General features: G+C 36.4%; 56 protein-coding genes and 2 riboswitches (2 of these 58 only partly in view). Of the genes, 36 read left to right on the plus strand and 20 right to left on the minus strand.

Annotated features, from left to right (window positions below; translation table 11 throughout):
* From ACTJIP_RS09615 to ACTJIP_RS09665, 11 genes are all read left to right on the plus strand, one after another.
* A protein-coding gene (locus tag ACTJIP_RS09615) for a T9SS type A sorting domain-containing protein (protein ID WP_180565652.1) crosses the window boundary here: on the plus strand, positions 1 to 343 show its final stretch. 1,199 nt of this gene lie to the left of the window's left edge; 343 of the gene's 1,542 nt are visible here — the last part of the coding sequence; its start codon lies beyond the left edge, outside the window; the stop codon is at positions 341 to 343.
* Positions 344 to 350: 7 nt separating this feature from the next.
* Complete coding sequence (locus tag ACTJIP_RS09620; RefSeq protein WP_440704493.1) at positions 351 to 3,776, plus strand: hypothetical protein; 3,426 nt, start codon at positions 351 to 353, stop codon at positions 3,774 to 3,776.
* A gap of 7 nt (positions 3,777 to 3,783) precedes the next feature.
* Positions 3,784 to 7,194, plus strand: coding sequence for a DUF6443 domain-containing protein (locus tag ACTJIP_RS09625; protein ID WP_440704494.1), 3,411 nt, complete (start codon positions 3,784 to 3,786; stop codon positions 7,192 to 7,194).
* A gap of 10 nt (positions 7,195 to 7,204) precedes the next feature.
* Positions 7,205 to 7,507, plus strand: a complete 303-nt coding sequence (locus tag ACTJIP_RS09630) for an NTF2 fold immunity protein (RefSeq protein WP_180565661.1) — start codon at positions 7,205 to 7,207, stop codon at positions 7,505 to 7,507.
* Between the two features lie 41 nt (positions 7,508 to 7,548).
* Positions 7,549 to 7,899 carry a DUF2750 domain-containing protein gene (locus ACTJIP_RS09635; RefSeq protein ID WP_232539092.1) on the plus strand — a complete coding sequence of 117 codons (351 nt, stop codon included), beginning with the start codon at positions 7,549 to 7,551 and terminating at the stop codon, positions 7,897 to 7,899.
* A 157-nt stretch (positions 7,900 to 8,056) separates the two neighbouring features.
* Positions 8,057 to 8,692, plus strand: coding sequence for an immunity protein Imm33 domain-containing protein (locus ACTJIP_RS09640; RefSeq protein WP_180565662.1), 636 nt, complete (start codon positions 8,057 to 8,059; stop codon positions 8,690 to 8,692).
* 120 nt (positions 8,693 to 8,812) lie between these two features.
* Entirely contained in the window at positions 8,813 to 9,298 is a 486-nt protein-coding gene (locus tag ACTJIP_RS09645) for an ankyrin repeat domain-containing protein (RefSeq protein WP_440704495.1), read from the plus strand.
* 19 nt (positions 9,299 to 9,317) lie between these two features.
* Positions 9,318 to 9,737, plus strand: a complete 420-nt coding sequence (locus ACTJIP_RS09650) for a hypothetical protein (protein WP_180565664.1) — start codon at positions 9,318 to 9,320, stop codon at positions 9,735 to 9,737.
* A gap of 126 nt (positions 9,738 to 9,863) precedes the next feature.
* Positions 9,864 to 10,211: a DUF2750 domain-containing protein gene (locus ACTJIP_RS09655; RefSeq protein ID WP_440704496.1), complete on the plus strand. Its 348-nt coding sequence runs from the start codon at positions 9,864 to 9,866 to the stop codon at positions 10,209 to 10,211.
* Positions 10,211 to 10,594 (plus strand): DUF2750 domain-containing protein, encoded by a 384-nt coding sequence (locus ACTJIP_RS09660; protein ID WP_180565666.1) that lies wholly within the window; start codon positions 10,211 to 10,213, stop codon positions 10,592 to 10,594. Before ACTJIP_RS09655 ends, ACTJIP_RS09660 begins: the two co-directional genes overlap by 1 nt.
* Before the next feature lie 106 nt (positions 10,595 to 10,700).
* Positions 10,701 to 11,336 carry an immunity protein Imm33 domain-containing protein gene (locus ACTJIP_RS09665; RefSeq protein ID WP_180565667.1) on the plus strand — a complete coding sequence of 212 codons (636 nt, stop codon included), beginning with the start codon at positions 10,701 to 10,703 and terminating at the stop codon, positions 11,334 to 11,336.
* Between the two features lie 148 nt (positions 11,337 to 11,484).
* Here the strand turns inward: ACTJIP_RS09665 and ACTJIP_RS09670 are convergent, their stop codons facing one another.
* Positions 11,485 to 12,078: a suppressor of fused domain protein gene (locus ACTJIP_RS09670; protein WP_180565668.1), complete on the minus strand. Its 594-nt coding sequence runs from the start codon at positions 12,076 to 12,078 to the stop codon at positions 11,485 to 11,487.
* 394 nt (positions 12,079 to 12,472) lie between these two features.
* On the opposite strand from ACTJIP_RS09670, the gene ACTJIP_RS09675 reads away from it, so the two are divergent.
* The 5 genes from ACTJIP_RS09675 (at position 12,473) to ACTJIP_RS09695 (ending at position 18,067) form a co-directional block, all read left to right on the plus strand.
* Complete coding sequence (locus ACTJIP_RS09675) at positions 12,473 to 13,228, plus strand: DUF6882 domain-containing protein (RefSeq protein ID WP_428168147.1); 756 nt, start codon at positions 12,473 to 12,475, stop codon at positions 13,226 to 13,228.
* Between the two features lie 151 nt (positions 13,229 to 13,379).
* On the plus strand, positions 13,380 to 14,117 hold the full coding sequence (locus ACTJIP_RS09680) for an energy transducer TonB (protein WP_440704497.1): 738 nt from the start codon (positions 13,380 to 13,382) through the stop codon (positions 14,115 to 14,117).
* Between the two features lie 1,275 nt (positions 14,118 to 15,392).
* A complete protein-coding gene (locus ACTJIP_RS09685) occupies positions 15,393 to 16,289 on the plus strand; it encodes a hypothetical protein (protein WP_077414607.1) in 897 nt (298 codons plus the stop codon).
* Positions 16,290 to 16,299: 10 nt separating this feature from the next.
* Positions 16,300 to 17,148: a hypothetical protein gene (locus ACTJIP_RS09690; RefSeq protein ID WP_077414605.1), complete on the plus strand. Its 849-nt coding sequence runs from the start codon at positions 16,300 to 16,302 to the stop codon at positions 17,146 to 17,148.
* 10 nt (positions 17,149 to 17,158) lie between these two features.
* Positions 17,159 to 18,067 (plus strand): hypothetical protein, encoded by a 909-nt coding sequence (locus ACTJIP_RS09695; protein ID WP_228408688.1) that lies wholly within the window; start codon positions 17,159 to 17,161, stop codon positions 18,065 to 18,067.
* Between the two features lie 153 nt (positions 18,068 to 18,220).
* On the opposite strand, the gene ACTJIP_RS09700 is transcribed toward ACTJIP_RS09695, so the two are convergent.
* Together ACTJIP_RS09700 and ACTJIP_RS09705 are read right to left on the minus strand one after the other, a co-directional pair.
* Entirely contained in the window at positions 18,221 to 18,367 is a 147-nt protein-coding gene (locus tag ACTJIP_RS09700; RefSeq protein ID WP_167375285.1) for a bacteriocin-like protein, read from the minus strand.
* 27 nt (positions 18,368 to 18,394) lie between these two features.
* Positions 18,395 to 18,538, minus strand: a complete 144-nt coding sequence (locus ACTJIP_RS09705; protein WP_175627206.1) for a bacteriocin-like protein — start codon at positions 18,536 to 18,538, stop codon at positions 18,395 to 18,397.
* 285 nt (positions 18,539 to 18,823) lie between these two features.
* Between ACTJIP_RS09705 and ACTJIP_RS09710 the strand changes: the two genes are divergently transcribed.
* The 15 genes from ACTJIP_RS09710 to ACTJIP_RS09780 all read left to right on the plus strand — a co-directional run bounded on the left by ACTJIP_RS09710 (position 18,824) and on the right by ACTJIP_RS09780 (position 34,942).
* The gene (locus tag ACTJIP_RS09710) at positions 18,824 to 19,696 is read left to right on the plus strand and encodes an alpha/beta fold hydrolase (protein ID WP_440704498.1); all 873 of its coding nucleotides are present in this window, start codon (positions 18,824 to 18,826) and stop codon (positions 19,694 to 19,696) included.
* A 32-nt stretch (positions 19,697 to 19,728) separates the two neighbouring features.
* Positions 19,729 to 20,322 carry a dihydrofolate reductase family protein gene (locus ACTJIP_RS09715; RefSeq protein ID WP_440704499.1) on the plus strand — a complete coding sequence of 198 codons (594 nt, stop codon included), beginning with the start codon at positions 19,729 to 19,731 and terminating at the stop codon, positions 20,320 to 20,322.
* A 51-nt stretch (positions 20,323 to 20,373) separates the two neighbouring features.
* A complete protein-coding gene (locus ACTJIP_RS09720) occupies positions 20,374 to 20,742 on the plus strand; it encodes a hypothetical protein (protein WP_077414601.1) in 369 nt (122 codons plus the stop codon).
* Positions 20,743 to 20,840: 98 nt separating this feature from the next.
* On the plus strand, positions 20,841 to 21,383 hold the full coding sequence (locus ACTJIP_RS09725) for a hypothetical protein (protein ID WP_139348477.1): 543 nt from the start codon (positions 20,841 to 20,843) through the stop codon (positions 21,381 to 21,383).
* A 221-nt stretch (positions 21,384 to 21,604) separates the two neighbouring features.
* Positions 21,605 to 22,348, plus strand: coding sequence for a hypothetical protein (locus ACTJIP_RS09730; protein ID WP_219072547.1), 744 nt, complete (start codon positions 21,605 to 21,607; stop codon positions 22,346 to 22,348).
* 37 nt (positions 22,349 to 22,385) lie between these two features.
* On the plus strand, positions 22,386 to 23,435 hold the full coding sequence (locus tag ACTJIP_RS09735) for a sensor histidine kinase (protein WP_175627204.1): 1,050 nt from the start codon (positions 22,386 to 22,388) through the stop codon (positions 23,433 to 23,435).
* Between the two features lie 4 nt (positions 23,436 to 23,439).
* Positions 23,440 to 24,207, plus strand: coding sequence for a LytR/AlgR family response regulator transcription factor (locus ACTJIP_RS09740; RefSeq protein ID WP_180565676.1), 768 nt, complete (start codon positions 23,440 to 23,442; stop codon positions 24,205 to 24,207).
* Positions 24,208 to 24,557: 350 nt separating this feature from the next.
* Positions 24,558 to 24,748, plus strand: a riboswitch (cobalamin riboswitch).
* Positions 24,749 to 25,205: 457 nt separating this feature from the next.
* Positions 25,206 to 26,102 (plus strand): methylisocitrate lyase, encoded by an 897-nt coding sequence (prpB, locus tag ACTJIP_RS09745; RefSeq protein WP_180565677.1) that lies wholly within the window; start codon positions 25,206 to 25,208, stop codon positions 26,100 to 26,102.
* Positions 26,103 to 26,104: 2 nt separating this feature from the next.
* A complete protein-coding gene (gene prpC / locus ACTJIP_RS09750; RefSeq protein WP_077414587.1) occupies positions 26,105 to 27,259 on the plus strand; it encodes a bifunctional 2-methylcitrate synthase/citrate synthase in 1,155 nt (384 codons plus the stop codon).
* Between the two features lie 94 nt (positions 27,260 to 27,353).
* Complete coding sequence (locus ACTJIP_RS09755; protein ID WP_219072549.1) at positions 27,354 to 28,805, plus strand: bifunctional 2-methylcitrate dehydratase/aconitate hydratase; 1,452 nt, start codon at positions 27,354 to 27,356, stop codon at positions 28,803 to 28,805.
* Positions 28,806 to 28,938: 133 nt separating this feature from the next.
* Positions 28,939 to 30,435 carry a CoA-acylating methylmalonate-semialdehyde dehydrogenase gene (locus ACTJIP_RS09760; protein WP_219072550.1) on the plus strand — a complete coding sequence of 499 codons (1,497 nt, stop codon included), beginning with the start codon at positions 28,939 to 28,941 and terminating at the stop codon, positions 30,433 to 30,435.
* Positions 30,436 to 30,533: 98 nt separating this feature from the next.
* Positions 30,534 to 31,694: an acyl-CoA dehydrogenase family protein gene (locus tag ACTJIP_RS09765; protein WP_077414581.1), complete on the plus strand. Its 1,161-nt coding sequence runs from the start codon at positions 30,534 to 30,536 to the stop codon at positions 31,692 to 31,694.
* A 317-nt stretch (positions 31,695 to 32,011) separates the two neighbouring features.
* The gene (locus ACTJIP_RS09770) at positions 32,012 to 33,109 is read left to right on the plus strand and encodes an enoyl-CoA hydratase/isomerase family protein (RefSeq protein WP_440704500.1); all 1,098 of its coding nucleotides are present in this window, start codon (positions 32,012 to 32,014) and stop codon (positions 33,107 to 33,109) included.
* A gap of 98 nt (positions 33,110 to 33,207) precedes the next feature.
* On the plus strand, positions 33,208 to 34,092 hold the full coding sequence (gene mmsB, locus ACTJIP_RS09775; RefSeq protein ID WP_428168152.1) for a 3-hydroxyisobutyrate dehydrogenase: 885 nt from the start codon (positions 33,208 to 33,210) through the stop codon (positions 34,090 to 34,092).
* A gap of 67 nt (positions 34,093 to 34,159) precedes the next feature.
* Positions 34,160 to 34,942, plus strand: coding sequence for an enoyl-CoA hydratase/isomerase family protein (locus ACTJIP_RS09780; protein ID WP_077414575.1), 783 nt, complete (start codon positions 34,160 to 34,162; stop codon positions 34,940 to 34,942).
* 84 nt (positions 34,943 to 35,026) lie between these two features.
* Here ACTJIP_RS09780 and ACTJIP_RS09785 read toward each other — a convergent pair whose 3' ends face one another.
* A complete protein-coding gene (locus ACTJIP_RS09785; RefSeq protein WP_047375447.1) occupies positions 35,027 to 35,488 on the minus strand; it encodes an Lrp/AsnC family transcriptional regulator in 462 nt (153 codons plus the stop codon).
* A 195-nt stretch (positions 35,489 to 35,683) separates the two neighbouring features.
* Positions 35,684 to 35,869: riboswitch (cobalamin riboswitch) on the plus strand.
* 174 nt (positions 35,870 to 36,043) lie between these two features.
* On the opposite strand from ACTJIP_RS09785, the gene metE reads away from it, so the two are divergent.
* Together metE and ACTJIP_RS09795 are read left to right on the plus strand one after the other, a co-directional pair.
* Positions 36,044 to 38,347: a 5-methyltetrahydropteroyltriglutamate--homocysteine S-methyltransferase gene (gene metE / locus ACTJIP_RS09790; RefSeq protein WP_440704501.1), complete on the plus strand. Its 2,304-nt coding sequence runs from the start codon at positions 36,044 to 36,046 to the stop codon at positions 38,345 to 38,347.
* Positions 38,348 to 38,551: 204 nt separating this feature from the next.
* Positions 38,552 to 39,262 carry a hypothetical protein gene (locus ACTJIP_RS09795; protein ID WP_077414571.1) on the plus strand — a complete coding sequence of 237 codons (711 nt, stop codon included), beginning with the start codon at positions 38,552 to 38,554 and terminating at the stop codon, positions 39,260 to 39,262.
* Position 39,263: 1 nt separating this feature from the next.
* Here the strand turns inward: ACTJIP_RS09795 and ACTJIP_RS09800 are convergent, their stop codons facing one another.
* Together ACTJIP_RS09800 and ACTJIP_RS09805 are read right to left on the minus strand one after the other, a co-directional pair.
* A complete protein-coding gene (locus ACTJIP_RS09800) occupies positions 39,264 to 40,061 on the minus strand; it encodes a helix-turn-helix domain-containing protein (protein ID WP_440704502.1) in 798 nt (265 codons plus the stop codon).
* Between the two features lie 128 nt (positions 40,062 to 40,189).
* Complete coding sequence (locus ACTJIP_RS09805) at positions 40,190 to 41,605, minus strand: aldehyde dehydrogenase family protein (RefSeq protein ID WP_440704503.1); 1,416 nt, start codon at positions 41,603 to 41,605, stop codon at positions 40,190 to 40,192.
* A 516-nt stretch (positions 41,606 to 42,121) separates the two neighbouring features.
* Between ACTJIP_RS09805 and ACTJIP_RS09810 the strand changes: the two genes are divergently transcribed.
* On the plus strand, positions 42,122 to 42,766 hold the full coding sequence (locus ACTJIP_RS09810) for a DUF1062 domain-containing protein (RefSeq protein WP_077414566.1): 645 nt from the start codon (positions 42,122 to 42,124) through the stop codon (positions 42,764 to 42,766).
* Positions 42,767 to 42,816: 50 nt separating this feature from the next.
* Here the strand turns inward: ACTJIP_RS09810 and ACTJIP_RS09815 are convergent, their stop codons facing one another.
* From ACTJIP_RS09815 to ACTJIP_RS09865, 11 genes are all read right to left on the minus strand, one after another.
* A complete protein-coding gene (locus ACTJIP_RS09815; RefSeq protein ID WP_440704504.1) occupies positions 42,817 to 44,049 on the minus strand; it encodes an RNA polymerase sigma factor in 1,233 nt (410 codons plus the stop codon).
* Positions 44,050 to 44,081: 32 nt separating this feature from the next.
* A complete protein-coding gene (locus ACTJIP_RS09820; RefSeq protein WP_077414562.1) occupies positions 44,082 to 44,423 on the minus strand; it encodes a YciI family protein in 342 nt (113 codons plus the stop codon).
* A gap of 79 nt (positions 44,424 to 44,502) precedes the next feature.
* Positions 44,503 to 45,414: a PhzF family isomerase gene (locus ACTJIP_RS09825; RefSeq protein ID WP_440704505.1), complete on the minus strand. Its 912-nt coding sequence runs from the start codon at positions 45,412 to 45,414 to the stop codon at positions 44,503 to 44,505.
* Between the two features lie 139 nt (positions 45,415 to 45,553).
* On the minus strand, positions 45,554 to 45,955 hold the full coding sequence (locus tag ACTJIP_RS09830; protein WP_077414560.1) for a DoxX family protein: 402 nt from the start codon (positions 45,953 to 45,955) through the stop codon (positions 45,554 to 45,556).
* Positions 45,956 to 45,968: 13 nt separating this feature from the next.
* Entirely contained in the window at positions 45,969 to 46,589 is a 621-nt protein-coding gene (locus ACTJIP_RS09835) for a hypothetical protein (RefSeq protein WP_077414558.1), read from the minus strand.
* A gap of 64 nt (positions 46,590 to 46,653) precedes the next feature.
* Positions 46,654 to 47,256: a Crp/Fnr family transcriptional regulator gene (locus ACTJIP_RS09840; protein ID WP_077414556.1), complete on the minus strand. Its 603-nt coding sequence runs from the start codon at positions 47,254 to 47,256 to the stop codon at positions 46,654 to 46,656.
* 157 nt (positions 47,257 to 47,413) lie between these two features.
* The gene (locus ACTJIP_RS09845) at positions 47,414 to 47,731 is read right to left on the minus strand and encodes a hypothetical protein (protein ID WP_232539095.1); all 318 of its coding nucleotides are present in this window, start codon (positions 47,729 to 47,731) and stop codon (positions 47,414 to 47,416) included.
* 125 nt (positions 47,732 to 47,856) lie between these two features.
* Positions 47,857 to 48,204 (minus strand): DoxX family protein, encoded by a 348-nt coding sequence (locus tag ACTJIP_RS09850; protein WP_180565689.1) that lies wholly within the window; start codon positions 48,202 to 48,204, stop codon positions 47,857 to 47,859.
* Between the two features lie 178 nt (positions 48,205 to 48,382).
* Positions 48,383 to 48,796: a hypothetical protein gene (locus tag ACTJIP_RS09855; protein WP_180565690.1), complete on the minus strand. Its 414-nt coding sequence runs from the start codon at positions 48,794 to 48,796 to the stop codon at positions 48,383 to 48,385.
* 197 nt (positions 48,797 to 48,993) lie between these two features.
* The gene (locus ACTJIP_RS09860; protein ID WP_180565691.1) at positions 48,994 to 50,196 is read right to left on the minus strand and encodes an MFS transporter; all 1,203 of its coding nucleotides are present in this window, start codon (positions 50,194 to 50,196) and stop codon (positions 48,994 to 48,996) included.
* Between the two features lie 115 nt (positions 50,197 to 50,311).
* On the minus strand, positions 50,312 to 51,295 hold the full coding sequence (locus tag ACTJIP_RS09865) for a helix-turn-helix domain-containing protein (protein ID WP_428168157.1): 984 nt from the start codon (positions 51,293 to 51,295) through the stop codon (positions 50,312 to 50,314).
* Between the two features lie 232 nt (positions 51,296 to 51,527).
* Here ACTJIP_RS09865 and ACTJIP_RS09870 point away from each other — a divergent pair, with 232 nt between their 5' ends.
* Positions 51,528 to 52,373: a hypothetical protein gene (locus ACTJIP_RS09870; RefSeq protein WP_077414544.1), complete on the plus strand. Its 846-nt coding sequence runs from the start codon at positions 51,528 to 51,530 to the stop codon at positions 52,371 to 52,373.
* A 130-nt stretch (positions 52,374 to 52,503) separates the two neighbouring features.
* Here ACTJIP_RS09870 and ACTJIP_RS09875 read toward each other — a convergent pair whose 3' ends face one another.
* From ACTJIP_RS09875 to ACTJIP_RS09885, 3 genes are all read right to left on the minus strand, one after another.
* Positions 52,504 to 53,115: a response regulator gene (locus ACTJIP_RS09875; protein WP_077414542.1), complete on the minus strand. Its 612-nt coding sequence runs from the start codon at positions 53,113 to 53,115 to the stop codon at positions 52,504 to 52,506.
* Positions 53,116 to 53,120: 5 nt separating this feature from the next.
* Positions 53,121 to 56,111 (minus strand): sensor histidine kinase, encoded by a 2,991-nt coding sequence (locus ACTJIP_RS09880; RefSeq protein WP_180565693.1) that lies wholly within the window; start codon positions 56,109 to 56,111, stop codon positions 53,121 to 53,123.
* Positions 56,112 to 56,858: 747 nt separating this feature from the next.
* Positions 56,859 to 57,506, minus strand: a complete 648-nt coding sequence (locus tag ACTJIP_RS09885) for a DUF1349 domain-containing protein (RefSeq protein WP_077414538.1) — start codon at positions 57,504 to 57,506, stop codon at positions 56,859 to 56,861.
* An 88-nt stretch (positions 57,507 to 57,594) separates the two neighbouring features.
* On the opposite strand from ACTJIP_RS09885, the gene ACTJIP_RS09890 reads away from it, so the two are divergent.
* On the plus strand, positions 57,595 to 57,671 hold the start of the coding sequence (locus ACTJIP_RS09890; RefSeq protein ID WP_180565694.1) for a LuxR C-terminal-related transcriptional regulator. It continues 661 nt past the right edge of the window; 77 of the gene's 738 nt are visible here — the first part of the coding sequence; it begins with the start codon at positions 57,595 to 57,597; the stop codon falls past the right edge of the window.

Here is a 57,671-nt window from a genome sequence, read left to right on the forward strand (position 1 = left end):
AGACGGATCTATTGTTTTGGCTGGAACCAGTGCAGAAGAACTGGGTAAAGAGAACTGGAAGATCGTAAAATTGGGAGACAAACAGGTAGAGCAATTGATTGAAAAATACGACATCAAAATCTATCCCAACCCTGTATCTGATTATGCCTACGTAGAAATTGGAAGCTTATTCAAGGAGGCTGATATTATGCTGTATGATATGAGCGGAAGGCAGCTTCAAAGTATAAAGACAAAGAACAAAGTCACTAAGATTAATACCCAAGCCCTTGTTCAAGGTGCATACGTGGTAACGATCAAAACTGATAGCAATAAAACGGCGAACGCGAAATTAATTAAGAAATAAAAACACAATGAAAAGAAATATTACAAGCTTATTTTTTTGCTTGTCTATGGGCGCTGCACTTGCGCAAACTACAGGAAGCAAACAGTCCACGCTTCCCAATATCATTCCTCCATCTGCGGAGTCTTATAAATTGGGAGCCTTTGGAAATCTTCCGGTAAGCCTATTTACAGGGAATGCCAATGTAGATATACCTGTAACATCTTTTGATACCGAAAATATTAATATGCCGATCAGGCTCAATTATTTTTCCAATGGAATTAAAGTAGATGATATGAACGGCTCTACGGGATTGGGGTGGAATCTTATTTCAGGAGGTGTGGTAACAAGGGTAATAAGGGATCTTCCTGATGAAGACAATCAGTCCAATATAAATATTCCGACCAACATCGGTGATCTGGGCGCTAATACTACAGTAGCCATGCAGTTTTTCCAGGATGCCTCCTTCGATGATATAGATACAGAACAGGATTTATATATGGCTAGTTTTGGAGGGATGCAGATCAAATTCGTATTTGATAAAAAAGGAATCCCAATTGTTTATTCCCAAAAAGATGTGGTCATTGAGGGAAGCAGTGGAGGAAATTCTTTTACCATAACGGTAGATAATGGAACCAAATACTATTTTACAGATAAGGAAAGTACTTCCAATCGTACTGCCGGAGCTGGACATTCCCTTATATCCATTTCTACTACAGCGTGGTATCTGACAAAAATTGAGGATGTAACCAGTGGAGAAATGGTATTTATTGAAAATGTGGATGGTGGGTATACCGCAACGATGAGCCAATCCCAAACTTTATCTTATACATCACCTAACGCAGGTCCTATGACGTCTAGTTGTGGAAACCCTGCATTTATCCGCTATCCGCAGGTCAGTGAACTGATCAGTCATAATCAGACCGTTACTGGAAAACAGATCAAACGAATTTATAGTAATAATCCTTCCTATGGCGAAATTATTTTTGATTATCTGCAATCGGGAGGAAGTGGAGATTATAAAAGACTGCAAAAAGTTACTAAAAAGGTTAATGGCAATATCATCAATGATGTTACCCTTAATTACAATCTAACGGCCAACAACAGGTTATTTCTTACTTCCGTTGTGGATAGTGTTTTAAACACGACCTATGGATTTCAGTATAATTTACCTGATGTATTTCCTCAAAGACTTTCTTTTAGCAGAGATAGCTGGGGTTACTATAACGGGATGACCGACAATACCAACCTGGTTCCTTCCATTCCTGAAGTAGCCCTATGGAGTTCTTACGACAGATCAGCACAGCAGGTTAGTCCACAGCATACGGCTATTGGAATACTTCAAAAGATTATTTATCCTACTAAGGGGTCTACTGAGTTTTTCTATGAAAATCACACTGCAATTGAGAAAAATGTAATGCTCAGTCCATCTGAGAGAACCGGAACTCAGATCAAAGCCACGGCAGATGATGGTAATGGTCATGTTGAAAATACAGTAGCTTTTACTCCGCTCCGAACAGAAGACATTACTTTGGGAGGAAGTGCCCAGTTTAACAATGCTTGTGACCCTGCCGAGCAGGTTACCGGGAAACACAGGGCAATTGTTTCATTGTTAAAGTCTAATGGTCAGGCTGTCCCATTATATTTTAAAAGTTCTACCGGGGTTGTTACCAGTGCAGGTAATTCGGTTACTTTTCCTACCAATAATGGAGCAGGTCTTTTTGCCCATGTTCAGAAAGATGAGCCTTTAACCCTTAAGCTTTGGACGCTATTTGTCTGTACCCGTTCTACCGCATCAGCAAGTTATACCACTAAAGAGGCTGTTTACGGAGATAAAGAAGGACCAATTGGTGGTCTGCGAATTGCCAAAATTGTAGATGCTACAGAAAATGGGGTGGCAACCACAAGAAAGTTTGTTTACCGTGATTTAAACGAACAAAATACTGAAGCCGTTGTATTGAGAACCCCTGCATTTGAGGAACAGCTTCTCTTTACAAGAACTTGCAGTACAAATAACCCTAACCTTCCAAGTGGGTCAGTCCCTACAGGGGTAGAAAGATTTCCTTATACGATGGTAACTTCTACTAATATCAATCAGCTGTTTGCTACTCATCCCAATGTATTTTATAAAACGGTTCAGGAAATTGTAGAAGGTAAATCAAACATTATCCATAAATATTCTACCAGTTCAGATGATTTTGGTAAAGTAATTCATGGAGACAATATCCGTAATTCTGTATGGACCAACTTTGGCTGGAATAACGGGCGAGAAATTTTGACTCAATACCTTGATGCGGGTAATAATATGGTGCGTACTGTGGAAATGAACTATGAAGAAGACAACAGCCGAAAATATCAGGTAGATGGTTTTTCGATCAGAAAAAATTATGATAATCCTGTTACTAAGAATGAGACAAAACTTTGTACAGCTGAGGATGTAGTAAAAACCATTTCATACAACTATTGTACTGCGAGTCATTCTCACAAATATGATGCAGTAGATGGTTATAAAAACTGTCAGGCAGCAGGTGCTCAAAATACGACTCAAACGTATAATGATATTTGTTTTGGTAAGCCTGTAGGTCTAATTACCTATGAGGATAAACTGGATAATCTTGATATTATGCAGTACAAGAATATTTCTCATTTTGAGTATCTGAAATCCCAAAAAACAACAGATTATTTAAATGGAAATGCGATGAAAACGGAAACCCAGTATTTCTATAATAATCCTAAACATACTCAGATAACAGGACAGAAAACCATATTTCCGGATCTCTCCACAACAGAAAAAACGTATCAATATGCCCATGAGAAAAACAATCAGTTGATGATTGATAAAAATATGGTGGGTATTGCGTTGGAAACAAAGGAACAACAAACGGTAGATAATATTACCAAAGTGACCTCTCGTGAAGAAACGATTTATCCAACCGCTCTCCCTCACGCGATTACCGGAAATTTAGTGCTTCCATTGTCTGAATATTCTTATGATACTCTGAATCCTGCCATTTCCTCAAAGGAGGTTACCTATGAAAAGTATGATGAGAACGGAAATATTTTACAATACAGAGAAAAAGACGGGACACCAGTAAGTATTGTCTGGGGGTATAACAAAACCAGACCAATTGCAAAAATTGTAGGAGCCACTTACAACCTGGTCGAAGGTCTGATTACTAATATCGTAGCCAAGTCCAATGAAGATGCCGCTGATCCCACCAAGGAAGCCGAGCTTTTATCAGCCCTTGATGTCTTCCAACCCGTGGGAATGACAACCAAATATACCTATGATCCTCTGGTTGGGGTAACTACCATTACGCCTCCTTCAGGAAAAAGGGAACTCTATGTATATGACACTGCTAACCGATTGAAACAGGTTCAGGTAAGAGAAAGAGATAATGCGGGAACATACAGTTTTAAGGTGGTTAAAGAATTCAAGTATAACTATAAGCAGTAAAACACCAATGAAAAAAATTAAAATTTTAGGTCTGCTGTTTACAGCGATGACGACCTATGCACAAAGTACAACAGAAAATTATATACAATCCAAAACCTGTCTAAGCGGTGACTGTACTAAGAAGACAGAGACCGTTACCTATTTCGATGGACTGGGAAGACCCAAGCAAATTGTCAGTGTAAAAGCGACCACAACAGGAAAAGATCTTGTTACTCCTATCACTTATGATGCCTTTGGAAGACAGGCTAAGGAAATTCTTCCTGTTCCCGCCAATACCCTCAATTCAGCTATCCATACCGGAATTGTAAATGAAAGTACAGCTAACTCTTATTATGGAGCAGCTAATGCCTACACAGAAAAGGAAATTGAAAATTCACCCTTAGACAGGATAAAGCAAGTGGCTCAGCCGGGTGATCCCTGGAAGATGAGCAGCGGACACACCCAAAAATTTAAATATGAGGTAAACCTTGGGACAGAGGTTAAGAAATTTATTACCAATACAACTACCAATACGGTAGGAACGGATAATAAAACCATTTCTTCGGTTTCCATAGCATCAGGAAGTGGCTTTTATGATGCAGGGATACTATACAAAAATACGGTTACCGATGAAGACGGAACTCCGGTTATTCAATTTCAAAATGGGCGCGGTGAGACGGTACTGGTACGCAGAACAGACGGAGCACAGAATATTGATACCTATTATGTCTACAACGAATACGGCCAAAAGGCATTTGTAATTCCGGCTCTGGCAGTAAAGAAGATTGAGCAGAATAATAACGTTGTTACTACAGATATTTTGAACACCTATTGCTACCAGTACCGATATGATGGACTAGACAGGCAGGTGGAAAAAAGACTTTCTGGAAGGGATGATTGGGAATCTGTGGTGTATGATGCTGCAGACCGTCCGGTGCTTACCCAGGATGTGAACCTGAAAAATAAGGGACAGTGGTTGTTGACCAAATACGATGCTTTTGGTCGTGTTGCTTACACAGGGCTTATCACCGGAGGAAGCCGGGCAGATCTACAAGGACAGATTAATAATCTTGTTATCAGCGAAACACCTACTGCTGTAGGTTTTAGCAAAAATGGGATTGTAGTTTATTATACCAACACGCTTTTTACTAATTTTCAAACTCTTCTTTCCGTTAATTATTATGACTCTTATCCAAGGGATACTAAAGAGTTCCCTCCGGCGAAAATCCTCGATCAATATGTAGTTAATGAAGATAAGGCTCTCAACGGAGGTGCCAATACCCAAGGTCTGCCCACAGCTTCTTATATAAAGAACATAGAGGATGACAACTGGACGAAAACCTATTTCTATTACAACACCAAAGGTGGAAAGGTAGCTGAAAAAACCTGGAATCATCTAGGCGGATATACCAAAAAAGAATTCAAGCTTGATTTCGCTGGTGCTGTGGATGAAAGTTATACCTATCACAAAAAAGGAAATGCAGATGCGGAAGTGGTTATCAAAGAAAGATTTGTATACGACGACCAGAAAAGGCTGCTTAAGCTCTATCATAAGGTGAACAGTCTAACAGAAGAACTTCTGGTAGAAAACACCTACAATGACCTTGGACAGCTTACTAATAAAAAGATAGGTAATACCACGGGTAGCCCTTTGCAGTCAATAGATCAGACTTACAATATCAGAGGCTGGATTACGAAAGTGAATGATCCCGCCAACTTGAACGGAAAGCTCTTTGCCTACGAGCTTAAATACCACAATCCTGTTTATTCTACAGTTTCTACAGGTAAATACAATGGGAATATTGCAGAAATAGATTGGCAGGCTGCTGATGGAGGAACATTTAGAAGATATAATTACCAGTACGATGGATTAGACCGATTAAAAAATGGGATTTATTCTGAGCCCAATGCAACGGTTCCGCAGAATAATTATTACAACGAAGTGCTGACGTATGACGTAAACGGGAATATCCAGACCCTAAAAAGAAATAGATTACTATCAAATGTGGGAGCGGTGGTGATGGGTGATTTGGGGTATTCTTACACCGGAAATAGACTTACTAAGGTTAATGATACTTCTGGAAACTATGGCGGTTACCCTGACAATTCAGGAAATACAATCTCTTATGATAATAACGGGAATATGATCAGCCATATTGACAGAGGTATGTTGCAGATAGACTACAATTATCTTAATCTTCCCAACTATGTGAAATTTGATCAGAATTACGTGCCTCATGATTTAGAGGTTAATACCTACGTCAATACAAAATATCTGTATAATGCTGCAGGAGAAAAACTAAGGAAAATCTATACATATGGGACAGGTAGAATGAATTTAAAAACTGTTGAAACGACAGATTATCTGGATGGATTTCAATATTTAAATGATGTATTAAGTTTTGTTCCAACTTCAGAAGGGTATTATGATTTCGTTCAAAATAAGTATATTTACCACTATGCAGATCAGGTAGGAAACATCAGATTAGCGTATTATAAAGATGCTTCCGGTAACCTGAAAATAGACAGAACCACTCATTATTATCCTTTTGGACTAGAGTTTGGAGGAGAGTTGAGTACTGCTGTTTCAATAACACCAAACTATAAATATTCTAGCCAGGGACAGGAAAAACAAACTGAAACAGGATGGAGTTCTTTTAAATGGAGGAACTATGATGCTGCGATGGGGAGGTTCTTTAATGTTGACCCACTAAGTGAAAAATACAATACTTGGTCAACCTATGCTTTCAGTGGAAATAGAGTAGTTGATGCAAGAGAGTTGGAGGGATTGGAACCTCACGTGTTATTTAATACCAGAGAAAATGCTGCAGCAAATTTTGGACAACAATATAATGGAAAGTCAATATTAAATAAACGTGAAATAGGAGCAGTGATTTACTTTAAATATGTGGATGGTAAAAAGTATTATGCTTATAATAATCCTACAACAGGTGAAGCTCATGGTATTCCACAAGGTCTAAATATGAAACTACCAAAAGGTGCAGCTGCTTCCGCTTATATTCATGCCCATGGTAATGAAGACAAAGAGTATGATGATGAAAATTTTTCAGGAGATGCAAGTGGTGGTGGAGATAAAGGGGTTGCAAACAATCTTGGATTAGATGCTTTTCTTGTAACTCCTGGAGGCCAATTAAAATATTATGATTTAAGTTCTGATACAGAAAAAACATTAAGAACAAATATGCCAAGTGATGCTACTTCACCAGAAAGAAAGAATAGAATTAATCCTATAGAAAACCCTAGACCTTCTTTAGGAGACTATAGGGCTAAACCTAAACCTTTTCCTAAATTGGATCCTATTTCTGATTATCTTCCCAAACCTGTTTTAGATGATGGTTTAAAATCAATAGAAGCTATGAGGCAAAATCGAGAACAGACACCATCGATAGATCGAAAACAATTACCACGTCACCAATAAATAATTTAAAATGAAATATTATAGTTTTATATTGCTATTTTCCCTTGCTTGTTGTGAGCAACGAATATCTAATAAAAGTGAAAATAACATTACTGATAAAGAGATTGCAATTTCTGTAGCTGAAAAAAAATGGAATGAAGTTTATGGAAAATCAGCCATAAATGAACAAAAACCGTTCGTTGCAGAAAGGAAGAATGATAGTATTTGGACTGTGCATGGGAGTTTTCCTAAACCACCAGTAATAGGAGGTGTTGCTTATGCAGAAGTAAATGTAAAAACTAAAGAAGTGATTAAATATACCCATGGAGAGTAAAAATAGTCCCAAACAAAAAGAGGTTTGAAAGCGTAATTGCATTGGAGCCTGTAGAAAGATATAAATACTTTATAAAAAAAGTAGCTGATTCTGAATTTTTTTATACTCTCACAGATGATAACGGGGATTACGTAGTATCAAAAATTAACGACGAAGAATTATTTCCTTTATGGAGTGCGAAGGAATATGCAGAACTTTGTAAAGTTAGTGGATGGGAAAATTGTCAAGTTAAAAAGCTGGACTTGGATGATCTTGAAGATGAAATTATTGATTTTATTGCTGATCATGGTTATTTAATTAATGTCTTTCCAGTTTTTGATAAAACGGGATTCGTGGTTGATCTAACAGAGTTCTCTAAGGATTTGAGCGAGGAGTTGAAGAATTATGGATAAGTAAGTCATTAATAGTAACTATCTGAAATTTAAACATAATTAAATATCCAGAATTATAGAAATTCTTGAACCCTTACGGTAATAATTAAAGAAAGTGTCTTAAAATGGACACTTTCTTTTTAAGATTATCTCAAAAAAGTACAGTTAACTAAAAAATATGATAAGATACAAAGGAATTGAAATAATCGTAAATGATAGTACTTATGTTGAAACTAAAGAGCTAAATACTTATCTGGATAAAGAAATAAGAGTTGTAATTGGTGAAAATCAACCCGAAAACTACATAGAGGTTATTAAATATATTATAGATTATATTGTAGATAGTAAACCTGCTATTTCTGAAAACCAAAATATCGGCTACTATTCATGGCTTTTACAATTTAGACTGGATGAAGATAATTGCTATGATCTATATGAAGCAAACGCTGACGGCAGCGATTTTAATAAAGGTTGTGATACGGCAATTTCGGTTGTTAGACAGCAAGGAGAAATATGTTGGCAACAAAATCTTATTCCTCTTTTTCCAAACTTCAACCAGTCAGTTGTTATATCAGATGGTGTTTATGAAGGAAAAGATATCGAAGGAATCAGATATGACTCACCTCAAGATGAGAGTGGATGGTACCTTATCACGGATGACTATAATGACGATATTAAGTCATTAAAAATGGTGCATTTTTATCATGTTGCTTTTGCTCGTCCTGATATTTTAAAGTATTTAGCCATACCATTTGGATACAGATTTATCATGAAAGAAGGAAATATTGGAATATATAAGGATGAGGAGGAGTAACTCCCAATTAGAATGATATCATTAAAAGAAAGTTTGTAAATGTTTTGCTTACTTAGGGTATTATTTTTAATACCCTAAATTTTAAATGCCAATACTACTTATAAAATTACAGGAGAAAATATGAACAGCAATTATATTGATAGTGTCTTTCAAATGGTTAGATTCAATGAATTAGAAAACCTAAAGAAAATTGTAAATGAAACGAATGTAAATAGATTCGTGAATGAATATACACAAAACCTTCTTCATGAAGCGGTTGCTTATGATGCATTAGAAATTTTGAATTATCTTTTATCTTGTAATATCAATATTAACAAACAAGATGATGAGGGTAAAACGCCTTTGCACTATAGTGTAGATCATAATAATTATAAGTTTACTAAATTGTTATTAAATGCTAAAGGAATAGAGAAAGATATTAAAGATCAATATGGGAATAATGCAATGTGGGTTGCTGTTTTTAACGCAGATGGTGACTATAATATTGTTAAACTTCTAAAAGAATATGAAATTGATTCAACGTCTAAAAATAACAGTGATAGATCCCCATTAGATCTTGCGAAACAGTTTGATGATGAAGAAATGATTAAAATTCTTACTTCTTAATTATAGATATAAAGAAATTATGAAGCTTTTAATAATGTTTCCCTTTGTTCTGTCATTACTAGCTAATCCAAAAGAAATTGTTTCTGGAAAACTATCTTGCAGAGATTTTAAAAATGGAAAGTTTGTGCTAATAAATAAGAAGACAAATAAAAAGTATCTAATAGAAAAATCCAAAGATTTTCAGAAAGAAGAGGTTTTTGATCTATCTACAAATATAAAGTTACAGAAGGATAGATACTATAAAATATTGTGGAAGAATGATTGTCAATTTACATTACTATTAGATCTTACCAAAAGCCAGCATGACGAAGTTGACAAATATATTAATACTCATGGTGGGTACCTTTGTACAATCAAAAAGATAGAAGGAAAATGTGCTATTATTGAAACTCAATTTGAAGGAGATATTTTTGCTTCTGAAATTTGCAAAATCCGATAAAAGATAAATTTACAAGCGTGTGGCTTATTTAGGGTATTGTTTTTTAATACCCTAAATTTCAAAATCACACTTAAGTTGACTTAAAGTATGGAGGGTACAAAAAAGAAAATAGAGAACATTTTAAGAATGTCAGAAGATGAAAGGTATAACTACTTCATCAGAAAAGTAGCAGATTTTGAAGAACTTTGGGGATTAAATGATGATGGTTGGGCTCTACTTGGAGATAATGATGATAATCGAATATTTCCCGTATGGCCAGAGAAAGAATTTGCTGTACTTTGCGCGGTTGATCAATGGAAAAATTATAAACCTGAGGTTATAACATTAGATAACTTTATTGAAAAATGGATTCCCGGAATGACCAATGACAAGACATTGGTAAATGTTTTTCTTACACCAAATGCGAAAGGAACGGTAACTTCACCAAAAGATCTTCTCGATTATTTACAAGAAGAATTAGAACAGTATGAGTAATGAATCAAAGAGAAATTGAAAACATTTTAAGATTAGAGCCTATTAAAAGATATGAATACTTTATTAAGAAGGCTGCAGACTTTGAACAACTTTGGACAATTATTGATCAGGATGGGGATTATGTTATTTCAGAAATTGATGAATTTAATCTTATATCATTTTGGCCTGCTGAGGAGTTTGTTACATTATATTTGGAAAGAGGTTGGGACGATTGCAAACCTATCAAATTAACTTTAGATGATTTAAAAGAAAATATATTCGATATTATTAATTCTGAAAATTATTTAATTAATGTATTTCCTGTAAATGGGAAATCAGGATTTGTAGTAAATCTCGAAGAATTTAATCGAGATTTACAAGAAGAGCTAGATAAGATAGAATAATCCTGCTGTTGAGCGTCCCGCTCGTATCAAAAATAGAGTAATAACAGCCCTTGCAGAAATACAAGGGTTTGTTTTAATCTATTTGGGTTTTATAATTAAAAAATATATGATAACATACAAAGGAATTCAAATATATATAATAGATAATCTTTATTTGGAAACAAAGGAATTAGATGCTTATATAACTAAAGAAATTAGAGTTGCCATTGTTAATAATGAACCTGAAAAGTATATAGAGGTTATTAAATATATTATAGATTATATCGTAGATAGTAAACCAATTATTTCTGAAAATCAAAATATTGGCTATTATTCGTGGCTTTTGCAATTTAGACTGGATCAAGATAACTGTTATGATCTGTATGAGCCAAATGTAGACGGTAGCGATTTTAATAAAGGCTGTGATACAGCAATTTCGGTTGTTAGGCAGCAAAGCGAAACATGTTGGCAGCAGAATCTTATTCCTCTCTTTCCAAACTTCAATCAATCAGTTGTTATATCAGATGGTGTTTACGAAGGAAAGGATATTGAAGGAATTAGATATGATTCACCTCAAGATGAGAGTGGATGGTACCTTATCACGGATGATTATAATGACGATATTAAGTCATTAAAAATGGTGCATTTTTATCATGTTGCATTTGCTCGGCCTGATATTTTAAAGTACTTAGCAATACCTTCTGGATATAGATTCCTTATGAAAGAGGGAAAGATTGAAATTCGTCAGGATGATGAGGAATAACTGTCAATTTAAAATTGATCACGTTTTACATTTGTTCATTTTACTTAAATAAAACCTGATATTGGAGTATTTTATAAACACAGGCAATTTAATTGATTGTCTGTGTTATTTCTTGGTGCACTGTAATTTTGTTATTGGAATATAATTTTTAAATGGCTGATGTTCTATTAATATCAAAAATGTCAATATCATTTTCCTGAAATATGTCTTCTAGTGCAGAACCCCCATTCTCCATTCTGTAATCAAGTTCTCTATCAGATATTGGGATGCACATAAGCCAATGAACCGTCTTAGTTTCAAGTTCCAATGATTTCAATTTATCTGCCCATAGAAATGGAGATACAAACATAATATGTTTCATCTCCGAAGTTTCATAATACATTTCGATAATCCGCATAAATACTGACCCCGGTTGGCACTCCCAACCATTCTTGGTAATATAAAACCCTGCTGTGGAAAGAATGTTAGATAACAGCTCAAATTCTTTATATCCACCAATAAGAAGTTCAATCGGAATATTTTTAAAGCTGCTGTCCTTCATTTCAATTTTGTTAGGGTAGTCAGAAACACCGATGGTGCCACAAAATTTTATTTTTGAGTAAAGCTGGTCATCACATGTAAGAATATCAATGAAATTTTTATTGAGTTCGTCCCAATGGCGATCAACTATTCTATTAATACCAACAACACTTGTTATATAGTTAACCAATTCTATGTTTTCAGTAGAAGTATGTTTGGACATTAAATTAATTTTTATTAAATATAAGATACTTTGGTTAATGTGCAATATGGGTAACAGATCGAGAAGGAACTTATAATACTTTTGATAGGGAATTCCGTAAAAAAGAGGAGTTTGTTATGGGGTTTTTACGGTGTGTTATTTACTGCATAAGGTATATTTTTGCTCAACTAAAAATCCTTGGAAAATTTTATACTTCAAAAATAGATTTACTGGAATTGATAGTTAGTTTTTCATAACAGAAAAATGGATGTGACTTACCAAATGACTAAAATAAAAGTCATTTGGTTTTTTATTATTACCTTTTGCATTTGGGAAACTTTTTTATTATTGCCAGTTCCAAAGGAGTGATCGTTTCTTGGTTTATGAGTTTCACCAATTATTATAACATTAGAAAATGAATTACGAAGAATATAGTAAGACAAGATTAGACAGGTTAGTTGAATCCCAGAAGAAGTTTAAAGAAATTTATAAAATTGATTCTTATGAAAATTGGTTTTATGACAGTGAATTAGAACTTTTAAGGTTATATAACGATGATAATGATGAGGTGTATTTTAAATATGTTCCTGTCGGAAGCTATTCTTTAAAATCAAAAACCTGGATGTGGAGTTGGTTTAATAGCCATTCCATTGAAAAGAATAAAAATGAACTTCTGATAGTAAAAGAATTTGGCATTGAACATAATTATGAAAAACTTTACAATGGAACTTTCCCAGGTGATGAGTATGATGGGTGGGAATTATCTTCAATTTGTTTTGATTTTCTAAAAGGTGTTGGTGTGTATAAAGTTAATACTGATGATTTAGAAAAATACCTGTTAGTCATCAACGTTCCCGATGAACAATCATCAGAAGTAAAGATGATGAAGCAAAAAAAGGTTGATTGTGATAGTCATGGATATTCAAGACCTGCATTTGTATGTCAGCATTTAAATCTTGAAGTACCAAAAGGTTTTGAAGAAGCCTTTGATACTTATAAGGGGATGGAATTGGAAGAAGATGAAGATTTACAGGCTTGGTGTAGTGAATGTGAAAAAATCAGAGTTGAATCCGATGGTTGGAATGAGGAGTCTGAAAAATTCGCGGGGATAACACTGATATGTGAGAACTGTTATTTTGAATTGAAAGAATTCAATAAAAATATGCAATAGTTGAATAGATTTATCCGCACCAGAAATCAATAATATGACTTGAAGGATTCTACAGCAATGAAAATCAAAAGAAGCTAATTGTCAATGGAACTAATCAGCGTGATTGAATTGAATATAAAGATGAATTCTACTAAAAAACATATGAAAAATCATGATAAAAATTAATCTACTTTTTGTTTTTATAAGTTCAATACTGTTTGGGCAGAATAAATGGAAAGACTCTATCGTATATAGCAGATATCCTGATGGGCAGCAGGCGTATATTGGTGGTAATATCAAACTCTATAAAGATATACATGAACTTATAGGAAAAAAGAAACTTAATCCATGTGATAATAAGAAGGAATTATATATTGCAGAAGTTGTTGTTTACCCTGATAAGACTATAAAGTTATTAAAAAAGTCAAATATAGAAAGTGCCCGGAAAAATAAATGTGCATTTGAATTGAGCCAAGCCGTTTTGGAAGATTTGCAAGGTTGGATTCCTGCAGAACTGGATGAAAAAAAAGTTCCGGTAATTCAAAAGATAATCATGTTTCCTGATAGTTTATTTGAAAACTATAAAGAAGGTTATGATCCAATGAATTACTACGATAGGATAGCAGAATTTCCTGGTGGGAATGCGGTTTTTAAAGAACAGTTCAGCAGAAAGGTAAGTACTAATGGTTTTAAATTTGATCGGTTTGGACGGATATATTTGAAATTTAAAGTGGATAAAAATGGTAAAGCTTTTGATTTTATAGTGAATCCAACATCAGGGAATATCGGTTTTGATAGAATGGTTATTAATGCTGCCAAAAGTATTAAAGGGACTTGGAGGCCGGGCAATATCCATGGAGTTAATGTAGAAACTAAGCTGGAAATTTCACTAACAATTAATGACCATTAAAAACGGCTGTATAAAACTGGTGCCTGGATATTCAATATGAAACAATTACAGTTGTAGCTGCCTTTCAAATAAAAATTAACAAATTAAAGCAAGACTAATGTGTTAATTTATCTTTTTTCTTAATCTAGTGAGTTTGCTTTCGAGTGTAAGCATTTCATGATTTTAATATGCTAAAATAATCATTACACTGTTTTACAAGGCGGCTGTTGTGTCGGGATCTTTTAGATAAATTTTAGGGAGAGATAAGTGACAGGGAGCAATACGAATTGCTGGTAAAAAATCTTGAGAATGAAGACATAGCAAGGCTGAATAAATGGACCGTTATTGGAAAATATAGTATGAAGAATATTTTATCTAAAACAAGTTGGAATATATCATAGACTGGGTTGATGGATGAACGGTTCTGAGCCCGTCAATGTAAATGGTAATTTTGAACTGCGTTATCAGAAAATGAAATCTGTGTTCAGTGTATCATATAGCTTGTGATTTTTTTGATCAGATGAATAAACCAAGACCAAGCCAAGTTTCTAGGTTATTAAAAATTCAAGGAAGTCAACCTGTGCATTTTTGGAAGTCGTTCAGAGTTACCTTTAAAACTTACATTATTAATAAAGTGGAGTGAAATAGTATCTTATTGCTAATTACTAAACTTCTTTTTATATTTGTAATATTAAAACTAAAATCGTTCTTTAAATCTTTTTGTTAGATTTTGTAGATTAAGATATTTATGGAATTGTGGCAAATTCGTGGCTATTGTTGAATCTGAAATTTAAATAGTATTCATTTTCAATAATTTATATAAAATGGTTCGAATCCCTCACTCTCCGCAAACTATTGAATTAAAATAGTAAAAAAGCTGTAAAATATTTTACAGCTTTTTTGTTTTGTGTAAGTACAAAATGTGCTAAATAATCATAATCTTAAAACGATCTGTTTACTATCCGGTAAAAAAATTAACTTGATCATTTTACTTCATTTGAAAGTATCCGAATGATACTAATATCAAAATCCTTAAAGAATCTTAAACTTATAAAAATCTATCAGAACATCGAAATCTATCGATAGGTTATGTTTTGCCTGATGGTAGAAAATCAACAATTTTGCAAAAATTATTATTGACCTGATGTTTACATCAATGAAAGTAAGATTCTAAAAACACATTTGCCTAATTAAAATCTGGTTTATAAATTATTAAGATGATTTATGAAAGGTTGATTAATCTCACGTAAGAGTGAGGATTCACAACCTTTATTACCTCAAATTTTAAATGAGAATATGAGAAAAAAAACACATAAAGCACTGATCTTACCTTGTTGCTTCTTTATCGGTATATTGAATGCGCAAGTAGGAATGGGTACAAGTAACCCACAAGGGATTTTACATGTAGATGGAGCTAAGGATAATTCTGCTTCAGGAGTACCAACGGCAACACAAGTTTCTAATGATGTTATTGTAAATAAAACAACAGGATTCATTGGTGCAGGCGTTCTTAATCCTAAGGTTCAGTTGGATATCAGATCAGCAGGAAGTGAAAATGCTCTTGGTTTAGGGACAACAATGATGTCGGCAGCAACGGCAGGTGCGGGTGCTACACGATATGATATAAACAGTGTACCAGTGGGTGCTAAAATCGAAGTGTCTGATGGCGCAGTATGGCACAAAGCGTATATTGCCCCTCAAAAGGCTGTGATTGTTGTTCGTAAAATTGTAAGTCAGTCTATACCATCTGCTTCTGCAACAACCATTATTAACTGGAATGAGGTACGTGACATGAGCAATAGTTTTGATCCCAGCTCTGGTGAATTTACAGCTCCCAGAGATGGAACTTATACTTTTTTGTTAACATTCAATTTTAACGGAGCTGTTATTAGTGATGGTTCCAGAGTTGAGTCACAATTCTATAATCCCGCTACAGGCACTGTTCTTGCCAGTGTGTATAAAACTTTCGGACAGTCTATGACAGGTACAGCTGATGACGCAAATGCTACACGTTCCACACAGGCTGGAGGATCGAGTACTGTTACCCTTACTCTTACGGCAGGGACTAAAGTAAGTGTAAGACTATATCAAAATCTTACTTCAGGTGCTATTCCGCTTAGAGTTACTACAGATTCTTCGAATCCTGCAAATCCAGATGATGGATTTAACAATTTAACCATAATAGAACATTAAGATATAGACTATGAAAAAGAAGATCAATATAACTTATAAACTATTTGCTTGTATTTTATTTTTTTCTGCAGCTAAAACAATGGCACAAACAGGTTTTTTTACTCCTACGCCGGCACAACCTCTACATATAGATGCAGGAAAAGATAATGGCTCAGCACCTGACGCAGCAAAAATATCTAATGATGTTATTGTTACATCAACTGGTCAGGTTGGCTTTGGACTTTTAAATCCCGTTACTAAAGTTGATCTGAGGTCTTCGTCTGATCAGGGAATTATTGGTTTAGGCAATAATACACAAAGCCCCTCTGCCGCAGGGGGAGGAGCATTACGTTACAATAACGGTGGATTTTTAGAATATTCCGACGGTGAACAATGGATAGCATTGCCACTTACTGCTCCAACAAAAGCATTGGTAAATGCCAGTAAAGGCTCTGCACAAAGTATTCCAAGTGCAGCTTCAACAGTTATTACAGGATGGACAGAAACAGTTGATTTAGGGGCCGGTGCCAGTGGAGATTTTGATCCTTCCACAGGGGTTTTTAAAGCTCCCCGTGATGGTTTTTATCTGGTTTCTTTCAATATTACCCTGGCTAATGGAAATATCCCTAAAAATACATTTGTCGAAACTGCAATAGAAAGCAGTCAAAGTACAGATAATATTCCTGTATTTAAAACTATAAATTCTTATCCTGCTTTTCAGGCTGGTGCAGTAAGTAATTATATAAGTGGTAACTGTAATGCTATCTTCAATCTTAAAAAAGATGATACTATAAAATTCAGCATAAGGCATAATATAGGCAGTGCCCGAAATACTTTGAATGACAGTAAATTAAATAATTTAAGTATAAGTGAATTGTAAACACGTAATAATGGGACAAAAAAATAAAATAAAAAAATTGATCAGTGCTGTTATTGCTTTGTCACTGAGTGTAACCTATATAAATGCTCAAATAGGAATAGGAGTACCCAATCCGTCAAATCCGCTTGAGGTTAAAACGGATGCCGGTAATATTATAGTTAATAGTTCCGGAAAATTGGGGACTATGGTTGCCAATCCCAAAGTAGCTTTGGATCTACGCGGCGGAACAAATAGTTCTGTGGCTATTGGAAATACTACGAAAACAGCTGCCCAGGCTGGGGCCGGAGCATTACGGTATATTGCAAGCCCGGCCATTGGGGTAAAGGGATATTTAGAATTTTCTGATGGTTCAAATTGGGTCAGTTTTTTTCCTAAAGGGAAACCGCGTATTATAGTAATGGCAAGTAAAACTACTCAGGATACCTATGTATTTGAAAGCGCAGTTCCTTCAGAAATAGGAACCAAATCCGGCATAGTGCAGAGAAGATCTTCTTATTTAACGAACTGGACTGAAAAATTAGACTCTGATTCTGGGGTTCCAACCTCAAATTTTGATCCGGCTACAGGTGAATTTACAGCACCACGCGATGGAGTTTATTTTGCAACATTTACTTTTGCATTACAATCCAGCCAGGTAAATACCGGGGCTAACAATCAAACAGAAGCTATTTGGGAAGTTAGAGATTCTGCCGGAACAATTACCCAAAGAATAAAAACAAATAATGGGTATGCTTCTGATACTGGAGCCAGTCCCAATGCCGTACCGGTAGGTTCAGCCTGTACAGTAAGTGTATACCTGAATAAAGGTAGCAAACTAAGACCTTTTACCTGGATTACAGTAGCATTTGATGGTACAACCAGCCAGTTTGATGTATCAGGAAGTGGAGCTTACAATGCGCTTACGATAGTTGAACAATAAAGATATTTTAATAAGTTTGAACAATCTGATTTTAATTTTTAAGTCTCCCAGCTTGATTGCGGGAGACTTTTTTTTGAATGAAAACGTAAACTTAAAATAAAAACCTGCAACTCATACGAATTACAGGTTTCTATTTTTGGAGAATACAGTGTTTTAACTTAAAATCTCACATGGTGCTATACAAATCACCCAGGGACATCTCTTTATTCCCGGAGGAGGGCAGCATGCTTCGGAACAACTTAATGCTCCGCCATTAATATTCTTCAACTGATCTCTTGAAATTTTTTTAGAATTTTTCATAGTCAAGTAATTGAATTAAACTAAAACTTAAGGTTGGTTTCCACCACCACATCCATCGTATGGCATACATTGCCACTTTCCGCCGATTAAGCAAAGCTGTCCGCCTCTGCAGTCAATTCCACCCTTGATTGTTTTCAAATCCTGTCTTTCGATTTTCTTTAAATTTTTCATAATAATATAGGTTTAGTTCTATTCGAAATTAATCAATTTTTATCAACTGTTGTAGAATTATCATGAAAATATTTATTTTCAATCAGTTTATTGTTTAATATTTTCCTTTAGAATTTCTATAATTAAACAAAATATAATGTATGTGAAGTAGGTTAAATAAGCCTTGTTAAAGGAATGCACAAAGAATTGATTTCTTTTGAGTAAAATCTTGTCTTGTGACAAGTTGGATTTCGTAATGACTTGCTAATTTTGGTTAAAAGTTTAATGACCAAATCTGATAATATTATGAAAAGTCTATTCAAATTCTCAACCCTATTGAAATCATTACTGATTTTAATGATTACCATTATCACATCACAGGTATGTGGACAAAAAGTGAAACCTTCTGAAAGTGGCTATGCACCTGCTAACGGCAGCAAAGTTTATTATGAAGTCTATGGTAAAGGGAAGCCCATCGTATTATTGCATGGTGCTTTCATGACTATTGATACCAATTGGGGACAGCTGATTCCTGAACTGTCAAAAAACAGGAAAGTAATCGCTGTTGAATTACAGGGACACGGGCATACTCCGTTTTCAGAACGAAAATTATCACATACTGCTTTGGCAAGTGATGTGACAGAGGTAATGAATTATCTGAAAATTGATAAGGCAGATGTGGCAGGATATAGCTTTGGGGGAGCAATCGCTTATCAGCTGGCAATACAAAGCCCGGAAAGGCTGAACAAACTAGTTATTATTTCTTCAACGTATAAAAATAGCGGCTGGCTTCCTGAAGTAAATAATGCATTTAAAGGAATGAAACCTGAACTCTTTATGAACAGCCCTATGCATACTGCTTATGATGCCGTAGCGCCTGATAAAACAAAATGGACAAAGTTTCTGGAGCAGATGATAGCCACAGCTGGACAGCCATTTGATCTGGGTGATGATAATATTTCTAAAATTTCAGCACCAGTTTTAATTATAGCAGGTGACAATGATGGATTGGATAAAACCGAACTATCAAAAACCTATAAATTATTGGGAGGTGGAGTGTCTGCAGATATGGGACCTATGCCAAAATCCCAATTGGCTATTGTTCCGGGGCAAAGCCATGTCAGCCTGATGATGCAGATAGCAACAATTCTGAACTATCTGAACAGCTTTTTACAATAATCAGATACAATATCATTTATAAATTGAATATCATGAGAAAAATAACTGTCATATCAATGATTACAATGGATGGTGTCATGCAGGCACCCGGCGGTCCTGAAGAAGATACATCCGAAAACTTTAAATATGGTGGATGGACTGTATCGTATAGTGATGAGCTTTTCGGTGAAATCATGCAGGAAGAAATGAAACAGACTGACTATCTTCTGGGAAGAAAAACATTCGATATTTTTTCATCTTACTGGCCTCAGCACGCTGAATTCTGGCCGGGAATCAACGAAGGGAATAAGTATATTCTGTCTCAGTCTATAGAGAATTCAGATTGGAAGAATACATTTTTTCTCAAAAATCTGGATGATATCCGGAAGCTTAAGCAATCAGAAGGTGCTGATATTCAGATTTGGGGCAGCAGCGAACTTATTCATCTGCTGTTGAAGAATGACCTTGTAGATGAACTTCGTCTAAAAATCTATCCGTTGATTCTTGGTGAAGGGAAAAAACTGTTTGACGATAATTCTGTTCCGGCTGCTTTTGCCCTCACGGAAAGCCATGTAACATCAAAAGGAGTTATTATAGCTAACTACAAACGTTCTGGTGAGATTGTGACAGGCAATGTTGAAATGTAAATAGAGGCCTTTCATTAATTTTTATTTTTTTACAACTGTTAAACCTACAATATGGATACGAAATTTGAAGCAGGAATAAATATTGCCATAAAAATTCCAAAAAGTAAATATGAAAAAACGGTAGTCTTTTACAGAGACATCCTAAAACTGAACGTCGAAGAAAAACCGATTAATAATCCAACGGTTTCCAGAACCCATGAGGTAAAATTCGGGAATAATATCATCTGGCTGGACTGTGTAGATAATTATACCCATTCCGAAACCTGGTTACAGCTTACAGTTCCTGATGTAGAGCAAGCTACAGAATACCTTCGGTCAAACGGAGTAGAAACCTGTGACGAAATTGAAGAGCTTCCCGAAAATATGCATTGGATTACCGATCCTGCCGGCACAGTCTTCAATCTACAGGAAAGAAAGTAGCAAAAGAAAGAAAGACGATGTAGAAAATTGCTTAGAATATGGTTTTAATCAAAAAATTAATATCTTTAACCATCAAATCATTAAATTTTAAACAATTCATGAAGACGAAAACATTAACTTTCATCTTAACCCTCTTTTTTCAACTGGTAAGTATCACTGCATTTTCTCAGAAAACAGCTGCTCTGAACTCTTTATTAGATAAAAATACAGAATTTATTTTTCCGCAGACTCCCGATAAAATATCAAAAGCACTGAACATAAAAACTGTTTTTTATGAAGATGCCAATGAAGAGAAATACGCGAAATGGCCTATGAAGACAGGATTGGAACTCTATTGCAGCCTGGGTAAAAACAATATTGTTGATGAGATGTTTTTTACCATTTCAGACAATAAATCCGTAGTGGTAGAAGGACTTCCATTTGGCCTTATCATGAATAAAAGTACATTGCAGGACAGCAAAACTAAGTTCAGTAAATACAATGCTAAAACGCAGAAACTTGGTGCAGACAGTGAATTTCCGGGAGGCTCAAAACTGATTTTTAAGAAAGGAAAACGGTTTGCAACCTTGTTTTTTGATAATAAAAATCTGCTAAAATCTTTAGGACTTACTACAGAACTTATTGATCCGGCTGTCAATTAATTTCAACAGCTTTCAAATACTATAAAATCCGTCACTTTTTTGGCGGATTTTTTCAATGTATTGAATGAAGTGCCACCGTGTAAAAATGATCTCTTTCATTCATCCGTAAAAATCCTCCATTCATTTCTTTATTTCCTGAGTTCATTGTTTTCTGATTGAACCACAGAAGCAGATAGAATAACTTTGACATATCAAAACAGAAATAATTAACATCATAAACTATGAACAGAGAATTAATTTTTTTAAGAACATTTGCTTTTACAGCAGTTATTGGAATTGTATTTTTAACAGCTTCAGCTTTCAAAACAGACGGACATGAGAAATTCACAGAGATTGATGTTGAAAGAATCAATATTGTTGAAAAAGACGGTACTGTAAAGATGATCATTACCAATGTAGAAAAATTTCCCAACGGAGAAGATAAAATAAACGGTAATCCTACCAATAAAACAAGAAAAAAACGCTCAGGAATGCTTTTCTTCAATGAAGACGGAATAGAATGTGGAGGTTTTATTTATGATGGGCAGAAAAATAAAAACGGGCACAGCTCGGGATTATCCCTTACTTATGATCAGTATAACGGTGATCAGGTAATGCAGCTTTTGACTCAGGATTATAAGAAAGGAGATAAAAGAGTAGTGGCAAGCGGGCTTTATTTCAATGACCGCCCATCAAAAGAATCACAAATAAAAACCGGGGAAATAATGGCAGAGCTGAACCAGATAAAAGATCCGGAAGCTGCTCAGAAAAAATATAAAGAATATGAACAGCAGGGACTGATTGGAGGAGCACCAAGAATGATGCTTGGGAAAACCAAAGATGAACATAACGGATTGTTTTTATTCGACAGTAAAGGCCAGCCGCGAGCCAGATTCTGTGTAGATAAAAATAACGAAGCAAAACTGGATTTCTTAGATGATGAAGGAAACGTTACCGCATCATTTCCTGAAAAGAAAAAAAAATAATACAAAGAAACAGCCCTGTAAAAATATAGGGCTATTTTTGCAAAAAAGACCATTCAGAAAGCCGATGAAAACCATTGTAAAACGGATTAATCAAAACAGGTATTTTCTTCTGTTTATCCTTTTGTTTGCCTATGTACAATCTATTCATACCCGTATTGGGATAAGAAGAACATTAGACTGGTATATTTTTACTCCGGAAGCTGCAGTTGTCACTCTTATTAGTGCCTGTATCTTGTTTTTTGTGATCGATTTTTTCATTAAAAACTGGCAGAAGTCATCAACATTCAGCATCACAGAAATCCTTAAAATATTCAGTTCATCACTGTTGACCTATCTTGTGGTGATGAAGATAATAGGCTTTTTGATTGCCTTTGCTTTTGGAAAGATTGAGAAGAATTTTAATCAGGAAGTTGTTATTCTTTCCACTTTTTCAGATTTGATCGGGGGCTTTATTTATGGAAGTTTTTTTCTGGCATACCGTTACTACAAAAAGAATACAGACTATCAGAAACAGCTTGCTCTTTATGATCATGCATTGTCTGAAAGTAAAATTAATCAGCTGAAAGCGCAGCTTAATCCTCATTTTTTGTTCAATAATCTCAATATTCTGGACCAGCTCATAGAAGAAGATAAACGAAAAGCTTCCGACTTTCTTAACGAATTTGCAGAGATATACCGCTATGTTTTAGATGTTTCCGATAAAAAATTAGTAGCAGTGGAAGAAGAGCTTGCTTTTGCAGAGAAATATTTTAATCTGATCCAGTACAAATACGGAAATGCCTATTCATTAGAAATAAATCATATAAGATCCCCAGGAAATATTATCCCGTTATCATTACAGCTGCTTTTGGAAAATGCAGTTCAGCATAATCTTGGAACGCTTACAAATCCAGTTGTAGTCACCATAAATCTGGATCAGACAATAACCGTTTCAAATAATGTTATACCGAAGCGTAACAGTAAAAAAACGTCTGGAAGAGCGTTGAACAATCTTAAAGAACAATATACGTTATTAACCGACCGACAGGTAGAAATATTAAAAACAGAAACCGGATTTTCAGTAACACTTCCTATAATTCCAGTATAAAAATATGATAAAAGTTATAATTATCGAAGACGAAATTCCTGCCAGAAACAAATTAAAACGTTTTATCAGCGAATTGGAAGAACCGGTTGAGATCGTTGCAGAGATTGATACCGTAGAAGAAGCCGTTACTTTTTTTAAAAATTCAACAGTAGACCTGATCTTTTCTGATATAGAATTATTGGATGGAAATGCCTTTGAAATCTACAGTCAGGTGAACATTTCAAGCCCGATAATTTTCACAACCGCTTACGATCAGTATTGGATGAATGCCTTTGAAAGTAATGGTATAGAATATCTTTTAAAACCATTTTCACAGGAACGTTTCCAAAAAGCATGGGGTAAATTTCTTTTATTAAGAACTTCTGCATCAGAACAGAATGATGTCCTGATAAAACTTCAGCAAATGCTCAATAACAGTCATCCAGAGAAAAAATATAAAAAAAGATTTACGGTCTCCTCACATCAGGGAACTTATTTTGTAAATACTGAAGAGATCACTTTCTTTGAAGCAGAAGAGGGAATTGTCTTTGCTTTTGATACTGCAGGAAAAAAACATCTGTTGAATGAATCTACACTAAAAGAAATTGAAAATCAGCTTAGTCCTTCGGATTTTTTCAGAATTAACCGAAGTGAAATCGTTCAGAAAATACATATTGAAAGGATAGAGCGTTACAACAGAAATACACAGTCTATCCAGATAAAAGGACATAAAATCCACCTTATCACAAGCCAGAGTAATACCTCTGCTTTCAGAAAATGGATTGAAGAATAAAGATTAAATTTTTGACTGAAAATGATATAAAAAAGATCATTTGAAGCCAGAAAATGAGCATCCATTATCGCTAAAAAAAAAGTTTTAAAAAACGCTTCAATTCCAGAATGAAAAACAATAACAAGTAGACAGTTTCTTTGAACTTGTCTGATTTTTTCACGACATATCTTGTGGATTTTGTAACAAAAAATGGGCAGGATAATCTAAATTATAATGTCTGTTGGGTGAAGAATGTATTTTTAATAATAACATAATCAATGGATTATGATTAAATAATTATTGTTTGCATAAAATATCTTTCATGTTTTTATAAAATACCTATATTTACCACCAAGGAGTTCTTAACATCTTCTTTATCAACCGAAACTGGTTACACTTAGCTGTGTCTTAAAAGGGAATCGTGTGCAAATCACGAACTGTCGCGCAACTGTAAGTAACATCAAGGTTTTTATCAAAAAAGGTCCACTGTATACCTCGTTATATGGGAAGGGCGATAAAAACTGTTACAAGTCAGGAGACCTGCCTATTTCGAATTGACGATGCTTTCGCGGTCTGAAGCTTATAGTCAGGTATGATACGATATGGATAACAGTGGGATCAATATATTTTGTCAGCTCGTGTTATTTTTGTGATGCAGATAAGTAGTGGAGCGGTATGCTCTTTCATTATCGTGTATTCATCGTATTTTTCCTTTTCCATATTTTTCTTTCTCACAGGCATTGTGAAGTTTATCAGGAACTTTTTATGAGGATTTAATCAATATAAAAAGTTAAAAAAATGTATCCATTCGATTTCGATTATTCATACAGCAGCAGACTTGGAAATAAACAGATTGGCACGGAGATAATGGCTCTGAATTCCGGATTACAAAAATCGATTAAAACAAATCAGTTACTTTTTGATTTCCTTTTTAACATATCATGCAATGCCGGTAGCTATTGTGATGCCTGTTCATGGTTTTCTGTAAAACAAATTTCAACTAAACAATAAATATTATAATGACTACAAGTGAAAGTTTGAAGTCTCCCGGTATGAAATTTCGGGAGGCCATGCGAAAAGAAAGTCCTCTTCAGATTGTTGGCACCATCAATGCCAATCATGCATTGTTAGCACAGCAGGTAGGTTTTAATGCAATTTATCTTTCAGGAGGCGGTGTTGCTGCGGGTTCTCTGGGGATTCCGGATCTAGGAATTACCACGCTGGAAGATGTATTGATTGATGTTCAGCGTATCACGAATGTTTGCGATGTACCGCTCATGGTAGATGTTGATACCGGATTCGGACCTTCAGCATTCAATGTGGCAAGAACTGTAAAGTCACTGATTAAAGCTGGAGCTGCGGCCCTCCATATTGAAGACCAGGTAGGGGCAAAACGCTGTGGACACCGCCCGGGAAAAGAAGTGGTAACCAAAGAAGAAATGGTAGACAGACTGAAAGCAGCGGTAGATGCCCGTACCGATGAAAATTTTGTAATTGGTGCCCGTACCGATGCATTTGCTAATGAAGGATTGGAAAAAACATTGGAAAGAGCAGCAGCTTATAAAGAAGCTGGAGCAGATTTTATTTTTGCAGAAGCCGTTCCTGACTTAAGCTTTTATCACAAGTTTGTTGAAGCTGCAGGAGTTCCAGTGCTGGCTAATATTACCGAATTCGGGATGATCAGAATGTACACGGTGGAAGAATTAAAAAATGCAGGCGTGGGACTGATCCTTTATCCGCTTTCTGCTTTCCGTGCTGCCAATAAAGCAGCTCAAAATGTATATGAACACCTTCGTAAAGACGGAACACAGATCAATGTATTGGATACTATGCAAACCAGGGAAGAACTCTATCAAAGCATCGGATACTATGACTACGAACAAAAATTAGACAACCTTTTTAAACAAAATAATTGATAATGTCAACTAACAGTGAACCCACATTTAAACCTAAAAAAAGCGTTGCGCTTTCAGGGGTAGCAGCAGGTAATACGGCTCTTTGCAGTGTCGGAAAAAGTGGAAACGATCTCCATTACAGAGGATATGATATTCTGGATCTGGCAGAGAAAGCACAGTTTGAAGAAGTAGCTTATCTTTTGATCTACGGCCAGCTGCCAACCGGAGCACAATTGAAAAACTATAAAGCCAAACTAAAATCTTTGAGAGGGCTACCTCATTCTGTGAGAAATATTCTTAAGAGTATTCCTGCAGCGGCTCATCCCATGGATGTCATGCGTTCCATGGTTTCTGCTATCGGAAGTATTCAGCCGGAAAAAGATGATCATAATATGGCGGGAGCAAGAGATATTGCAGACAAATTACTGGCATCTTTCAGCTCAGGTCTGTTATATTGGTATCATTATACCCATAATGGAAAAGAAATTGACGTAGAAACCGATGATGATACAATAGGAGGGCATTTCCTTCACCTGCTGCATGGGAAAAAACCTGCAGATTCCTGGGTAAAAGCAATGGAAATCTCGTTAAACCTCTATGCAGAACATGAATTTAATGCCTCAACATTTACCAGCCGTGTGATTGCCGGAACAGGATCTGATATTTACTCTGCAATTACCGGAGCAATTGGTGCTTTGAGAGGACCTAAACATGGTGGGGCAAATGAAGTTGCTTTTGAAATCCAAAGCCGCTACAATTCTCCTGATGAAGCAGAAAGCGATATTCGCAAGCGTATTGTGAACAAAGAAGTGATTATTGGCTTTGGACACCCGGTGTATACCATTTCAGATCCGAGAAACGTCGTGATTAAAAAAGTGGCGAAAGAACTTTCTGAAGAAGCAGGAGATATGCTGCTGTATAATATTGCTGAAAGATTGGAAACGATCATGTGGGAAGAAAAGAAAATGTTCCCGAATCTGGATTGGTTCTCCGCTGTTTCTTACCATCTGATGGGAGTGCCTACTCTGATGTTTACTCCGTTATTTGTCATTTCAAGAGTGACCGGATGGAGTGCTCATATTATAGAACAGAGACAGGATGGAAAGATTATCCGTCCAAGTGCCAATTATACAGGGCCTGAAAACAAAGAATTTGTGTCCATCAACGACCGGAAATAATGGAAAATAGAATGTCGGAAATGAAAAAACAATAATTCATTTTCAATTTTCCACTCTTAACTTTTAATTAATTAAAATTTTTCAATAATAAAAAATGAGTTCACACATCTCAAACGAAAGACCACAACCCGATCAGGTATTAACAGACATTGCAGACTATGTTTTAAATTACGAAATTAAAAATGACTTAGCATGGAAGACCGCTCACTACTGTCTTCTGGATACAATCGGCTGTGGGCTGGAAGCATTGACTTACCCGGCATGTACAAAACTTTTAGGACCTGTGGTAAAAGGGACAGTAGTTCCTAACGGCGCAAAAGTACCGGGTACCCAATTCCAGCTGGATCCCATTCAGGCAGCGTTCAATATCGGAGCGATCATCCGTTGGCTGGACTTCAATGATACATGGCTGGCAGCAGAATGGGGACATCCTTCTGATAACCTTGGAGGGATTCTGGCGACCGCAGACTGGTTATCCAGAACAAATATTGCAGAAGGAAAATCACCTTTAAAAATGAAACAGGTACTGGAAGCAATGATCATGGCTCACGAAATTCAGGGCGTAATGGCATTGGAAAATTCATTCAATAAAGTAGGACTGGATCACGTTTTATTGGTAAAATTAGCTTCCACAGCAGTTGTAGGAAAGCTGGTCGGATTAAACCGTGATGAAATTGTCAATGCCGTGTCACTGGCTTTTGTGGACGGACAGTCTTTAAGAACTTACCGTCACGCTCCCAATACAGGTTCCCGTAAATCATGGGCGGCAGGAGATGCTACCTCAAGGGCAGTACGTCTTGCCCTGATTGCAAAAACAGGAGAAATGGGCTATCCATCTGTATTGACAGCAAAAACATGGGGATTCTATGATGTTTCCTTCAAAGGGAATGAATTCAAATTCCAGAGAGAATACAGTTCTTATGTAATGGAAAATGTACTCTTTAAAATTTCTTTCCCTGCCGAATTTCACTCGCAGACTGCAGTAGAAGCCGCAATGACATTACACGCAACTTTAAGAGGCCTTGGAAAAACAACAAATGATATCAAAAAAATTACCATCCGTACCCATGAAGCTGCTATTAGAATTATTGACAAAAAAGGTCCGTTAAATAACCCTGCTGACCGTGACCACTGCATCCAATATATGGTGGCTGTACCATTGATCTATGGAAGACTTACGGCTGCCGATTATGAAGATAACATCGCTTCAGATCCAAGAATTGATGCACTTCGTGACAAAATTGAATGTGTGGAAGATGTTCAGTTTACTGCAGATTATCATGATCCGGAAAAACGCTCCATTGCCAATGCGATGACGGTAGAACTTAATGACGGAACTGTTTTAGACGAAATAGTGGTAGAATATCCTATTGGTCACAAACGAAGAAGAGACGAAGGTATTCCTGAACTGATCAAGAAATATAAAGTTAATCTTGCTCGTATTTTCCCGGAAAAACAACAAAGAACAATCCTTGAAAATTCATTGGAATATGACACATTAGTGAATCTTAACGTCAATGAATTTGTAGATCTTTTAGTCATTTAAAATCAAAAGAGATGGAGAATTGAATATCAAAACGTTTTTAAAGAATAGTCGATATTTTTTTGAAAAATGATCAGTTCTCCATTCTCATTTTTATGATTAAAACTTTCAATGCTCCATTTTAATTAAAAAAACTATGTCACAAAAAATAAAAATATTAATCAATGGAAATTTTACAGAAAGTAAAACGAAAAACTATCTTCCTGTAGAAAATCCTGCTTCACAGGAGATTCTGGCAGAAGTTCCTCTCACGGAATTGTCTGAAATAGATGAAGCTATTGAAGCCGCTGCAGAAGCTTTCAAAATATGGAAAGAAGTTGCCACTCCGGAAAGAGCAAGACTATTTCTGAAATACCAGCATCTTTTAAAAGAACATCAAAAAGAAATTGCGGAAATCCTTTCCAAAGAAAACGGAAAAACCTTTGCAGATGCTATGGGAGATGTTTGGCGCGGCATAGAAGTCGTAGAGCATGCCTGTAATATTCCGACCCTGATGATGGGGGAAACAGTAGAAAACGTAGCAAGAGGAGTAGATACCTACAGTTACATTCAGCCTCTTGGGGTCTGTGCAGGAATTACTCCTTTCAACTTCCCGGCCATGATTCCTTTGTGGATGTTTCCTATGGCGATAGCATGCGGTAATACCTTTATCTTAAAACCTTCAGAGCAGACTCCTATGACCTCCATGAAAATGGCAGAACTGTTTTTGGAGGCAGGTTTTCCTAAAGGTGTTTTAAATATTGTTCACGGTACCAAAGATCAGGTAAATCATATTTTGAATCATGCCGACATCAGGGCTATTTCATTTGTAGGCTCTGTACCGGTTGCAGAACATGTCTACCGCACCGGAACCGATAATCTCAAAAGAGTTCAGGCTTTTGGCGGAGCTAAAAATCATATGGTAGTTATGCCCGATGCCAATAAAAGTCAGGTGATTAATAATCTGGTAGGAGCTTCCTGTGGTGCGGCCGGTCAGCGTTGTATGGCGATCAGTGTGGCTGTATTGGTAGGAGAGTCTCAAAATTGGATAGAAGATATTAAAACTGCTTTAAGTACAGTAAAGCCAGGGGTCTGGTCTGATGAATCAGCTGCATTTGGCCCATTGATCAATAAGCAATCTAAAGAGAAAGTAGTAAGGTTGATCAAAAGTGCCTACGATCAGGGAGCAGAAGTCCTCCTGGATGGAAGCAGCTATACCGTAGAAGGCTATGAAAACGGATATTTTGTAGGCCCTACCTTATTTAGCAGTGTTTCTGTGGATATGGACATCTACAAAGAAGAAATTTTCGGGCCGGCATTGCTGTTATTAAAGGCAGAAACCTTAGATGAAGCGATAAGGATCATTAATGAAAACCCATACGGAAACGGAACCTCAATTTTTACTAATTCAGGAGCCGCTGCAAGAAAATTCCAGCATGAAATTGAAGTAGGGCAGATTGGTGTCAACCTTCCGATTCCTGTTCCGCTGCCATTTTTCTCTTTTACGGGATGGCGGAAATCATTCTTTGGCGATCTGCACTCTTATGGAAAACAAGGCGTTCGTTTCTATACCGAAACCAAAACCATTACCGCCCGCTGGTTTGAAGAAGATGTGCCGGGAGGAAGTGTGAATATGACCATCAACTTAAAATAATGTAAAACGGATAATTGAGATAATTAGCCTTCTCAATGATCCATTTTTTTACATTCAATTATTCATTCTCAATTCAAATAAATTTTCAATTTAATACTATGGAGTTTAACCTAAATGAAGATCAGCTGGCATTTCAGGATGCTGCGAGAAAGTTTGCTGAAAAAGAGCTGTTTCCATATGCTTCAGAATGGGATGCTGAAAAGAAATTTCCCAAAGAAGCTATTGTTAAGGCCGGAGAATTGGGCTTCTGTGGTATATACACCAGTGAAGAAGCCGGAGGATTGGGACTATCACGGTTGGATGCTGCCATTATATTTGAAGAATTAGCAGCAGCATGTCCTTCTACTACAGCCTATATTACCATACACAACATGGTTTCATGGATGGTTGATGAATTTGGAACTGATGAAATCAGGAAAAAATTATGTCCGGATCTGGCATCAGGCAGACTCTTGGGCTCCTATTGCCTTACTGAACCAGGCTCAGGCTCAGATGCAGCAGGTTTGAAAACAACAGCCGTCAAAAAAGGAAATAAATATAGTATTAATGGAACCAAAGCATTTATCTCCGGGGCAGGTGAAAGTGATATATTAATTGTCATGGCCCGTACGGGAGAATCTGGCACCAAAGGAATCAGTGCATTTGTAGTACCTGCAGATGCTCCGGGAATCAGTTTTGGAGAAAAAGAAAAAAAGCTGGGCTGGAATACACAGCCGACCCGTTTTGTGTTTTTAGATCATGTGGAAGTAGAAGAGAAATATCTTTTAGGTACATTAGGGGAAGGATTTAAAATAGCTCTGAAAGGATTGGACGGAGGCCGCATCAATATTGGCACATGTTCCGTAGGAGCAGCACAGGGAGCAATCAATCAGGCTCAGCGCTATATGCATGAAAGGCAGCAGTTCGGAAAATCTTTGGCCCAGTTTCAGTCTCTTCAATTTAAAATTGCAGATATGGTGACGGAGTTGGTCGCAGCCCGTCAAATGGTACAGTTGGCAGCATTTAAGCTTGATTCCAAAGATCCCAATGCCACTACTTATTGTGCCATGGCGAAAAGATTGGCTACGGATATGAGCTTTAATATATGCAACGAGGCCCTTCAGATCTTAGGCGGCTATGGCTGTACACAGGATTTTCCGGTTGAAAGGCTGATGCGTGATGCCAGAGTACATCAGGTAGTGGAAGGAACCAATGAAATTATGAAACTCGTGATTTCAAGAAAGATCCTTGAAGAAGGAGCCACTTTACAAATAAGATGATAAACAGAGTTTTCATATTTAACTTAGAAGCTGTTTAAACTTTATTATTAATTATTTTAACCACAAAAGACACAAAAGCTTTTATTTTAAAACACTTTAGTTCACTTAAGTAAGGCTAAAATGATGTCTCAGAAAAGCTCACATAAGATGAAAGTCAAAGATTTTCACAAAACTTAGGTGTACTTTTTATCCATAAAGCCAGGCACTAAAGAAACTTAAGTGTTTAAAACTTTTGTGACTTTTGTGGTTTGATAAAGTTTAGACAACTTTTTAATAATAATTTTCAATTTTCAACTCTCAATTTTTAATTAAATACCATGAGTGTAATTATAACAGAAATAAAAAATAAGGTCGGGATTATTACTCTGAACTCTGAGAAAACCCTCAATTCGCTGTCATTGGAAATGATAGAAGAACTGAAAGTTATCTTGGAAAACTGGAAGACTTCTGATGAAGTAGCCTGTATATTCCTTCAGGGAGCTGGCGAAAAAGCATTCTGTGCAGGTGGTGATGTAAGAAAATTACATGATGCTATTATTGCGCAGCGTAAAGTAGATGCTTCAAAGGTTCCACAGGACTGTTTCGACTTCTTTTCAAAAGAATATCAGGTAGACTATGCCATTCATACCTATCCAAAACCTGTCATCGTCTGGGGACACGGAATCGTTATGGGAGGCGGAATTGGTTTAATGGTAGGAGCCTCACACCGCATCGTTACAGAAAAAAGTAAACTGGCAATGCCTGAAATTACAATTGGACTGTATCCTGATGTAGGGGGAACCTGCTTTTTGAATAAAATGCCTTCCGCCTATGGAGTTTATTTAGGATTAACAGGCGCAAGACTGGATGGAGCAGACTGTAAATTCTTAGGACTGGCAGATTATTTTATAGAATCTTCCTCAAAAGAAACTGTTCTGAATGCCCTTCAACAGGTAGACTGGGACGGAGCATCTCATAAAACTGTTTCCCATATTCTCGAAAATATTTCAAAAGAAGTCATTATTCCTGAGTCTCAGGCGGAATTACACGCTTCTTTTATCAAGCAGTTTGAAGAAATCAACTCTCTGGAAGATTTCAGAAAAATATTGATCAGCCATAATGATAAAGATGAATGGATTAATAACGGTGTGAAAAGCTTTGAAGCCGGATCTCCAAGTTCAGCACACATTATTTTCAGACAATTGAAACAAGGTAAAGATCTAAGTCTTGGAGAGGTTTTTCAATCTGAACTGAATCTGTCGTGTCAGTGCTGTATCCACCCTGATTTTGCAGAAGGAGTAAGAGCATTATTGGTAGACAAAGACATGTCTCCGAAATGGCATCCCGCAACATGGGAAGAGATTACGGAAGAATGGATAGATTCTTACTTTAAAGAATTGAAAATGGAAAATGAAACATTGAGAATGGAGATTTAAGTATTGAAAATAAGACTTTTATGACATCCATAGATGTTTTTAATCAATAGAGAACTTTGAACCCTCAACTTTAAACTTTAAACTTTAAACTAAAAATTATGTCAAATATAGCATTCATAGGATTAGGAAATATGGGTGGGCCAATGGCTATTAACCTGATCAAAAAAGGTCATCACGTTGTGGGTTTTGACCTTTCGGAGAAAGCTTTGAAAATACTGGTGTCAGAAGGAGGAAAGGCTGCAGGATCTGCTGTGGCCGCTTCTGAGGATGCAGATGTAGTGATTTCAATGCTGCCTTCCGGAAAACACGTAGCTGATCTTTATTCAGAAGATTTTATAAACAGCCTGAAACCAAACACATTATTAATTGACAGCAGTACCATTGATGCAGTTACAGCCCGTACAGTGGCTGAACTTGCTGTTTCAAAAGGCTGCAGAATGATAGATGCACCCGTTTCCGGAGGAACTGCCGGAGCTCAGGCAGGTACACTCACCTTTATTGTGGGTGGTAAACAGGATGACTACGAAAAAGCCAGGCCGATACTCAAGTGTATGGGACAGAATATATTTCATGCCGGAGAATCCGGGGCGGGTCAGGTTGCTAAGATCTGTAATAATATGCTGTTGGCCATTCACATGATCGGAACTTCAGAAGCTATCAATCTGGGGGTGAAACATGGTCTTAATCCTCAGGTTTTAAGTGAGATTATGCAGAAGAGTTCCGGGAAAAACTGGTCCTTGGATGTTTATAATCCCTATCCGGGAGTAATGGAAAATGCTCCGGCTTCCCGTAATTATTCTGGTGGTTTTGCCGTAGACCTGATGACAAAAGATCTGGGCCTTGCTGCAGAAGCGGGTTTGGAAACCAAAACATCTACACCTCTTGGCAATACCGCATTGAATTTGTACAGAATGTGGAGCGAATCCGGAAATGGAAAAACAGACTTTTCAAGTATTATTCAATTTCTAAACAGAGACCTTTAAAAATTGAATAGAAGGTAAATACTGTCTATGATTACTTTTTAATAATTATCAACTATCAATTAAAAAAATGACTTTCGAAACATTATTATATCAACAAAACGGACCTGTCGGAACGCTGACGATAAACCGTCCGCAGGCATTAAACTCCTTGAATGAACAGGTTTTACAGGAACTGAAATCATTTGCCAGCAAGATAAGATCAGATAAAAATATCAGAGTATTAATTATTACCGGTTCCGGGGAAAAAGCTTTTGTTGCAGGGGCTGACATTAAAGCCATGCAGCAAATGACTCCCGCAGAAGCAGAGACTTTTTCTATTGCTGCACAAACTGCTTTTAATGCTATTGAAGAACTTCCGTTTGCTGTGATAGCTGCTGTGAACGGTTTTGCATTGGGAGGAGGGTGTGAACTGGCATTATCCTGTGATATTATCCTGGCTAGCGGGAAAGCAAAATTTGGACTCCCTGAAGTGACATTAGGATTATTGCCTTGTTTTGGCGGAACCCAGCGTCTGCCAAGAGCTATCGGATTATACAAAGCAAGGGAAATGGTTTTCTCCGGAGAATTTTATTCCGCAGAAGCTTGTAAAGATTTTGGTTTTGTCAATCATGTTTTTGCGCCCGAAGAATTACTCAACGAAGCTCAAAAACTGGCAGAAACAATTGCCGCAAGAGGACCTGTAGCTGTGGCAAAAGCGAAACAGTCTTTAAATACAGGATTTGAACTGCACATTACGGATGGGTTAAAACAGGAAGCTGCATTATTCGGAGAGTTGTTTACAACAGAAGACCACCATGAAGGTATCGGGGCATTTATAGAAAAAAGAACCCCGGACTTTAAAGGAAATTAATACATTGGAAGATAGAGAATTGAAAATAGCATGGTTTAAGTTAAGTATCATTTTCCATTTTCAATTCTCAATTTTTCATTTTTATTATATGGTGATTCCATGATTGTTTTTCACCTCAGCCATGACAAACGTACTGTGAGTGCTCCCTATAGAATCTACAGATCCCAGTTTATTAAACACAAAATCCTGGTAATGTTTCATATCCCGTACCTGAACTTTCAGAAGAAAATCAAAATCTCCGGAAATATTGTAGCATTCTGCAACTTCTTCAATTTCTAAAATTTCTTTCACAAAATCATAACCTACAGATCGGTCGTGAATTTTCAGCTTAATCTGACAGAAAACCGTAAACCCACGGTTGAGTTTTTCAGCATCAAGAACAGCGGCATATCTTTTCACAAACCCTTCCTGTTCCAATCTTTTTACTCTTTCAAAAACAGGTGACGTGGAGAGGTTCACTTCTTTAGCAAGCTCTTTAACGGTCAGTTTTGCATTTTTCTGGAGCAGCCTCAGCAGCTGTACATCCTTATCATCGAGTTGTTCCACAGAATATTATTCTTTTAGATTATAAAAACAGTCAAATGTAAAGAATTATATGCTTTTTACTGTGTTTTTTAAAGTTTATTTTGCTTAATTAATTAGCTTTTATTGTATGTTTATTCTGTATTGTTAATTTTACACAAGATTAAAAACTTTTACTGATGACTATCATTACAGGTAAAAGTACAGTTCTTTAGAGATACTTCATCAAACAGGAAAGGTTTTACGTAACGTAGATTAATAGGGAATCGTGTGAGAATCACGAGCTGTCGCGCAACTGTAAGTAACATACCAAAGGTTTCTGTCCTTATATATCCACTGCCAAAAGCGGGAAGGATGATGGAAACTGTTACAAGTCAGGAGACCTGCCTTTACTGAATTGACGATGCTTTCGCGGTCTGAAGCTTTGGGTCATACAGATGATATATCGGATTTATACACTTTCTCTGTAAGGGAATTGTATTGTTTGTTATATCATGATCCTGAAATTTTTATCCGTTAAAACATTACGAAGCATTTTTAAAAGACTTTACCATTAAGTTTAATTAAAAAGTAAAAAAAATGCAAACTCACATTCTGGGCTATCCGCGTATTGGTAGCAAAAGAGAACTCAAAAAAGCCTGCGAGCAATATTGGTCAGGTAAAATCCTTTTGGAAGAACTTCTGAATACGGGCAGAAATATCTGTAACCAAAACTGGAACATTCAGAAAGAAGCCGGTATAGACCTTATTCCCTGTAATGATTTTTCATATTATGATCAGGTATTGGATATGAGTCTTGTGGTAGGGGCAATTCCCACACGTTATCATGAAGTAGTGCTTAAAAAAAACAATTCTGAGCTGGATCTTTATTTTGCCATGGCAAGAGGATATCAGAAAGAAGGACTGGATATCACAGCGATGGAAATGACAAAATGGTTTGATACCAATTATCACTATATCGTTCCCGAGTTTTATAAAAATCAACAGTTTAAACTGAGTTCAGATAAAATTTTCAATGAATTTGCAGGAGCAAAGCAGGCAGGAATCAATGCAAAACCGGTCATTATCGGACTGGTTTCTTATCTGTTGTTAGGAAAAGAGAAAGAAGAAGGATTTGATAAACTGGATCTGGCTGCAAATCTTCTTCCCGTATATACAGATATCTTAACAAAACTTCAGGAGCAGGGCGCAGAGTGGATTCAGTTTGATGAACCGTTTTTAGCGTTGGACTTAACGGAGAAAGCGAAAGAAACTTATCATTTTGTTTACGCTGAAATAAGAAAACGTTTCCCAAAACTGAAATTTATTGTTGCCACTTATTTTGAAGGATTAAATGATAATTGGCCACTTGCCACCTCACTTCCTGTGAATACTTTACACATTGATTTGGTTAGAAACCCTGAACAGTTAGATGATATTCTGAATGGTATTCCGGAAAGCTTAAGTCTTTCATTGGGTGTGGTTGACGGAAGAAATATCTGGAAAAATGATTATGAAAAGTCTTTGTCTTTCATTCAAAAAGCAGTTGAGAAATTAGGATCTGAAAGGGTTTTAATTGCTCCTTCCTCTTCATTACTTCATTCACCTTGTGATCTGGATTTTGAAACCACACTTAATCCGGAAATTAAAAACTGGCTGGCTTTTGCCAAACAAAAAGTGGCAGAAGTGGTAACGCTTAAAGAACTGGCATCCGGAACAGAGAATAAACAGATTCTTGCTGCTTTTGAAGATAATAAAAAAGCAATTGCAAGCAGAAGAACATCTTCTCTTATTCATAATGATGACGTGAAGCAAAGAGCAAATGCGGTTACTGAAAAAGATGCTCAAAGGATAAATACTTTCAAAATCCGTAAAGAAGAACAACAGAAAGTACTGCAGCTTCCTTTATTCCCAACAACAACCATCGGATCATTCCCGCAGACCACTGAGGTAAGAAGCTGGAGAGCAAAATTCAAAAAAGGAGAGCTGACGGCAGAGCAGTATGATACCTTACTGAAAGAAGAGACCCAGAGAACGATTAACTGGCAGGAAGAAATAGGGATAGATGTATTGGTTCACGGGGAATTTGAACGTAATGATATGGTGGAATATTTCGGAGAGCAGCTGGAAGGTTTTGTATTTACAAAAAATGGCTGGGTACAAAGCTACGGAAGCCGTTGTGTAAAGCCTCCTGTGATCTTCGGTGATGTTTCCCGCCCGACACCAATGACGGTATATTGGTCCCAATATGCACAATCCCAGACTGAAAAATGGGTAAAAGGAATGCTCACAGGTCCTGTTACGATCTTACAATGGTCTTTTGTACGTGATGATCAGCCCCGTTCAGAGACGTGTAAGCAAATTGCTCTGGCTATCCGTGATGAGGTTGCGGATCTTGAAAAAGCAGGAATCAGAATTATTCAGATTGATGAGCCTGCGATAAGAGAAGGGCTTCCATTAAGAAAGACAGACTGGCAGAACTACCTGAAATGGGCCGTAGAAGCTTTCAGAATTTCAGCAAGCGGAGTGGAAGATGCTACACAGATTCATACCCATATGTGCTATTCGGAATTCAATGATATTATTGAAAATATTGCTGATATGGATGCAGATGTGATTACCATAGAATGTTCCCGTTCTCAGATGGAACTGCTGAATGCTTTTGCAGATTTCAGATATCCGAATGAAATTGGTCCCGGAGTATACGATATTCATTCCCCAAGGGTTCCGTCAAAAGAAGAAATGATTGAACTGTTGAGAAAAGCTCAAAACGTAATTCCTGCCAATCAACTCTGGGTAAATCCGGACTGCGGACTGAAAACAAGACACTGGGAAGAAACAGAAAAAGCTTTGATTGCAATGGTGGCCGCAGCTAAAGAAGCCTCCGTAGAATATGCACTTTAAAAAAACTTTAAAATAATTATATTCAACAATTCAGATCGTGTTATGATTTTCATAGCACGATCTGTTATTTTAAAAGGATAAAAATAGGGTGATCATTTAATATTCTATTCATTTTTATATAGTATTTTTGCTGCCCGATGTATTTTGACAGATATGAGTCTTAAAAATACATTGAAAAACTGATAACCAACGATACATTTAAATATGAAAGAATCATTTTCTGAAATGAGATCAGAAACCTACAGCCCGGAATACATAGCCAGAATAAGATGGAGTATTGTCATTCTTTTTGCGGTCATTGCTGTTGTTTTACTGGGATTTTTTATTGATGCTGTTTCACATACTTCTACAGATACCGCATCTGACATGATCTTCTTTTTATTCTTTTTGATTACTGGCCTGCTGGCAGGGTGGCTGGCTTATCAAATGATCAGAAATCAGGATGAGAAAATCAGTGGTCTGCTGATCAATCATCAGGGAATCCTGTTTCTCAACAGAAAAGAGAAAATACTGTCAGAAATTAAATACCAGGATTTGATCAAAAGCAAGGACTCCTATACAAAAGATATTTATTCAGAATCTCAGAATCTCGGAAAATATAGTAATTTCAGAAAAAATCTATATGTTCATGAAAAAGATGAAACCGGAAAACCCAAAAAGAAACTGATCAATCTGGATGTGATTCCACTTAAAAACCGGTATGATCTTATTGGACATTTTCTGAAAGGAGTACAGACTTTTCGCCCCGATCTCAAAATTGATTCTGAGGTTTACAAGGATTTTTATCTTGATGAAAAAACATTACGCTATGCTCCTGACCACCTTAAAAGCGATATGAAAGTGAAAATTATTACAATAGCTGTTGTCATTCTGGTGATCATCGCTTTCAGATACATTTTTTTAGATGAAGTCTAAGTTATTTTGCCTGTAATGAGCTCGGTGGATAGCCAAACTGCTTTTTAAATGCAAAGGAGAAATGAGATAAATTTTCAAAGCCCAAATCCAGATAAATATCGGAAACCGATCTCTCTTTTTGGGTAAGCAGAAAATGAGCTTCCTTCAATCGCCGAAGCTGCAGCCATTGTCTTGGCGGTATCCCGAATATCTTTTGAAAATCTCTTTTAAAGGCAGACAGACTTCGCCCTGTTAAATAAGCAAATCGTTCTACATTGACATTGAAATGAAAGTTTTTGTTCATAAAAGTTTCAATATCTATTTTGTAAGGCTCAGAAAAATCAAATAAAATATCTTTAAGACCCGGATCATCGCTCAGCATCAGAAGTAAAGCTTCTTTCTGTTTGAGACGCAGAAGTTCTGTAGAAGCAGGAAGTTCTTCATAGGCCAGTAAAGAGTACATAAAAGAAGTTAATGCCTTTTGATCCGGTTTTATAAAAGCCGGAATATTATCCTTCTTCTCTGCCTGATAGCCATATTCACGGCTGAAATCACGTAAGATGGCTTCATCAAAATAAATGGTTACTGTTCTTATCTCTCCATTTTTAGGAGGGTATTTTGCAAACTTCAGGAGACGGTTTTTTCTTGCAGAATAAAGTTCCCCTTCTTTAAATATCGTCTTTGTGGTACCGTCATTCAGTTCCATTTCCCCGGAAATAACCAGTCCCAGACTATGGATTCGTGCAAATTGTTCTCCTTCCCTGAATTCTGAAAAATGACAGGAGTAATTGATAGGTAAAAGAATATTATTTTCGCTCATGGCTCAGACAGTTATTTCTTGATCGATTCTTTTTTCAAACTTACAAAACTTTTTTAGTATCAATAATGGATTACATATTGTTTAAATCCTCGAAGCCTGCTATTGCACAGACTCTGAGGATTTTAATATCAGACAAGAATGGTCTTGGGTTCAAGATAAGCCTCCAATCCGAACACACCATACTCACGGCCGATACCACTTTGCTTAAACCCACCGAAAGGAGCATAAGGATCATGTGAAAATCCATTGATACAGATTCTTCCGGCATCAATCTGTGCAGCAATACGTTCTGCATGCTCTTTATCAGAAGAACTGATGTAAGCTGCCAGACCATAAGTGGTGTCATTGGCAATAGCAACCGCTTCCTCTTCATTAGCATAAGGAATGATAGACAGTACCGGCCCGAAGATTTCCTCCTGAGCGATACGCATATCATTACGAACATTGGTAAAGATGGTTGCTTTTACAAAATTACCATTTTCAAGACCTTCCGGTTTACCTTCACCACCTGCGAGCAGCGTTGCGCCTTCTTCCTGACCAAGACGGATGTAGCTTTGTACTCTTTCAAACTGCTTGGTGCTTACCATAGGTCCTACAAGGGTATCTTCTTCATTAGGGTTTCCCACTTTTACCTGTTCCGCCGCTTTTTTAGCCAGTTCATTCACTTCATTCAATCTGTTGATAGGAACAAGCAGGCGGGTAGGAGCGATGCAAGCCTGTCCGTTGTTCATATAGGCTCCGAAAACAGCCATAGGAATAGCTTTTTCCAGATCGGCATCTTCAAGAATGATATTCGGAGACTTTCCGCCAAGTTCAAGAGTTACTCTTTTCATAGTATCTACGGCTCCTTTGGCAATAGCTTTTCCTGTAACTGTGGATCCGGTGAAAGAAATTTTTGCGATATCGGGATGCTGGGTAATTTCTACACCTACTACATTTCCTAACCCATTTACAATATTGAATATCCCTGCAGGCAAACCGGCTTCATGGAAACATTCAGTAAGCAGCTGAGTTTGTGCAGCACTCATTTCACTTGGTTTGATGACGGCTGTACATCCGGCGGCAATAGCGGTAGCCAGTTTGTTGCAGATAAAACTGTTGCTGGCATTCCATGGGGTAATGATTCCTACTACTCCCAAAGATTCAAAACGTACTTTAGAATGGCCGACTGTTTTTTCAAAGTCATATGATTCCAGAGTCGTAATGGTTGTTGTAAAGGCTGAAATTGCGTTTTGAACACTCATCCTGCAGAACTGCAGGGTTCCTCCATATTCCTCCACCATCACAGAAACCAGTTCATCTTCCCGTTTACTAACCGCTTCATGAAGTTTTTGAAGTAATCCGATGCGTTCTTCTTTTATAGTTTCTGAAAAGGTTGTAAAAGCTTTCTTCGCTGCAGCGATAGCCATTCGGGTATCTTCTTCATTTCCAAGAACGACTTCTCCGGTTTTTTGATTGGTCATAGGATTGATAAGGTCAAATGTTTCTGTTCCATTCGGTGTAACAAATTCACCGTTGATGTAAATTTTATTAATCTGTTTCATTTTGATGATTTTAATATGACAAAGTTCGTCAGAAACAGAAAGGACAGGTTTGTTGTATGGTTCAATTTTTATTTGTTGTATGGTTCATTTTTAGAGACCAATTTGTATGGAAAATATAAGCTGTTTGTTTTTCTTTTTTGAATTAATATGAAAAAATGACCCGTTCTTCCCTGAAATTGACTACTTTTATCATAACCAAGTAAATAGTCGTTTTGAGAACAACACTTAAACTTATTACTGCTTAGTATCAGTCTCCGTAACCACAGGCTGATCGTTCTTTCGTTTGGGTAATTCTACCCGAACAGGTTTTCATTTCATCATATTATGCATTGCCTGCCAAAGGCAACTATATCTGTTGTTTTCGTCTTCATCATTATGATTTTAAAAGACTGAAATACAGTTCAAATTATACCTTAAGAATAGTCTGTGGGTAAATCTCAGATGTATCGACCTTCTTGTAATGCGTGAATAATATGGAAAAAATCCAACAAAGAATAGCAAGCACGATTATAAGTAATGAGTACAAAACATATTTGGGAGGTAAAAGCGAAAAATACTCCCTTACTAAAAAAGAAATGCAATCATTGTAACAGTGACAGATTTTATTGCAGCGATAAATTCAGATTGAATGCTCAAAAAAAGAATATAGATATATGGTTGATTTACCGATGTGTAAAATGCAGCAACACCTATAACATGACTGTTTTTTCAAGAATAAGAACAGAATCTGTCAGTAAAGAACTGTTCAATAAATTTTCAGAAAACGATACGGAAATTGCCTGGGAATATGCTTTTTCACAGGAAATAAGAAAGAAAAATAATGTAGAAGCAGATCTGGAAAGCGTAGCATATGAAATTCTATACAATACCATTCCTGTTGAAGATCTGATCAATATGGACGGTGAAATCATTTCGTTTCAGATACAATGTTCTTTTGATTTTAACGTAAGAGCTTCAACTGTTATCAGAACATGCTTAGGTCTTTCGTCATCTAAATTGAACCTTCTGCTTGATTCAGGTACAGTTTATTTTAACGGAAAACCTTTACAGAAGAAATACAAGATTAAAAACGGTGATACTGTTAACATCAACACAAAAGCGCTGATCGACATCTATCTTATTGGGAAAGAGGAATTATTTCTCAAAACCGCTGATGAATAATAAAAGAAAAGCCTCCTGATGATTATCGGGAGGCTTTTTTATGTTGAAATTTACTTTGTTTTTAAAAGATTAACCTGTTTCTGTAAAGTCTGTTTTTCCGGCTTTGATTTGGTCAGACGGATTGCTTCTTTAAAATGATAAATCGCCTGATCCGGATGGATTTCAGAATATAAATATCCCAGCAGCCCGTGATAATATTCGTTGCCGGTGAGATTAAGCTTTTCTGCTTCAGGAAAAGCAATCTCATTTCCATACACTTTGGAAAAAGCAAAAGCTCTGTTTAAGGCAGTAACCGGAGAATATTCAATGATAGCAAGCTGATTGTACAGGTTTAAAATTTGCTGCCATTTATCTTTGGCAGATGAAGTATGCCAATATGCAATACCTGCTTCCAGATGATATTTTGAAACAGAAGTATTGTTGGCCTGGCAGGCTTCTATCAGGTAATAATTGCCTTTTTCAATCAAATTTTTATCCCATAATGTTTCGTCCTGCTCATCAAAAAGAATGGCTTCTCCTTCATCATTGGTCCGGGCATCAAGCCTTGAGCTCTGAAAACACATCAAAGCCAGCAGCGCATTGGTTTTCGGGATGTTGGTAAACTGATTGTCAGTAAGAATCAGGGTAAGTCTTATGGCTTCCAGGCAAAGATCTTTACGGATCAAAAGGTTATCCGTTCTGGAAAAATAGCCTTCATTAAACAATAAATATAAAGTAGTCAACACCGTTTCCAATCGCTGGTGAATATCCTGTTCACTTAAAGAATCTATTGTAAAATGGTGTGTTCTGAGAGCTACCCGGCCCCGTTGCAAACGTTTTTTGATAGTCTCGGTTTTAGAAAGAAAAGCATTGGCGATCTCTTCCACACTGAAGCCGCAGAGAATCTGAAGAGCCAAACATATTTGAGTTTCTTGGGAATTGACAGGATTACAGGTCACAAAAATCATTTCCAGCTGGCTGTCAGAGATATTTTTGGTATCGAAATCTAGGGTTGGATATTCTTTTTCGGTGGTTCTTACCTCTTCTTTTTTGTTTTTTTCAATAATGGAAAGGTGCTTGAAATAATCTTTTGCTTTATTCTTAGCCACTGTATAAAGCCAGGCTGCAGGATTATCAGGAAGTCCGTTTACCACCCAATATTCTGAAGCTTTCAGAAAGGTTTCGCTGGCAATATCTTCTGCAATTTCGATATGTTTGATATCAAAACTTCTGCAAAGTACAGCAACGATTTTACTGTACTTGGTTCTGAATAAATGCGGCGTTATTTCATTCGGATTGGTCATGGTTGATGAAAAGACTGTATCAAAGGTAGTTATTACAATTTACTGATTTCCCTTACTTCTACACTTCCCCCAAATAACAGGATAGGACATTCTTTACATAAAGCAGTCGCTTCTTCAATAGATTCCGCATTGATAAGCGTGTATCCCATGATAGATTCTTTAATCTCAGTGTAAGGACCATCAGAAATTATTCCGTCGGATTTTACAACCTGTCCTGTATTTTCCAGGCGGTTTCCTCTGTCTGCCAGTTTATTCTGCGCAGCAATTCCTGTGATCCAGTTCATCCATTTCTGAGTGTTGGCCTGCATTTGTTCCGGTGATGTCTTGGGCATAGACTTGTAGTCTGCACGGAAGACTAATAAGAATTCTTTCATTGTATTCAATTTTTTGATTCATCTTGATGACGACCAATTTTCCTTAATGGGGACAATTGTTTTAATATAAATATCAGAATTATTTCAAATTCATAGTAGTTCTGAAAACACATACTGCATTTCCGGTAATACGGATGATCTCGGGTTGGCTGTCTCTTACGCTAACCTGTACTTTTACTTCACCAATCCTGTTGATGGCTTCCCCTTGTTTTCCGGTAAATTCAAAAATATCAGCAGCAGTTTCTCTGATCTTGTTCTGAATAAGATAACCTCCCAGAGGACCATTTGCATTTCCGGTAACCGGATCTTCGGAAATACCGATAGCGGGTGCAAACATCCTTCCATGGGTTAATATCTCTTTTTCATCTGTATCGAAAGTAAATACAAAATATCCGTTACAGCCAATTTCTTTACTGAGCTTTGTCAAAGCAGCAAGATCAGGAACCAGATGATTTAAGGTCATATTGCTTTTAATACCGATTATTACTTTTGAATGTCCTGTAGAAGCGATCTGTACGGGACATTTTTCATCAAGATCATCCATTGTCAGTCCCAGGGCAAGCACAATTCTTTGGGTCATTGAAGTATCAAAAGCTGGGCTCAGCTCAAATTTTCCCTGTGTCATGGTGATGAGATAATCATTGTTTTCTCTTTCTATATGAATTGGTAATATTCCGATTTGTGTTTTGATTTTAACGATGCAGGAATCCAGGTGGTCTTCCTGAGCTTTTGCGTAAAGCGCAGCAATGGTAGCGTGTCCGCAGGATGGAACTTCTGTAGTAGGGGTAAAATATCTGACCTGATAATCAAAATTTTCTTTGGGATTATCAGACCTGAAAACAAATGCAGTTTCAGAATTATTAAGCTCTCTGGCAACGAGCTGCATTTCTTCAGACGTCATATTTTCAGCATTTAATACAACTCCTGCAGGATTTCCTTTGAATTTCTCTTTGGTAAAAGAATCAATTTGGTAGACGATAACTTCTTTCATATGGGTGATTAAGTTTACTGTAAAAATACGGAATGAAACCGGTGATCCGATGCCTGTTTTATTGTCATTTGGCAAAAAAATAAATCAGGATCTCCGGATTCTGATTTATCAATTAGTGAATAGAAAATTTCAAGGTATTTTAATCCCACTTATTCTGGGTAGAAACTGCATATTTCCCGGCTCCTGTAAAGAAAAAGCTTAGACTTACCAGCATATAGATCACCAGTAATTCCAAAGCCCACCCACCGAATTCATTAAGTTTGAAAATATTAGCCGTCTGTGCAAGAATAGTGGCTGTGAAGCAATTGACTGCAAAAACTAATCCAGCCAGTCTGGCCCTGAATCCCACAATCAGCATAACAGGAGCTATAATTTCTCCTGCAAAGACCCCATATGCAAAGAAAGATGGTAAACCATGCATAGCCATCATATCCTTAATAAATCCAACTCCATGGATCAGTTTGCTGATTCCGTAAACCGACATGGGAAATCCGATGGCTATTCTGCAGATAAGCATTCCTAAATCAATGTTCTTTTTCATTTCTTATAATTATTTAAAAGTTATATTTTATAAATGCCCCGATATTTTCCAGGGTCTTTTTTCCGTTGTTAAACTGATCAAAATTGGAAGCGAGTCCATACATCATTTTATCCTGTTTTACACCAATTCTGATAAACTGGAGTCCTCTGGGATACCCACTGTCATCCAGGTTTCCAATTGCCAGTACACTGAAATATCCTTTAAGGTTTTCTGTGAGATAAGGAGTATATTCAAATGATATAGACTGTTCCAGCGAAAACCCTTTCTGGTAGGTAGTTCCAATAGAGTAGGAGAGAGAATAGCTGGGCTGGATGATTTTGTATTGCAGATAAGCACTGAAAAATGCTCCTGGATTTTTCATTCCAAATGCCGCATTGGCGCTAAGTCTTCTGGTAAAGCTATAAGCGAGGGTATTTCTGATAAAAAATATATTTTCTTTGTCTTTGGTGTATTCTGTATCAAACAAAGTAAGATTGTTCAATTTCAGCTGTTCATTCAGTTGATAATTGACATTATGCATATAGGTATACGACCGATGTCCTAAAACAAGATCGGGAGTATAGGAAAGTTTCTGTGCATTCAGATTCAGGGAAGCTGATGCAAGAGCTGTTATTGTGATGATTTTTGCCTTCATATTTCACTCATTAAATTCTGTGAGCAAAATTATTCGGGCTGGAACGGAATAAACTTAAGAAATCTTAAGAAAGGTCAAACAGGTGTTTTTTTCTAAGATAACTCAAGTATTCTACTGTGATTCCCAGATAGGAAGCAATCATGTATTGAGGAAAACGCTGCTCAATATTGCGGTAGGTTGTGACGAATGTCCGGTATTTAGTATAGGCATCAACCCTTGAATGCTCAAAAGTTCTTTCCTGTAACGTAACATACGCAGATTGCATTTTCAGGCGCCAGAATTCTGAAATGGCCGGAACTTCTTTGTATAATACTTCCAAATGACTTTTACTGATCTGTATAATCGTGGTATCTTCATTAGCCTGAATAAACATTCTTGAAGGCAATTCGCTCAGATAGCTGTACAGATCATTTACCCACCAGTTCTCAATACCTAACTGGGTGGTGTTTTCTTTTCCTTTTTCATCAATATGATAGGCGAACAGACTTCCCTTAGCAATGAAGCGCATGTGTCTGGAAACCTGTCCTTCACGAAGCAGATACTCTTTCTTTTTGAGCTGTGTAATTTCTAATTTTGAAGTAATGCAATCAATATCCTTATCTTCTAAAGAAACGATTTCCTTAAAATGTTCTATCAGCTGTAAAAGTATAGTATCTGTATCTGTCATGAGGTATTGAGTTCTGTTCCCAACGATTATGGTAAGGGCGAACTACGGGTGCAAATTTACATAAATATTAAAAATTGCAGGAAGAACAAAGGCTTAACCTCAGTTGAAAGAACACAGTTGAAGTCAGAAATGATACTTTTTTAAGTAAAAAAAGAATTTATCTGGCCTGTCCGATATCCAGTTTATCAAATTTCCCTTCTGCATTTTTATGGAATTTGAAGTAAGTCTGAAATGTTCCCCATTTTCCGGCTTTAAAATTACCATATATGTTTTTTCCATCATTTTCTACGCGGTCTATGCTGAGAAACATCTCATTACCCAGAGCATTGGAGAAGAAAGATTTGAAATCTATGGAATTACCGTCGTCTGTCATTGCAGGATTTTCTGTAAAGAAGCTATACCAGCTTTTATCACCGTTTTGTAAAGCTTCTATGGCTTTTTTTACTTCAGGGTCTGTTATTTTTGATAAGTCCATTATTTGTTGTTTTTTTGAAAGTTGTGGTTCTTGATTTTGTTTTTTTTTGTTTGTGTTTTGTCCACAGGCTATACAGGAGAAGCCTGTCAGGAATATGATGATTAACTTATAGGCTCTCATTGGTTTTAGCTTTTAAGAGGATGTTGCAGATAAATAATAAGCAGATTCAGACAAAGAAAAGGAAGTTCTATCATAGCACCTTTCAGGTCTTTATTTAAAAGCTGAAAACAGATAATCAAAAGGATGCCGGCTGCCATCAGAAAATTTCCCCAGACAAATGTTTTTGGAAATAAAATCATTACAGAAGCCAGTATAGTAAACGCTCCGTTGATCATAAGTCCTGTTTTGTCAAATCCCCATTTTCCGAACATTTCTGTCATTTCAGGTTTACCGGAAATCATAGCAATTCCTTGTTTGAAGCCCATAAAGACAGCAAATAGAATCAATGCAGAATTAATAATCTTTAGAATCATTGATGTGTTTTTTATATTATTAATACAAATATCAATGAAATTAATGATATATCAATGGTGAAGTTTTCGGAATTTATTATAAATGAAAAAGATGTGGATTCTGTATGCTTTATTCTAAAAAGAAGACCACAATTTAACTTGTAAATTGTGGTCTTCTACAGCTTTAGAACCATTTAAACTACGATTCTGTTTTCAAATAACCATAATGCAAAGCTGTTTCTTTTCCGAACAGGCTTGAGAAAATATTCTGAAACTCATGGATGTACCTGCACTTTATAGCGTTCCCATATATTTTCAGACCTTCCAGTATTTTTCTGGAACTCAGGTCTATATCGTATTTTATAAAAGATTCCGGTCTTTCGTACCGTATACTCTTATCCGAACTGTACGTTCTTGAGAATCCCAGTTTTTCAAGCCATTCTTCTGTTATTTTAATAGGTCTGATAGAAGCTGCAGGGACTGAGATACTTTGAATATCATTTTCAATTTTAACAAAATAAGCCTGCTCGACATTGTGAAAGATCTCGGAGATTATATAAATCTGATTATTATACTCCACCAAGTTCTTGATTTTTAAATCTGCTACGTTCATGATATTTTGATTTTTAGGTGATGATATAGTCCTGTACAAACAGCAAATACTATGCCCGGCATTATATTGTTGTACCCTGTTTTAGTGAAGGTTAGGTTAAATTTTTACTATAAAAAATTAATAATATGTTAAAATAGTAGGCTCATAAGTGAATGATAGCATGTTGCCAAAAAAATGGATGTGGTATGTATGTGGTACTAGTTTCTTGTTCTTGCTTTAGGTACTACATTGGCTGTGGCTAACAGAAGGGCTGTGATAACCGCTATGATAAGAATCCCTATGAAGACATTCCAGGAATAAGCATGAAGGAGATAACCGGTACCGCTGCCCAAAATACTTGAACCAAAATAGTAAAACAGCCAGTAAATAGAAGTGGCTGAAGATTTTCCGCGTTTGGCATACAATGCAGTCATCTGGCTGGCCATTGTGTGGGCTGCGAAAAAAGAAAGGGTAAAAAGACCGAGCCCGAAAATAAGAATATAAATATTTTCGGATAATAACAATGCCGCACCGGTGAGCATAAATAAAATAGAGCCTTTCAGGATATTGTTCATGGGAAATCTTCTGGAAAGACGGCCAACGATCATTGTTCCAAAGACCCCGAAAATATACATGAGAAAGATAAAAGCAATGATAAAGTGGCTTAATGAAAATGGTTTTGCTTCCAGTCTGAATGTCAGGTAATTATAAACACTCACAAAAACACCCATCAGTAAAGCTGCTGTACAATATAACCGAAGCATGTAAGGATTGGTCAGGAAAAACTTCATCTGTTTTACCTTAAGATGATAATCTGTTTTCTGTGGATTGAAAAACCTTGATTCCGGGAACAGTTTCCAGAATATAACTCCCAGAATGAAGCTTTCTATCCCTATAAAAAGTACCGCATTGCGCCATCCGAATTCACCGGCAAAAAGAGTCGCCATTATTCTTCCGCTCATTCCTCCGATGGTATTACCACTAAGATACATGCTGATAGCTGCCGGTACTGCCAGAGCATTCACTTCCTCTGTGAGATAGGCCAGAGCAACCGCCGAAACTCCGGAAACAACAAAACCCTTCAGTACTCCGATAGCGATCAGGAGGCTTAAGCTCGGGATCCAGGTGGAAATAATGGTAAGTATGGCAGATGAAATCAATGAAAAGACCATCAGACCTTTTCTGGAATAGCTGTCTGCTTTAAAAGCAAAAAACAGTAATCCCAATGCCATACCTATTGTGGAGGAAGATACAAGAAGGGAAGTATCACCTACAGACACCCCGAACTGTTCTGCAGCCATAGGCAGCATCGGCTGGAAAAGATAAAGCTGAGCAAAAACAGAAAGTCCCGAAAAGAAAATACAAAGTTTTATATATCGGAAACGTGAGCTTCCCTGACTGGCTTTTTCAGATGAATTCATGATTTTTTGCAATTAAAATGCAGTGGTTAAACAGAAAAATTGAGTTCTGTAAATTTCCTGATTATTTTTCGGATTTAAAAATCATAATTTCAATCATATGTATTGGTGAAAAAAATCAATGCATCTGTAAACTGCTGATGTATTCTGAGGGAGTAATGCCCTCCATCTGTTTGAATACCCTGTTGAAAGTAGACTGATTTGAAAATCCCGCTTCGGTGTAAATATACATAAGAGTTACCTTCTCAATATCATTTTCAGTAAGCAGTCTTTTCACACACTCAATCCTGTGCATATTCAGATAATTATTGAAATTGGGATATCCCTTTACCCGGATTGATTTTGAGATATAACTGCTGTTGATATCCATTTCTGCAGAAAGTTTTGAAATATTGAAATTAACATCTTTATACAGCTGTTTTTCTCTCATTACAAGCTCAATTTTCTCAAACAACTCATCTGCAAAAGGAGCTTTTTCTGTTACAAGGATTGGCTGAACTTCCGGATTCAGAGCTTTCTCTTTAATTTCATGGTAAATTTCAACTCTTTTTATTTTGTCTTTAAAATAGATCAGAAGGGATATTACGGCTACATTAGAAACCATAAGGATTGTATCTGTAATTCTTACATCATCCTGACTGTGCAGAGGGAAGTTAAAGCTGAAATTTTTTGAAATAAGATAGCCTGCAATAATATTCAATAATACAAATATGCTGTAGATAAAGACGTATTTCCTCTGAAAGAAAACATATGCCGCCAGCGGAATCGGGATAAGCCAGACAAAACTTGCTATAGAATTGTTCCAGAAAGCCAGCATGATATAAAAATTAAAAAGGGTTGCAATGACAATATAGGAATGTACCATTACATTTATTGAATACGTCTTACGTACAATGAGGTAAGTGTAGACCATTAAAAAAAGTCCTCCAAAAAGATACCAGGCCATTATTTTATCCGGGATGATAAAAGTAAATATCAAACCAAATACAGCAAGAATAACAGACATCAGAATGTTGTAATAATACACCAGCTGTTTTTTGTACTGTTCAATTTTTATGTCTTTTGCGGTATTCATTTGTGGTAACAGATAATTTTTAATCATTTCAATTTGCTTTATAACAGTCAAATATCAAAAAATGACTATGATAAAATATTGATTGTTAGTTATTTGTGTTTTGATGAGCCGTTTCCGGGTTTTCATTGATTATTAAGGAATTTGATTTATCCGTGCAGATAACTTTGCACCAGCTAGCTCAACCAAGGTTTATTGATTAACTATCAATTGATCCACATGATTTATTCACCCCTTAATAATTTTAAACAAATATACTAAAATGAAGAAAATAAAATTAACTCTTGCCAGCATAATGATGAGCTTCTCAATAGCGGCATATTCCCAAGTAGGGATCAATACAGATTCCCCTAAAGTAACATTACATGTGGAAGGAAAACCAGATATCGCTACCATTCCTGATGGAGTAATGGCTCCCAGGGTAACGGGCGATCAACTGAAGGCGAAGGATAACGTCTATCTGACTGAGCAGACAGGAGCTTTAGTCTATGTGACCCAAGCTGTGACGATGCCTTCTGTAAAAACGGCAAAGGTAGATAAAGCCGGCTATTATATGTTCAATGGAACCACCTGGAAGTTTGCATTTGGAGGTAAAGACGACGATATTACAATTGGTGATCTAATTTACTATCATGGAAGCATTCCTGCAGGTACCTCCGGAGCGGGTACGTTGGCCAGTACCTATCTCTCTGATCTTCCCGTGCTGGGAGGTTTCTTAAGACTAGACGCTCAATTCAACAGCAGTTCAGCAGGTACAGGGTCAGCCACGACTTTTAATCCACGACTTTATAATGCAGGTACTTCAGACGTGAAAATCTGGGTTTCGGAAATGTCTACCCATACCGGTGATTCTGACAACGGGAATATTAAACTGTCGCCAGGTGCCTACAGACAGTTTGATGACGGAGTTTATCTTACACAGACCCATAATGAGACGGTAACATTTGATATTACCATACAGGAACCGGAGCCAAGATGGTACAGAGTGTATTATGCATTCCGTGTAGACAACAAATCTACAACAGGAAGCAGTGATGCCACTACAACGGATTCCAATACTTCTGATAACACAAGAGAATTGTTTCTATCTGTTCAGAGGTTATATTAACAGAGCATTTTTCTATGATTCTAAAAACACATTGATTCTATAAAAAAATAAACAGATCAACGGGTGAAAACTCTAATGAGATTTGTGTTTTTTCTGGGGCAGGAATAATAGGAGATTCCGGCCCCGTTTTTTAATGCATCATTTCGTAAGCCTTGATCAGTTCTGCAATATTGGCGACATCAAGCTTTTGAAAAATTCTCTTTTTGTAAGTACTCACGGTAGACATCTGGATATTAAGCCTGTTGGCAATTTCAAGATTTCCGTTTCCGTCGGCAAGAAGCTTAAAGATTTCATATTCACGGGATGACAGCTTTTCTACAGGATTGTTTCTTTTGTTTTGGATAATAAGACCAATCAGTTCTGCAGGATAAAAATATCCTTTTTCAATCACTGTTTTCACTGCATTTTTGATTTCTTCCTCACTGCTTTGCTTATTCAGATAACCTTCAGCACCCTCTCTGATATATTGGATGGCGACATCTTTATCATATCCTGAAAAGATAAGAATCTTGAGGTCATTCTGTATATTTTTAAGCTCCGGAATCATTTTTTTATACTGAGTTCCAGGCATATCAATGTCTAGAATAAGTAGGTCATAATGTGAACTGCCAAGCTTTTTTTTCACCTGGTCATAGTTTTCTGCAAAATCTATTTTCAACTCCGGATAAGCAGTTTCAAGAACCAGAGAGGTTCCTGCTCTTACTACATAATGATCATCAGCGATTAAAATTCTTTCATTCATAGAGATTAGTTTTTATTGAGTATTATTTTCACAACCGTTCCTGAAGGTTGGTTTTGGCTGAAACTGATTTCAGCGTTGATCTTTTTCACCAGATGAATGACCATATGCAGACCAAGACCTTTCCCTTTGAAGCTGGGTGTCTCCAGTGTAGGATTTCTGAACAGGTTCATATAAATAGCAATCTGTTCTGCGGACATTCCGATACCTGTATCAGAGATTATGATTGTGGATTTTTGTTGGTTTTCTGTAATATTCAGGCTTATATTTCCTTCAAACGTATTTTTCACAGCATTATCAAGGATATTATGAATAATGGCGGTTAAAATACTTTCGTTTACTTTAGAGTACACAATATGTTCAGTAAGCTGGGTGATTGTTGTTCCCTGCTCTTTGGCAATTTCACAGAATAGCCTGTTTTTGATTTCCAGAATTCTGTTGACAGGATATTCCTTTTCTTCAAAAATATTCTCCGCTTTGTAAAGCTCAGTATATTCTTTTAAATTCAGGGTAAACTGATAAAGCTGTTCCGAAGATTTATAAATACTGTCAAAATATTTCTTCTGAAGTTCCAGATCATCAGACTCATGAAGCCTCTGGGAAAGCATGGCGATAAACCGGATAGGAGTTGTGATGTCGTGGCTGATGGTTTCCACCAGTTTTTTCTGATATTCCGTTTCTTTTTGCAGATTGCTTTTTACCACTTCAAGATGAAGAGAAGTTTCTTTCAGTTCAGAGTTTTTATTACGAACAATTTGCTTTAATGCTTTATTCTTTATTCTTAAAAAGTTGGTAGTCAGCTGAACAATGATAATAATGATAATCAGTATAATCACAGAAACAGACACCCTGAACAATAATGTCTGATAAAAAAGAGGCTGAATGTTGAAGCGGATTGTCTTTATCTCATACTTCCCGTCCGGAGAAATAAGTATTCTTATGCTGAGCGTATATTCACCCGGAGAAAGATTACTGATGGTGTATTTTAATTCGCTTCCTGTTGGGATCTGTTCCCACTCAGTATTTTCCTTTCCCGATATTTTCCCTTCGATATACAGGTTTTCCGGATTAGAAAAATAGGGGATATCAATAAAAACATCCGCAGTTTTATAATCATTCTTGAAATCAAGGGTCTGACGAAAATACTGAGGTTCAGAATTTCCTATTTTTACCCTTTCAATATAAATTTTATTCCTTTCCGGATAATAAGTCCTAATATTGTCCGGGTTGAAAAACACAAATCCGTCCATTGATGGAAATACAAATTCTCCATTCTCCAAAGCGTAAGCATTGGGCTCTGAGCTGCCATTGAATTCATTCGTCAGGAAGCCGTCTCTCTTAGTGAAACGGTAATAAAAGACCGGAGTTTTTCTATTTTCTGCATACTGCAGCAGTTGTTTTTTAGGAACTTTAAAAAGGCCATTGTTGGAAGAAATCCAGTAAGCACCTTTTTGATCTTCAAGCATATAATGAGCCGATTGCAAATAACCATTTCTGTCATTCGGCATCTTGATGAGTTTGTGGTTTTTGAAAAGATAAAATCCATTTTTATTCGTAGTAATCCAGATCAGATTATCCTTTGTTCTGAAAATACTTTTGACATGAATATTTTTGATGATTGGAGTTATTGTATTGCTTCCCAGCATTACCGAATACAAACCGTCACTGTTGCCGGTCAGAATTTCATGGTCACTGTATTGGAAAAAAATATTGACAAAACTTTTAAAATTATAAGTGAAATCCGGATTGGTAAACAGATTTTTTTTATAAAGACGAAGTTGTGTACCCGAAAGATCCGTAAATGTAGTGCCATAAATACTTCCGCTTTTCATAAAAGCTTCGAATCCTTTACCTATGAAAGTTGAGTCCTTCCTTTTATACCCCGAATTTTTGTAATATCTGATAATACTGTTTCTCTTTCTGATCAGAATATTTTCGGAATCGTCATACATCATCAGATAATTGTCATTGCATCCGAACAGGTGTTTATTGACAATACCGTTTTTCCCAAATTCTGTTCCATCCTCTGCGATGATTGTACTGTTACTGAACGGAAGGGAAGCGTAATACACATTGTTGGAAAAATCTGCTTCTTTCTTTGAAATATAAAAATTGGTAAGCTTAAGTACATTAAGCCCGTTGTTAAGTGTTCCCAGATAAAGTTTATTAAAGTCTTTATCAAAAAACATAGAACAGTAAGAGTGATCGCCGATTTCCTCAAACTTAATGAGAAATCTTAAACGGAGATTCTTTTCGTTACCCTCTAAAATATAAATATTATCATGATTGATGATAAAAGTCTGATTGGTAATTTGCTGCCAATAGATTTTGGTGTCCGGATGATTAAAAAGTGTTGGTTCTTCAGAAACAGAAAGCTGTCCTTTATAGATAGAATAGGTTTTCCTTTTCTTCAGATCATTAATAAAAAGAGTGCCATTCAGGACAAAAATATTATTCAGATCCTTATTGGTAAATGGGATTGCTATTCTGGTCTCCTTTTTTCCTTCTTTATAGATGATCGTATTCTTTTCTGTAAAATAATAGGATGCATTCTTAAGCTGTATAAAATACTGAATATCATTATAAAAGCTTGATGTTATAATATTATTGGCAATCCGCTGTACAATAGCATTACCATTGGAAAAAGCCATTTTATCATCCCCCGTAAGATTGGAAAGTTTTGGAAACCTGTTTTTAATAATTATTTTATTCTCCTGGAAATTATTAAGGACCGTAATGCTGTCCAGAAGCGGATCACCAATAAATTCCCCAAAATGAAGATTGTTTACTTTGAAATTATTAAAAGTAATAAATGAACTTCCGTCATATCGTACAAGACCGTTCTCTGTGGAGATCCAGATAAAACCATATTTATCTTTAACAATGGCCTTTGCACTGCTTTGCGGAAGCCCATTGTCTATATTGTACCACGTAGAAGTGTGGCTCTGTCCGTAAATGTTTAAATAGATGCAAGCAAATATAAATGCCCAAACTCTCATAGATGTGCAAAACTGATCTTTGTCTCCTGCACTAGTGCAAGAGACGGTTAATAATAGTGTTTGTACAAGTCAATGTTTTTTTAATGGGCAGGAACGATTGAAAATAAATTTTTATCATTGAAGTTTTCAGGTCTTTTGTGTTTTATATTTTTTGATTGTGTAAAAATAGTGAAATTATGGAGATAAATCAGTATCCCAAAATCTGTTTTGTACAAGTTTTATCCCGGTTTGCTGACGATAGGGTACATAAAATTTTCCAAAACATTATAATATTTCAATAATAAGTGATAAATTTATACTGAATTCATTTTGAAATTCCTTCTACAAATCTCAGTGCTGTACAGAACTTATGATTGGTTTTAGGATTTTGAAAATAATAAATATTTATGCTTTTGTATTTTTTTTAAGAGTTGCTGATAAATAGTTTTTAGTTTTAATTAATTGCTTTTTGTAGTAAAAATTTGACAAAAAGCTGGGGTTAATTCTACATGATATCTTTGCTAGGGCTTATGAATATTCATATTTTTGCAAAAATATTTTCACAACGATTAAAGAAGATTTATTGTATAAATAATGATTCTAAGAACACAAACGGTTTTATCTCAAAAAAACAGAAGAGGCTGCATCAAAAGTAACGCCTCTTTTTTATTTCCGGATTTCAGAAATTTCGTTTTTAAACATACAAAAACCTCCCATAGATACGGGAGGCGAATTAAACTGATTGTATATTGAAGTGTAATTCAATCGTTATTGATGAGTTTCAAGCCACTTTAGCCTGCGCTCATCCGGAAGATGTTTTACGGTAAAGTTCTCAAAAACAGCATTGAAACCCTGTCCGTCAGGGCAGGCGGCCATTAAGCCAACCATTACCGGAGTATTATCCTGAAGAGGTGCATTCCGCATCATGATATAATTTTTATCATCAAAAGAATAAAATATTTCCACAGCATCCAGCCTTCTCACGGCTTTTATCCATACTGCAGGAGGTGTTTTCTCTAATGTTATGACACTCCAGTCACTTTTGTTGTGAGTTACTACAGTACTGAGGTTGTACTTGCCGTCTACAAATTCCACTCCAGCTTTGATGTAATGTTCTTTGTCAGTTCTCAGCATAAGACCCATCTGATCGAATCTGGCCTTGTAACTGCCGGTGATTTTCACTTTTGCTTCAAATTCACCGCCATAAGTGGTGTAATAAAAAGGAGCATCATCCACCGTAAATCCATAATGTGAAACTCTCCAGTAATCGCTCTGCGGCGTCACAAACATCGAAAGGCTGTTATTTTTGATTTCCCATTTTTCAGGCTCATTGAACCAGGTCATTTTTTCCAGGCTCTGGGCAGAAAGCTTTTGAATCAGGAATAGGGCACAAAAGCCTAAAATCAATTTCTTCATTCTCTTTGGATAAATTCTAAGGGTAAATTATTATTTTAGCAAAAGTATTATTAAACCTTATTCGCGTCAATACTGATAAATAACCATTATGGAAATCCGTGAACAGCTCAGCGATAAATTACTCGATAACGCTTCCAGAAAATGCATCCTTGATATAGAAGTCTA

Origin of the sequence: Chryseobacterium sp. 22543 (genome assembly GCF_052044565.1) — a bacterium.
In the GTDB taxonomy this organism is placed as follows: domain Bacteria; phylum Bacteroidota; class Bacteroidia; order Flavobacteriales; family Weeksellaceae; genus Chryseobacterium.

Bases quoted from the DNA above. Each gene is read 5' to 3' on its own strand.
- ACTJIP_RS09650 (WP_180565664.1), top strand. From the start codon at position 9,318: ATGAAGCTTTTAATAATGTTTCCCTTTGTTCTGTCATTACTAGCTAAT.
- ACTJIP_RS09680 (WP_440704497.1), top strand. From the start codon at position 13,380: ATGATAAAAATTAATCTACTTTTTGTTTTTATAAGTTCAATACTGTTT.
- ACTJIP_RS09820 (WP_077414562.1), bottom strand. From the start codon at position 44,423: ATGAAAGAATTCTTATTAGTCTTCCGTGCAGACTACAAGTCTATGCCC.
- ACTJIP_RS09655 (WP_440704496.1), top strand. From the start codon at position 9,864: ATGTCAGAAGATGAAAGGTATAACTACTTCATCAGAAAAGTAGCAGAT.
- ACTJIP_RS09875 (WP_077414542.1), bottom strand. From the start codon at position 53,115: ATGAATGAAAGAATTTTAATCGCTGATGATCATTATGTAGTAAGAGCA.
- ACTJIP_RS09880 (WP_180565693.1), bottom strand. From the start codon at position 56,111: ATGAGAGTTTGGGCATTTATATTTGCTTGCATCTATTTAAACATTTAC.
- ACTJIP_RS09620 (WP_440704493.1), top strand. From the start codon at position 351: ATGAAAAGAAATATTACAAGCTTATTTTTTTGCTTGTCTATGGGCGCT.
- ACTJIP_RS09855 (WP_180565690.1), bottom strand. From the start codon at position 48,796: ATGAACGTAGCAGATTTAAAAATCAAGAACTTGGTGGAGTATAATAAT.
- prpC (WP_077414587.1), top strand. From the start codon at position 26,105: ATGTCAACTAACAGTGAACCCACATTTAAACCTAAAAAAAGCGTTGCG.
- ACTJIP_RS09755 (WP_219072549.1), top strand. From the start codon at position 27,354: ATGAGTTCACACATCTCAAACGAAAGACCACAACCCGATCAGGTATTA.
- ACTJIP_RS09860 (WP_180565691.1), bottom strand. From the start codon at position 50,196: ATGAATTCATCTGAAAAAGCCAGTCAGGGAAGCTCACGTTTCCGATAT.
- ACTJIP_RS09885 (WP_077414538.1), bottom strand. From the start codon at position 57,506: ATGAAGAAATTGATTTTAGGCTTTTGTGCCCTATTCCTGATTCAAAAG.
- ACTJIP_RS09645 (WP_440704495.1), top strand. From the start codon at position 8,813: ATGAACAGCAATTATATTGATAGTGTCTTTCAAATGGTTAGATTCAAT.
- ACTJIP_RS09685 (WP_077414607.1), top strand. From the start codon at position 15,393: ATGAGAAAAAAAACACATAAAGCACTGATCTTACCTTGTTGCTTCTTT.
- ACTJIP_RS09675 (WP_428168147.1), top strand. From the start codon at position 12,473: ATGAATTACGAAGAATATAGTAAGACAAGATTAGACAGGTTAGTTGAA.
- ACTJIP_RS09825 (WP_440704505.1), bottom strand. From the start codon at position 45,414: ATGAAAGAAGTTATCGTCTACCAAATTGATTCTTTTACCAAAGAGAAA.
- ACTJIP_RS09660 (WP_180565666.1), top strand. From the start codon at position 10,211: ATGAATCAAAGAGAAATTGAAAACATTTTAAGATTAGAGCCTATTAAA.
- ACTJIP_RS09845 (WP_232539095.1), bottom strand. From the start codon at position 47,731: ATGGACTTATCAAAAATAACAGACCCTGAAGTAAAAAAAGCCATAGAA.
- ACTJIP_RS09760 (WP_219072550.1), top strand. From the start codon at position 28,939: ATGTCACAAAAAATAAAAATATTAATCAATGGAAATTTTACAGAAAGT.
- ACTJIP_RS09705 (WP_175627206.1), bottom strand. From the start codon at position 18,538: ATGAAAAATTTAAAGAAAATCGAAAGACAGGATTTGAAAACAATCAAG.
- ACTJIP_RS09625 (WP_440704494.1), top strand. From the start codon at position 3,784: ATGAAAAAAATTAAAATTTTAGGTCTGCTGTTTACAGCGATGACGACC.
- ACTJIP_RS09870 (WP_077414544.1), top strand. From the start codon at position 51,528: ATGAAGAAAATAAAATTAACTCTTGCCAGCATAATGATGAGCTTCTCA.
- ACTJIP_RS09865 (WP_428168157.1), bottom strand. From the start codon at position 51,295: ATGATTAAAAATTATCTGTTACCACAAATGAATACCGCAAAAGACATA.
- ACTJIP_RS09670 (WP_180565668.1), bottom strand. From the start codon at position 12,078: ATGTCCAAACATACTTCTACTGAAAACATAGAATTGGTTAACTATATA.
- ACTJIP_RS09710 (WP_440704498.1), top strand. From the start codon at position 18,824: ATGAAAAGTCTATTCAAATTCTCAACCCTATTGAAATCATTACTGATT.
- ACTJIP_RS09695 (WP_228408688.1), top strand. From the start codon at position 17,159: ATGGGACAAAAAAATAAAATAAAAAAATTGATCAGTGCTGTTATTGCT.
- ACTJIP_RS09815 (WP_440704504.1), bottom strand. From the start codon at position 44,049: ATGACCAATCCGAATGAAATAACGCCGCATTTATTCAGAACCAAGTAC.
- ACTJIP_RS09720 (WP_077414601.1), top strand. From the start codon at position 20,374: ATGGATACGAAATTTGAAGCAGGAATAAATATTGCCATAAAAATTCCA.
- ACTJIP_RS09840 (WP_077414556.1), bottom strand. From the start codon at position 47,256: ATGACAGATACAGATACTATACTTTTACAGCTGATAGAACATTTTAAG.
- ACTJIP_RS09810 (WP_077414566.1), top strand. From the start codon at position 42,122: ATGAGTACAAAACATATTTGGGAGGTAAAAGCGAAAAATACTCCCTTA.
- ACTJIP_RS09830 (WP_077414560.1), bottom strand. From the start codon at position 45,955: ATGAAAAAGAACATTGATTTAGGAATGCTTATCTGCAGAATAGCCATC.
- ACTJIP_RS09800 (WP_440704502.1), bottom strand. From the start codon at position 40,061: ATGAGCGAAAATAATATTCTTTTACCTATCAATTACTCCTGTCATTTT.
- ACTJIP_RS09795 (WP_077414571.1), top strand. From the start codon at position 38,552: ATGAAAGAATCATTTTCTGAAATGAGATCAGAAACCTACAGCCCGGAA.
- ACTJIP_RS09690 (WP_077414605.1), top strand. From the start codon at position 16,300: ATGAAAAAGAAGATCAATATAACTTATAAACTATTTGCTTGTATTTTA.
- ACTJIP_RS09715 (WP_440704499.1), top strand. From the start codon at position 19,729: ATGAGAAAAATAACTGTCATATCAATGATTACAATGGATGGTGTCATG.
- ACTJIP_RS09805 (WP_440704503.1), bottom strand. From the start codon at position 41,605: ATGAAACAGATTAATAAAATTTACATCAACGGTGAATTTGTTACACCG.
- ACTJIP_RS09765 (WP_077414581.1), top strand. From the start codon at position 30,534: ATGGAGTTTAACCTAAATGAAGATCAGCTGGCATTTCAGGATGCTGCG.
- ACTJIP_RS09850 (WP_180565689.1), bottom strand. From the start codon at position 48,204: ATGATTCTAAAGATTATTAATTCTGCATTGATTCTATTTGCTGTCTTT.
- ACTJIP_RS09665 (WP_180565667.1), top strand. From the start codon at position 10,701: ATGATAACATACAAAGGAATTCAAATATATATAATAGATAATCTTTAT.
- ACTJIP_RS09640 (WP_180565662.1), top strand. From the start codon at position 8,057: ATGATAAGATACAAAGGAATTGAAATAATCGTAAATGATAGTACTTAT.
- ACTJIP_RS09780 (WP_077414575.1), top strand. From the start codon at position 34,160: ATGACTTTCGAAACATTATTATATCAACAAAACGGACCTGTCGGAACG.
- ACTJIP_RS09630 (WP_180565661.1), top strand. From the start codon at position 7,205: ATGAAATATTATAGTTTTATATTGCTATTTTCCCTTGCTTGTTGTGAG.
- metE (WP_440704501.1), top strand. From the start codon at position 36,044: ATGCAAACTCACATTCTGGGCTATCCGCGTATTGGTAGCAAAAGAGAA.
- ACTJIP_RS09770 (WP_440704500.1), top strand. From the start codon at position 32,012: ATGAGTGTAATTATAACAGAAATAAAAAATAAGGTCGGGATTATTACT.
- ACTJIP_RS09740 (WP_180565676.1), top strand. From the start codon at position 23,440: ATGATAAAAGTTATAATTATCGAAGACGAAATTCCTGCCAGAAACAAA.
- prpB (WP_180565677.1), top strand. From the start codon at position 25,206: ATGACTACAAGTGAAAGTTTGAAGTCTCCCGGTATGAAATTTCGGGAG.
- ACTJIP_RS09700 (WP_167375285.1), bottom strand. From the start codon at position 18,367: ATGAAAAATTCTAAAAAAATTTCAAGAGATCAGTTGAAGAATATTAAT.
- ACTJIP_RS09835 (WP_077414558.1), bottom strand. From the start codon at position 46,589: ATGAAGGCAAAAATCATCACAATAACAGCTCTTGCATCAGCTTCCCTG.
- ACTJIP_RS09730 (WP_219072547.1), top strand. From the start codon at position 21,605: ATGAACAGAGAATTAATTTTTTTAAGAACATTTGCTTTTACAGCAGTT.
- mmsB (WP_428168152.1), top strand. From the start codon at position 33,208: ATGTCAAATATAGCATTCATAGGATTAGGAAATATGGGTGGGCCAATG.
- ACTJIP_RS09725 (WP_139348477.1), top strand. From the start codon at position 20,841: ATGAAGACGAAAACATTAACTTTCATCTTAACCCTCTTTTTTCAACTG.